The organism is Candidatus Tisiphia endosymbiont of Sialis lutaria (genome assembly GCF_964026535.1).
GTDB lineage: Bacteria > Pseudomonadota > Alphaproteobacteria > Rickettsiales > Rickettsiaceae > Tisiphia.
In genome coordinates this window covers 346027-403697 of sequence record NZ_OZ032153.1, presented here as the reverse complement: position 1 = coordinate 403697, position 57671 = coordinate 346027, and the positions used below count along the sequence as shown (strand labels likewise).

General features: G+C 33.8%; 54 protein-coding genes (2 of these 54 only partly in view). 36 read left to right on the top strand and 18 right to left on the bottom strand.

All coding sequences use genetic code 11. The annotated features are described in order from the left end of the window. From rpsN to AAGD20_RS01830, 19 genes are all read left to right on the top strand, one after another. On the top strand, positions 1–165 hold the 3' portion of the coding sequence (gene rpsN, locus AAGD20_RS01920; protein ID WP_094648898.1) for a 30S ribosomal protein S14. It extends 141 nt beyond the left edge of the window; the window shows 165 of its 306 coding nt (coding positions 142–306); its start codon lies beyond the left edge, outside the window; its stop codon occupies positions 163–165. A gap of 16 nt (positions 166–181) precedes the next feature. Continuing rightward, complete coding sequence (gene rpsH / locus AAGD20_RS01915; RefSeq protein ID WP_094648899.1) at positions 182–580, top strand: 30S ribosomal protein S8; 399 nt, start codon at positions 182–184, stop codon at positions 578–580. A 9-nt stretch (positions 581–589) separates the two neighbouring features. Then, positions 590–1123, top strand: a complete 534-nt coding sequence (gene rplF / locus AAGD20_RS01910; protein WP_341749199.1) for a 50S ribosomal protein L6 — start codon at positions 590–592, stop codon at positions 1121–1123. A 23-nt stretch (positions 1124–1146) separates the two neighbouring features. Continuing rightward, positions 1147–1503: a 50S ribosomal protein L18 gene (gene rplR / locus AAGD20_RS01905; protein ID WP_094648901.1), complete on the top strand. Its 357-nt coding sequence runs from the start codon at positions 1147–1149 to the stop codon at positions 1501–1503. Between the two features lie 15 nt (positions 1504–1518). Continuing rightward, positions 1519–2061: a 30S ribosomal protein S5 gene (gene rpsE / locus AAGD20_RS01900; RefSeq protein WP_341749198.1), complete on the top strand. Its 543-nt coding sequence runs from the start codon at positions 1519–1521 to the stop codon at positions 2059–2061. A 295-nt stretch (positions 2062–2356) separates the two neighbouring features. Beyond that, positions 2357–2545: a 50S ribosomal protein L30 gene (gene rpmD, locus AAGD20_RS01895; protein WP_375330537.1), complete on the top strand. Its 189-nt coding sequence runs from the start codon at positions 2357–2359 to the stop codon at positions 2543–2545. Positions 2546–2555: 10 nt separating this feature from the next. Then, positions 2556–3011, top strand: coding sequence for a 50S ribosomal protein L15 (gene rplO / locus AAGD20_RS01890; RefSeq protein ID WP_341749197.1), 456 nt, complete (start codon positions 2556–2558; stop codon positions 3009–3011). A gap of 3 nt (positions 3012–3014) precedes the next feature. Then, a complete protein-coding gene (gene secY / locus AAGD20_RS01885) occupies positions 3015–4316 on the top strand; it encodes a preprotein translocase subunit SecY (protein ID WP_341749196.1) in 1302 nt (433 codons plus the stop codon). Between the two features lie 335 nt (positions 4317–4651). Next, entirely contained in the window at positions 4652–5290 is a 639-nt protein-coding gene (locus AAGD20_RS01880) for an adenylate kinase (protein WP_341749195.1), read from the top strand. A 60-nt stretch (positions 5291–5350) separates the two neighbouring features. Beyond that, positions 5351–5728, top strand: a complete 378-nt coding sequence (gene rpsM, locus AAGD20_RS01875) for a 30S ribosomal protein S13 (RefSeq protein WP_341749194.1) — start codon at positions 5351–5353, stop codon at positions 5726–5728. Between the two features lie 12 nt (positions 5729–5740). Then, positions 5741–6127, top strand: a complete 387-nt coding sequence (rpsK, locus tag AAGD20_RS01870; RefSeq protein WP_094648908.1) for a 30S ribosomal protein S11 — start codon at positions 5741–5743, stop codon at positions 6125–6127. Between the two features lie 18 nt (positions 6128–6145). After that, positions 6146–7162, top strand: coding sequence for a DNA-directed RNA polymerase subunit alpha (locus AAGD20_RS01865; protein ID WP_341749193.1), 1017 nt, complete (start codon positions 6146–6148; stop codon positions 7160–7162). 14 nt (positions 7163–7176) lie between these two features. Then, positions 7177–7596, top strand: coding sequence for a 50S ribosomal protein L17 (rplQ, locus tag AAGD20_RS01860; protein ID WP_341749192.1), 420 nt, complete (start codon positions 7177–7179; stop codon positions 7594–7596). 24 nt (positions 7597–7620) lie between these two features. Beyond that, a complete protein-coding gene (rpsT, locus tag AAGD20_RS01855) occupies positions 7621–7884 on the top strand; it encodes a 30S ribosomal protein S20 (protein WP_250310928.1) in 264 nt (87 codons plus the stop codon). A gap of 102 nt (positions 7885–7986) precedes the next feature. Continuing rightward, positions 7987–8811, top strand: a complete 825-nt coding sequence (locus AAGD20_RS01850; RefSeq protein WP_341749191.1) for a glycosyltransferase family 2 protein — start codon at positions 7987–7989, stop codon at positions 8809–8811. Between the two features lie 111 nt (positions 8812–8922). Further along, a complete protein-coding gene (locus tag AAGD20_RS01845) occupies positions 8923–9498 on the top strand; it encodes an ankyrin repeat domain-containing protein (protein ID WP_341749190.1) in 576 nt (191 codons plus the stop codon). A 502-nt stretch (positions 9499–10000) separates the two neighbouring features. Beyond that, a complete protein-coding gene (locus tag AAGD20_RS01840) occupies positions 10001–10345 on the top strand; it encodes a transposase (RefSeq protein WP_341749189.1) in 345 nt (114 codons plus the stop codon). A 762-nt stretch (positions 10346–11107) separates the two neighbouring features. Next, a complete protein-coding gene (locus AAGD20_RS01835) occupies positions 11108–11770 on the top strand; it encodes a helix-turn-helix domain-containing protein (RefSeq protein WP_094648916.1) in 663 nt (220 codons plus the stop codon). Positions 11771–11798: 28 nt separating this feature from the next. After that, positions 11799–13529: an aminopeptidase P family protein gene (locus AAGD20_RS01830; protein WP_341749188.1), complete on the top strand. Its 1731-nt coding sequence runs from the start codon at positions 11799–11801 to the stop codon at positions 13527–13529. Between the two features lie 148 nt (positions 13530–13677). On the opposite strand, the gene AAGD20_RS01825 is transcribed toward AAGD20_RS01830, so the two are convergent. Then, positions 13678–15243 carry a peptidylprolyl isomerase gene (locus AAGD20_RS01825; RefSeq protein WP_341749187.1) on the bottom strand — a complete coding sequence of 522 codons (1566 nt, stop codon included), beginning with the start codon at positions 15241–15243 and terminating at the stop codon, positions 13678–13680. Between the two features lie 77 nt (positions 15244–15320). Between AAGD20_RS01825 and AAGD20_RS01820 the strand changes: the two genes are divergently transcribed. Genes AAGD20_RS01820 through kdsA form a run of 3 tightly spaced genes read left to right on the top strand, consistent with a single transcriptional unit; the run spans position 15321 to position 17210 of the window. Next, positions 15321–16055, top strand: coding sequence for a triose-phosphate isomerase (locus AAGD20_RS01820; protein WP_094648919.1), 735 nt, complete (start codon positions 15321–15323; stop codon positions 16053–16055). Then, positions 16052–16357: a preprotein translocase subunit SecG gene (secG, locus tag AAGD20_RS01815; protein WP_094648920.1), complete on the top strand. Its 306-nt coding sequence runs from the start codon at positions 16052–16054 to the stop codon at positions 16355–16357. The genes AAGD20_RS01820 and secG overlap by 4 nt, the downstream gene beginning before the upstream one ends. Positions 16358–16379: 22 nt before the next feature. Then, positions 16380–17210, top strand: a complete 831-nt coding sequence (gene kdsA / locus AAGD20_RS01810; protein ID WP_341749186.1) for a 3-deoxy-8-phosphooctulonate synthase — start codon at positions 16380–16382, stop codon at positions 17208–17210. Between the two features lie 399 nt (positions 17211–17609). Here the strand turns inward: kdsA and AAGD20_RS01805 are convergent, their stop codons facing one another. The 3 genes from AAGD20_RS01805 to AAGD20_RS01795 all read right to left on the bottom strand — a co-directional run bounded on the left by AAGD20_RS01805 (position 17610) and on the right by AAGD20_RS01795 (position 21363). After that, complete coding sequence (locus AAGD20_RS01805) at positions 17610–19469, bottom strand: AAA family ATPase (protein WP_341749185.1); 1860 nt, start codon at positions 19467–19469, stop codon at positions 17610–17612. Positions 19470–19661: 192 nt separating this feature from the next. Continuing rightward, positions 19662–20324 carry a hypothetical protein gene (locus tag AAGD20_RS01800; protein ID WP_341749184.1) on the bottom strand — a complete coding sequence of 221 codons (663 nt, stop codon included), beginning with the start codon at positions 20322–20324 and terminating at the stop codon, positions 19662–19664. A gap of 16 nt (positions 20325–20340) precedes the next feature. Further along, positions 20341–21363 carry an AI-2E family transporter gene (locus tag AAGD20_RS01795; RefSeq protein WP_341749423.1) on the bottom strand — a complete coding sequence of 341 codons (1023 nt, stop codon included), beginning with the start codon at positions 21361–21363 and terminating at the stop codon, positions 20341–20343. Positions 21364–21454: 91 nt separating this feature from the next. On the opposite strand from AAGD20_RS01795, the gene AAGD20_RS01790 reads away from it, so the two are divergent. After that, a complete protein-coding gene (locus tag AAGD20_RS01790; RefSeq protein WP_341748721.1) occupies positions 21455–22726 on the top strand; it encodes an IS256 family transposase in 1272 nt (423 codons plus the stop codon). 241 nt (positions 22727–22967) lie between these two features. Here the strand turns inward: AAGD20_RS01790 and AAGD20_RS01785 are convergent, their stop codons facing one another. Then, positions 22968–23864, bottom strand: a complete 897-nt coding sequence (locus AAGD20_RS01785; protein WP_341749183.1) for an Rpn family recombination-promoting nuclease/putative transposase — start codon at positions 23862–23864, stop codon at positions 22968–22970. Positions 23865–24117: 253 nt separating this feature from the next. Then, positions 24118–24699, bottom strand: coding sequence for a nucleotide exchange factor GrpE (grpE, locus tag AAGD20_RS01780; RefSeq protein WP_341749182.1), 582 nt, complete (start codon positions 24697–24699; stop codon positions 24118–24120). Between the two features lie 92 nt (positions 24700–24791). Here grpE and rph point away from each other — a divergent pair, with 92 nt between their 5' ends. From rph to AAGD20_RS01760, 4 genes are all read left to right on the top strand, one after another. Then, on the top strand, positions 24792–25508 hold the full coding sequence (gene rph / locus AAGD20_RS01775) for a ribonuclease PH (RefSeq protein WP_341749181.1): 717 nt from the start codon (positions 24792–24794) through the stop codon (positions 25506–25508). Between the two features lie 134 nt (positions 25509–25642). Continuing rightward, the gene (locus AAGD20_RS01770; RefSeq protein WP_094648768.1) at positions 25643–26056 is read left to right on the top strand and encodes a helix-turn-helix domain-containing protein; all 414 of its coding nucleotides are present in this window, start codon (positions 25643–25645) and stop codon (positions 26054–26056) included. A 223-nt stretch (positions 26057–26279) separates the two neighbouring features. Further along, the gene (locus AAGD20_RS01765) at positions 26280–27950 is read left to right on the top strand and encodes an IS1634 family transposase (protein WP_341749180.1); all 1671 of its coding nucleotides are present in this window, start codon (positions 26280–26282) and stop codon (positions 27948–27950) included. A 399-nt stretch (positions 27951–28349) separates the two neighbouring features. Continuing rightward, positions 28350–29621: an IS256 family transposase gene (locus tag AAGD20_RS01760; protein WP_341748792.1), complete on the top strand. Its 1272-nt coding sequence runs from the start codon at positions 28350–28352 to the stop codon at positions 29619–29621. A gap of 155 nt (positions 29622–29776) precedes the next feature. On the opposite strand, the gene trpS is transcribed toward AAGD20_RS01760, so the two are convergent. Beyond that, positions 29777–30766, bottom strand: a complete 990-nt coding sequence (trpS, locus tag AAGD20_RS01755; protein WP_094649477.1) for a tryptophan--tRNA ligase — start codon at positions 30764–30766, stop codon at positions 29777–29779. Between the two features lie 113 nt (positions 30767–30879). Between trpS and AAGD20_RS01750 the strand changes: the two genes are divergently transcribed. From AAGD20_RS01750 to AAGD20_RS01730, 5 genes are all read left to right on the top strand, one after another. After that, the gene (locus tag AAGD20_RS01750; protein ID WP_341749179.1) at positions 30880–31626 is read left to right on the top strand and encodes a lysophospholipid acyltransferase family protein; all 747 of its coding nucleotides are present in this window, start codon (positions 30880–30882) and stop codon (positions 31624–31626) included. An 80-nt stretch (positions 31627–31706) separates the two neighbouring features. Then, positions 31707–32093 carry a succinate dehydrogenase, cytochrome b556 subunit gene (gene sdhC / locus AAGD20_RS01745; RefSeq protein WP_341749422.1) on the top strand — a complete coding sequence of 129 codons (387 nt, stop codon included), beginning with the start codon at positions 31707–31709 and terminating at the stop codon, positions 32091–32093. Between the two features lie 23 nt (positions 32094–32116). Further along, complete coding sequence (gene sdhD, locus AAGD20_RS01740; RefSeq protein WP_094649480.1) at positions 32117–32497, top strand: succinate dehydrogenase, hydrophobic membrane anchor protein; 381 nt, start codon at positions 32117–32119, stop codon at positions 32495–32497. Positions 32498–32715: 218 nt separating this feature from the next. Next, entirely contained in the window at positions 32716–34509 is a 1794-nt protein-coding gene (gene sdhA / locus AAGD20_RS01735; RefSeq protein ID WP_341749178.1) for a succinate dehydrogenase flavoprotein subunit, read from the top strand. A gap of 25 nt (positions 34510–34534) precedes the next feature. Beyond that, a complete protein-coding gene (locus AAGD20_RS01730) occupies positions 34535–35188 on the top strand; it encodes a histidine phosphotransferase family protein (RefSeq protein ID WP_341749177.1) in 654 nt (217 codons plus the stop codon). On the opposite strand, the gene AAGD20_RS01725 is transcribed toward AAGD20_RS01730, so the two are convergent. After that, a complete protein-coding gene (locus tag AAGD20_RS01725; protein ID WP_341749176.1) occupies positions 35185–35742 on the bottom strand; it encodes a phosphatidylglycerophosphatase A in 558 nt (185 codons plus the stop codon). The genes AAGD20_RS01730 and AAGD20_RS01725 overlap by 4 nt on opposite strands. A 609-nt stretch (positions 35743–36351) precedes the next feature. On the opposite strand from AAGD20_RS01725, the gene AAGD20_RS01720 reads away from it, so the two are divergent. Further along, entirely contained in the window at positions 36352–36819 is a 468-nt protein-coding gene (locus AAGD20_RS01720) for a helix-turn-helix transcriptional regulator (protein ID WP_341749175.1), read from the top strand. On the opposite strand, the gene AAGD20_RS01715 is transcribed toward AAGD20_RS01720, so the two are convergent. Then, positions 36798–37016 (bottom strand): palindromic element RPE2 domain-containing protein, encoded by a 219-nt coding sequence (locus AAGD20_RS01715; protein ID WP_341749174.1) that lies wholly within the window; start codon positions 37014–37016, stop codon positions 36798–36800. The genes AAGD20_RS01720 and AAGD20_RS01715 overlap by 22 nt on opposite strands. Before the next feature lie 241 nt (positions 37017–37257). Here AAGD20_RS01715 and AAGD20_RS01710 point away from each other — a divergent pair, with 241 nt between their 5' ends. Beyond that, positions 37258–39072, top strand: a complete 1815-nt coding sequence (locus AAGD20_RS01710) for an AAA family ATPase (protein ID WP_341749173.1) — start codon at positions 37258–37260, stop codon at positions 39070–39072. A 301-nt stretch (positions 39073–39373) separates the two neighbouring features. Here the strand turns inward: AAGD20_RS01710 and gltX are convergent, their stop codons facing one another. The 4 genes from gltX to AAGD20_RS01690 all read right to left on the bottom strand — a co-directional run bounded on the left by gltX (position 39374) and on the right by AAGD20_RS01690 (position 45271). After that, positions 39374–40708, bottom strand: coding sequence for a glutamate--tRNA ligase (gene gltX / locus AAGD20_RS01705; protein ID WP_341749172.1), 1335 nt, complete (start codon positions 40706–40708; stop codon positions 39374–39376). A 14-nt stretch (positions 40709–40722) separates the two neighbouring features. Next, complete coding sequence (gene topA, locus AAGD20_RS01700; RefSeq protein WP_341749171.1) at positions 40723–43152, bottom strand: type I DNA topoisomerase; 2430 nt, start codon at positions 43150–43152, stop codon at positions 40723–40725. A gap of 2 nt (positions 43153–43154) precedes the next feature. Further along, a complete protein-coding gene (gene dprA / locus AAGD20_RS01695) occupies positions 43155–44294 on the bottom strand; it encodes a DNA-processing protein DprA (RefSeq protein ID WP_341749170.1) in 1140 nt (379 codons plus the stop codon). A gap of 374 nt (positions 44295–44668) precedes the next feature. Continuing rightward, positions 44669–45271 (bottom strand): peroxiredoxin, encoded by a 603-nt coding sequence (locus tag AAGD20_RS01690; RefSeq protein WP_341749169.1) that lies wholly within the window; start codon positions 45269–45271, stop codon positions 44669–44671. 878 nt (positions 45272–46149) lie between these two features. Between AAGD20_RS01690 and AAGD20_RS01685 the strand changes: the two genes are divergently transcribed. Beyond that, a complete protein-coding gene (locus AAGD20_RS01685; RefSeq protein ID WP_341749168.1) occupies positions 46150–50958 on the top strand; it encodes an autotransporter outer membrane beta-barrel domain-containing protein in 4809 nt (1602 codons plus the stop codon). Positions 50959–51728: 770 nt separating this feature from the next. Here the strand turns inward: AAGD20_RS01685 and rpe are convergent. The 5 genes from rpe to prfB form a co-directional block, all read right to left on the bottom strand. Beyond that, on the bottom strand, positions 51729–52379 hold the full coding sequence (rpe, locus tag AAGD20_RS01680) for a ribulose-phosphate 3-epimerase (RefSeq protein ID WP_341749167.1): 651 nt from the start codon (positions 52377–52379) through the stop codon (positions 51729–51731). 344 nt (positions 52380–52723) lie between these two features. Further along, a complete protein-coding gene (locus tag AAGD20_RS01675) occupies positions 52724–53956 on the bottom strand; it encodes a DEAD/DEAH box helicase (protein ID WP_341749166.1) in 1233 nt (410 codons plus the stop codon). A gap of 426 nt (positions 53957–54382) precedes the next feature. Continuing rightward, on the bottom strand, positions 54383–54592 hold the full coding sequence (locus AAGD20_RS01670; RefSeq protein ID WP_094648631.1) for a cold-shock protein: 210 nt from the start codon (positions 54590–54592) through the stop codon (positions 54383–54385). A 257-nt stretch (positions 54593–54849) separates the two neighbouring features. Next, positions 54850–54975: a palindromic element RPE2 domain-containing protein gene (locus AAGD20_RS01665; protein ID WP_341749165.1), complete on the bottom strand. Its 126-nt coding sequence runs from the start codon at positions 54973–54975 to the stop codon at positions 54850–54852. Further along, positions 54953–56063 (bottom strand): peptide chain release factor 2 gene (gene prfB, locus AAGD20_RS01660; protein WP_341749164.1). Its coding sequence is split into 2 segments (ribosomal slippage): positions 54953–55993 and positions 55995–56063, totalling 1110 coding nucleotides; the frame shifts between segments, so codons are not numbered across the junction. The genes AAGD20_RS01665 and prfB overlap by 23 nt, the downstream gene beginning before the upstream one ends. A 372-nt stretch (positions 56064–56435) precedes the next feature. Between prfB and lepA the strand changes: the two genes are divergently transcribed. After that, on the top strand, positions 56436–57671 hold the 5' portion of the coding sequence (lepA, locus tag AAGD20_RS01655) for a translation elongation factor 4 (RefSeq protein WP_094648628.1). The gene runs 567 nt beyond the window's last position; 1236 of the gene's 1803 nt are visible here — the first part of the coding sequence; the start codon lies at positions 56436–56438; its stop codon lies off the right edge, out of view.

Sequence of the window (57671 nt, the reverse complement as noted above, 5' to 3'; positions counted from 1 at the left end):
CTGGCTAAGTTACCTAGGAATTCAGCTATGAATAGAGTTAGAAATAGGTGTGAACTTACTGGGCGTCCAAGAGGAGTGTACAGTAAATTTGGTTTATCACGAAATAAGCTGAGAGAGCTTGGTAGTAAGGGATTGGTTCCTGGTTTAGTTAAAGCAAGTTGGTAAAAAGTAGGTTTATCGTATGTCAATGACAGATAATATAGCAGATATGTTGACTAGAATTAGAAATGGTCAAAAAAGTAAATTGATGAGTATATCTCTACCTTCTTCAAAAATAAAATGTGCTATTTTGGATGTTTTAAAAAAAGAAGGTTATATCAAAGAGTATGTAGTTGTTAAGAATGATAATATAAGTCACATTGAGGTGGATTTAAAATATTCTGTTAATGGAAAACCTGCTATACGTGAAATAAATAGAGTTTCAAAACCAGGTAAGAGGATTTATTCTTCCATTGATAAATTAAAAGGATATTATAACAATATGGGTATTTATATTCTTTCTACTTCTAGAGGCGTGTTATCTGATAGAGAAGCACATAGCCAAAAGATTGGCGGTGAAGTAATTTGTAAAGTGTTTTAAGGTATAAAAATGTCACGTGTTGGAAAATTGCCAGTCCCTGTACCTGAAGGGGTAAAAGTTGAGCTTGATGGGTTGAAAGTCAATGTTGTCGGTCCTAAGGGAGAATTATCAAAGACTTTTGCTGGGAATATAGCAATTTCATTGCAAGATAATCAGCTTGTTGTTAAACCATTAGCAGAGACTAAAAGTGCTAGGTCTATGTGGGGTACGGCACGAAGTATAATAAATGGTATGATGAAAGGTGTTAGTGAAGGTTTTACAGAAGAGCTTGAAATAAATGGTGTTGGTTATAAGGCTTTGGTGAAAGATAAATATTTAAACTTAATGCTCGCTAAAAGTCATAATACTAAAATCGAGATACCTCAGAATATAAAAGTTACCGCTCCTAAACAGAATCAGATTATATTGCAAAGTGTTGATAAAGAAAAACTAGGTCAGTTTATATCAATTATTATAAAGCAGAGACCGCCTGAGCCATATAAGGGTAAAGGTATTAAACGTAAGGGTCAGTATGTTCAAAGAAAAGAAGGTAAGAAAAACTAAAATTTAAGGGTTAAAAGTTAAGTATGCGTAGTTCAAAGTTAAGATTTGAGACAAGAAAGGCTAGAGTACGGTCTAAGATATCAAAGGTATCAAACAGAATCAGATTGTCTATTTTTAAATCTGGAAAGCATATATATGCACAAGTTATAGATGACAAACAGTCAATTACTATTGCTTCTGCTTCAACCTTGGATAAAGAAATTAGACAGTTAAAAAAATCTAGCTGTAATGTTGGTACAGCTACAAAAGTAGGTGAGTTGATAGGAGAAAGAGCATCGCTTAAAGGAGTGCAAGAGGTTGTATTTGATAAGGGTGGTTATAAATATCACGGTGTTGTTAAGGCATTGGCTGATGCAGCAAGAAAGAAAATAAATTTCTAATTTTAGGTTTAAGAAATGGCTAAAGCTAAAAAAAATATGGGTGAAGCATTAACCGAAACTTTGGTGGATGTAAACAGAGTTACTAAAGTAGTAAAAGGTGGAAGAAAATTCTCTTTTTCTGCTTGTATTGTAGCTGGTGACAAATCCGGTAAGGTTGGTTATGGTCATGGTAAGGCGAAAGAGGTAACAGAGGCTAGAGCTAAGGCTACCCAAGAAGCAAGGAAAGGTATGATTAGGGTTCCTCTTTATCAGAGTAGAACCATTCACCATGATGTTATTGGTAAAAGTGGAGCAGCAAAGGTCATTTTAAGAAGAGCCAAGGCGGGTACTGGTGTTATTGCTGGTGGTGCTATGAGGGCTATTTTTGATTCTTTAGGGGTTCATGATATTGTTGCTAAATCTTTAGGGTCTAGTAATGTATATGCAATGATTGCTGCGACTTTTGATGCGTTATCTCAACTTTCTTCTCCAAAGAATATTGCTGAAAGGAGAGGGAAGAACTTAAATGAGATATCGACTCAGTCTATAAAAGGGCAACAAGAAGTAATATCAGAATAATTTGAGCTATATTCTTTAGGGGGCTGATAAAAAGATATCGCAATTGTGGAAGACCAGTGAAATCTGGGATGAGGCGAATCAAACTGGGCTATTAGTGAGCAGTCACTTAGAGTGAGTTATTTTAGTGGCATGAAGCATTAGACCTCCTGCAACACTCTATGCCTATAAGTAGGCGAGTGGTGAGTGATGACGTCACCAACTTTCCATCAATTGACTATAGCTATAGTTTCTTGTTAAAGTAATGTTATAAGTAATAATTGGGTTGTAGAAATTTATGAATAGTGATAAAGAAAAAATGAATGATGCAAAAGTTAAAGTTACCCAAATTGGTAGTACTATAGGTCGTAAATATGATCAAGAAGAAACCTTGATAGGCTTGGGTTTAAATAAAATGCATAAATCTGTTATTTTAAAAGATACAAGCTCTATTAGAGGGATGATCAGAAAGGTACAACATTTATTAAAAGTAGAAAATATAAATTAGAGTTTATAAAATGAAGTTAAATGAGTTATCTAACAATTTTGGTGCCAAGAGAGATAAAAAAAGGGTAGGACGCGGTATTGGGTGCGGTAAAGGCAAAACATGCGGTAGAGGTGTTAAGGGTCAAAAATCTAGATCTGGTGTAGCTATCAAGGGTTTTGAAGGCGGGCAGATGCCAATGATTAAAAGATTACCAAAGAGAGGGTTTAATTGTCCTAGTTCTAAGAAATATAATGTAGTGAATATTGCTGATATAGAATTTTTAATATCAGAAAGTCCTTTGAATTCAACGGAAGTTATCACAAAAGATAAGTTAGTTGAAGTAGGGTTAATTAAGAATAGTAAGTTGTTGGTTAAATTATTATCTGTTAGCAGCGGTGAATTTAATAGTCCCTTATCGTTTCAATTAGATGCTTATTCGGCATCTGCTAAAAAGATAATTGAGCAAGTTGGTGGTCAAATATTGTAATTTATGAGCTTAAAATCCACACAAAAATCTAATAAAGACTTAGCTAATAGAGTTATTTTTACTATTCTAGCTCTTATAATATGTAGATTTGGTTCATTTATTCCTATAGCGGGTATTGATTCGGTTGCGTTGAGCAGTGTGGCTGAACAAAATCAATCCGGTTTACTTGGTATGTTTAACATGCTATCTGGTGGCTCTTTAAGTAGGATGTCTATTTTTGCTTTAGCGATTATGCCATATATAACTGCATCAATTATTATTCAATTGATGTCAATAATTTACAAGCCGTTAGAGAATTTAAAAAAAGAAGGTGAGGCTGGTAAAAGAAAAATCAATCAGTTATCTAGATATTTAACTGTTTTATTAGCTTCTTTTCAGGCGTATGGTGTGGCAATAAGTTTGGAACATGTTGTAACTAATGTAGGTCCTGTAGTGATTATACCTGGGCTTTTTTTCAAGGTTACTACTGTTATAACCTTAGTTGTAGGTACTATGTTCTTAATGTGGCTTGGTGAACAGATTACTGGTAGAGGTATTGGTAATGGCTCCTCATTGATTATATTTATAGGTATAGTATCTGGAGTACCAAGTGCTATTATAAGTATGTTTGAGTTGTCAAGAAGTGGAGGATTGTCTCCTATCGTGGTGATGGCTATTTGTTTAGGAGTTATTTTGATTATAGCCATGATAATTTTCTTTGAGAAGGCTCAAAGGAAAGTTTTGGTACAATATCCAAAAAGACAGGTTGGTAATAAGATTTATGGTGGTGATTCAACTCATATGCCCCTTAAGCTTAATACTGCTGGGGTAATACCGCCAATATTTGCTAGTACAATTTTATTGTTTCCGGTAACAATAGCTAATTTTTCTAGCAATAATTCGGAAATTATGAATTTAGTAACTTTCCATTTAGGGCATGGGAAAGCTCTATATATTTTGCTGTATGTTGCGTTGATAATGTTTTTTAGCTTTTTTTATACAGCAGTAGTTTTTAATTCAGAAGAAACAGCAAATAATTTGAGGAAATATGGGGCATATATTCCTGGAAAAAGACCTGGTAAAAATACTTCGGAATATTTTGATTATTTGCTAACTAGATTAACTGTCATAGGTGGTATATATCTAAGTTTTATATGTATAGTTCCTGAAATGTTAATGAATAAATATTCTGTATCTTTTGCTTTAGGGGGAACAAGTTTTTTAATTGTTGTTAATGTTGTTTTAGATACATTTGCCCAAATTCAAACTCATTTATTTAGCAATAGATATGAGGGGTTAATAAAAAAAATGAAATTAAAAAATTAAAACTTGATTAGTGTCATATCTGCGTAAGCAGGTATCTAGATTCCGCACTGAAGCGGGAATGACAATAGTAGTCTGGAATGATAAATTTTGCGTTTAAAGATAGATGTTGTGATTTGGATATATTCAAATTTCCTTCGAACAACCTACTATTTATAAGCTTTGCAAAAAATTTGATTATTGAGTAATAGACTCTTTGGGTTTGTAGACTGTTTTTTTGCGATTTTTAAATTGCTTTGTGAATATTTTAGAGTTTTTGTAGCTAATTCTTAAAATAATGTACTTTTATACTTAGTGGTAAGTATATATTATGTTATATATCTAAAGATGGGTTTAAAGTGATTATAGTGCTTATAGGATCTCCTGGCTCAGGGAAGGGAACTCAAGGGCAGTTATTGGCAGGAAAGTTAAATTTACCTCATGTGTCTACAGGCGATATATTTAGACAAATGGTAAAGGTCAATAATGAAGAGGGGTTGTTAATTCAACAGTATATGGCACAAGGAAAACTTGTCCCTCATCAATTGGTAAATAATGTAGTTAAAAAGTTTTTAACTCAGGATATATATAAAAATGGTTATGTTCTAGATGGTTATCCTCGTAATCTAGAGCAAGCTAGCTTTCTTAGAGAATTTGCTAGTCAAAAGATTAAAGTGGTGTTTTTTGAGATAGACGATCAAGTAATTATTAAGAGGATTTTGGGTAGATTTAGTTGTGCAAATTGTAAACAAATTTATAATAGTTACTTTATTAAACCTAAGATTGATAATGTTTGTGATGTTTGTGGATCGGATAAGTTCATTCATCGACAAGATGATGATGAACAGACTATTAAACATAGAATAGAAGAATATAGGATAGAAACTTATCCGTTACTTAGCTATTATAGAGATAATAGTGAATTCTATGTTGTTGATGCAAGTAAGGATAAGCAAGAAGTAGAAGATGTTTTAGATAAAATGTTAGAAATTATTTGACTTTAAGGGATATTTTTATATTATTCCCTTTTGGTTGTTATCAAAATTTGGAGATTATTTGTGGCAAGAATAGCGAGTGTTAACATTCCAGCAAACAAAAGATTAGTAGTGAGTTTAACATATATTTATGGACTCGGCTCTTCTGCTGCAGGAAAAATTTGTCAGAAGACTGGGATATCTGAGAGTAAAAGGGTTAAAGACTTAACTGATCAAGAACTTATTGTTTTACGTAGTGTTATTGAAAAAGAATATAAAGTAGAAGGTGATTTAAGAAGAGAAGTAACTCTTAACATCAAGAAGAAAAAAGATATTAGAAGTTACCAAGGTCTCAGGCATATAAGAAAACTGCCTGTGCGAGGACAAAATACTCATTCTAATGCTAGAACAAGAAAAGGCAAAGCTATTGCAATTGCCGGTAAGAAAAAAGTTACAAAGTAATATGGTATAATAATGAGTCAGGCTAATACTAAGATCAAGAAAAAAAGAAAAAATATCACTCTTGGTGTTGTTCATATAAAAACAACTTTTAATAATACTATTGTGACTTTTACAGATGTGCAAGGTAATGCTATAGCGTTCTCAACAGCCGGTACACATGGTTTTAAAGGGGCTAGAAAAGCTACTCCTTATGCTGCTCAAATAACTGTTGATAAAGCCTCAGAAGCAGCAAAAGAGCATGGTCTTAAAACTGTTTCAATTAGAGTGCAAGGGGCAGGGGCGCAAAGAGAATCGGCTATGCGGGCAGTGTTTAGTCAAAATTTTATAGTTACCTCAATTTTGGATGTTTCAGCCGTTGCTCATAACGGTGTTAGATCGCCAAAGAGAAGAAGAGTATAGAGAGATAGGTAGTAAATAATGTTATCATTAAATAAAAACTGGAACTCACTGATCAAGCCGAAGATCGTGTATGACAGTCCTGATAAGAATACTAATATATTAAAAGTTGTAGTTGAACCTCTAGAGAGAGGCTTTGGTCTAACAATAGGTAATGCTATGAGGAGAATTTTGCTTTCTTCTCTTCAGGGTGCTGCAATAACTTCGATAAAAATACCAGGGGTGGTGCATGAATTCTCTGCTATACCTGGTGTTAAAGAAGATTTAGTTGATGTAGTTTTAAATCTTAAGTCCTTAGTCATTAAGATGCATTCTTCCGAAAAGAAGGTTGTAAGATTAAGTGCTACTGGACCTTGTGTGGTGACTGCCGGTATGATTGGGGCAGGTCATGATGTGGAGATATTAACTCCTAATCATATGATTTGTACCTTGGCAAAAGGAGCCCAGCTTGAAATGGAACTAGTGTGTGAGACAGGAAAAGGTTATGTTCCTGCTGTGAGTAATGTTGATTCAGAAGCTGCTATTGGGGTAATCCCAATAGATGCGTTATTTAGTCCTGTAAGGAAGGTTACTTATAAAGTTGATAATACACGTGTTGGTCAGGTTACAGATTATGACAAGCTAACTATGATCGTTGAAACTAATGGTAGTATTTCTCCTGAAATGTCTATAGCCATTGCTTCTAGAGTTCTGCAGGATCAGTTGCAATTATTTATTACATTTGAAGAACAAATGGAAGATAAGCAGGATAAATTAGAAGAATTATCATTTAATCCAGCCTTGTTGAAAAAAGTTGAGGAATTAGAATTATCTGTCAGATCTCAAAATTGTTTGAAAAATGATAATATAATCTATATAGGAGATCTTGTTATCAAAACGGAAGGAGAAATGCTGAGAACTCAAAATTTTGGTAGAAAATCTCTTAATGAGATCAAAGATATATTAGCCACTTTTGGCTTGAAATTTGGTATGGACGTAGCAGGCTGGCCTCCTGAAAATATTCAGGATTTATCTAAGCGTTACGAAGATCCATATTAATTTAAGGTAACAATATGCGACATAAAATTAAGGGTAGAAAACTCAACAGAACAAGTAGTCATAGGCAGGCGATGTTTGCTAATATGGCTGTGGCACTTGTGATGAATGAGCAAATAAAAACAACTTTACCTAAAGCTAAAGAGCTTAGACCTTATATTGAGGTGCTAGTAACTAAGGCTAAGAAGTCTGATTTAGCCACTAGAAGAATGCTGCTTGCTAAAATCAAAGATAAAGTGGCAACTGAAAAACTTATTAGCGTTTTAGGTAAAAGATATAGTGAACGTCCAGGTGGATATACTAGGATAATAAAGGCTGGTTCTCGCTATGGCGATATGGCTCCACTGGCTTATATTGAGTTCGTTGATAGAGATGTAAATAGTAAAGGTTGTATGACTCCACAAGCAGAAAGTCATAATCATGAAGAACAAAATTAATGAATCTGTAGGAAAATAATAAATATGGCTAATCATTCATCAGCAAAAAAGGCAATAAGACAAACAATTAAAAAAACTTTAATAAATAAGAATAGAGCGAGTAGAATTAAAACCTATTTAAAAAAAGTTTTGCAAGAAGTTGCTAGCGGTTCAAAAGAATCGGCCAGATTAGCGTTGATTGTTGCACAATCTGAAATAATGAAAGGCGTAACAAAGAATATTATCAAGTTAAATACCGCCTCACGTAAAATCAGTAAATTATCTCAAAAAATTAAAAACATGAACTAGTCTTTACCTTTACAGTTAAGTAGATTGTTATAGTCAATTCAGAAGAATTGACTATAGTTATAAGCTCTGCAAAAAACTTGATTATCGAGTATAAGGGGTCATATGCTAAAGATTTCAGCTTTTATTATCACAAAAAATGAAGCCGCTAGAGTGACAAGAGCTATCAACAGTGTTAAGGGCATTGTCGATGAGATTATTGTTGTTGATAGTGGTAGCACTGATAATACAGTACAAATTGCTAGAGATTTAGGAACCAAAGTAATTTTTAACGAATGGAGTGGTTATGTTAAACAAAAAACTTTTGGTGAAAATTTATGTCAGAATGATTGGATATTAAATATTGATGCTGATGAAGAGCTGTCAAAAGAATTACAGGATGAAATAGAATTTATATTTGCTTCAAATATTCAAGATAATTATTTAGCTTATCGTACTAAAAATGTTATATTGTACCGTAACGATCATAAAGTTCGTCGCTTTGCTCCTTATCATAAATTCATCAGATTATATAACCGTAAATATAGTAGTTTTTCTAATAATATGAGTACTACTACTCATGATTCGGTGTTATTTAACCCAGATATTAACCCACAAGACAAAATCTATGAGTTAAATGGTATAATTTATCATAGGTCTGGCATGTCAATTGAGCAAATGGTAGCTAAGGCAAATTTTTATTCTTCCGAGCAGGCAGAAGATTTCGTCAAACTAGGTAGGAATCCATCAAAAATAAGAATTGCTACAGAAATTATTTTTTATTTTCTAAAATCATTCTTTATAAGACGATATTGGGTATTTGGTTTTGATGGTTTTGTTGACTCTATGATTCTTGCTTTTGGACGATTTATAAGACTCGCTAAAGCAAGAGAGATTTTAAATAATAAAGAATACGCTAAAAACCAAGAAAATATAGAATTATTAAAATAAGTGCTTGCATAAGGTGAAAAACTATTGTATGATGCCAACAACAAAATAAACCGTATTAAACGGTTATTTTGGTAGAATAAAAAAGCAATCATTAATAATTAAGAGGTAAATATGCAATTATTGAAACAATTTTTTTATAAAGGATATTACGGTGGTGTATCAGCGTTATTTAAAAAGCAGGGCTTATTTCACGCTGTAAAAACAGGTAATATAGATTTAACAAATCATTTACTTACTAAAGCTAATGTAAATAATCAGGATGAAAATGGCAATACTGCATTACACTATGCTATAAAAAATAATTATTCTGGTATAGCTGAAATGTTATTAGGATGGGAGGCAAACCCAAATGTAACTAATAATAATGGTATGACACCATTAAATATGGCCTCTGCAGACAATCATCCTAATTGTAGAAAAACACTGTTAGATAATGGTGCCAAAATAACAAACACAGATTTATGGTATGCACTGCGGAATAATGAGATAGGCACTATGTACGATCTATTAGCCAATAAACAAGTGCATTCATCACCTAAGGTAACTAGGAGTTTAAAAGAATTCACTAAAAATGCAGGCTCCTTACTTGAAGTAATAAAGGATTACTTGAGTGATATTACTATTGATAATTCTTTATGCGACAATGTGCATAATAATGATGTAACATTATTAGCTGATGACATATAGTCAATTCAGGGGAATTGGGTAGCAGGAACGATGGAGCGACGCCTATAAGTAATAGGCGAGCATTGAGCGACGACGTCACCAACTTCCCATCAATTGACTATAGTGAATTAACTTGAATTGGCAACGTTATAAATCCGATTAGTATTTAGCCTTAACGTCATAGTTCAGAGCCACTTTAGTAGCGACTAATACTACAGTTGTAGATTGAATGTGAGTGTTCACGGAAAAAAGGTTAAAGTATAAGATGTCATTGCGAGGAGGTTGCCAGACCGACGAAGCAATCCAGGAAAGTGATTAGAAATGGATTGCTTCGTTGACCTTACGGTCTCCTCGCAATGATTCTTGGTGATCAGGTTTTTTTATTCATCACAAAAAAATCGTGAATGCTCACATCTAAACTACAACTGTAGTACTAGAAACACAGTTTTATTCCATATCAATAAAATTAGCTCATATCAAATTAGAGAGCGGAGAATATTTATCGGTAGTATATAGTAGAAATATGAGCAACGGGGCTAAAATATATCGACGAAGATGGGATATCGAGACGGCATTTAAAGGATGCAAGAGTAATGGGTTTCGAATGGAGGATAGCCATATAAAGGACAAAGTGAGATTTGAAAGTTTTATTAAATGCATATTTATAGCTTATGCGATAATTATAAAAATAGGGTCAATTGAAGAACTAAAACAACCAATCAAAATGAAGAAAGCATTAGGGTGCAGGGCTTATTCCGTACTTCAATTAGGAATAAAATTAATTAAACAATCTTATAGTTGTTTTAAATATTCTCTTGATTCAGTTATTATAAAGCTGCTTAAATTATATGATTTGCAATCAATTTAGCATTTTTGTCCAGTAGTGTGATAAGTAATAGGCGAGCATTGAGCGATGACGTCACCAACTTCTCATCAATTGACTATATAGGCATCCTCATCGCTCCTGCTACCCAATTCCCCTAAATTGACTATATTAGCTAAAAGTTTTTTTGCAAAAAAAGTACAACTAAAAACCATATAGTAATCAAACATATCCAAAGTCCACCTCTAATGTCATACGTACGTCTGACTAGAATCTTTAGAGTAGCCTCAGTCTTTCTGGCTTCTTTTAGACAATCTGATCTCATAGCAATTATGTAACCTGATATAGCTATAATCTTACTATATAGTTGTTTTAGATCTTTGTCATATTTTGCATCGAATGTTTTTTCGTCAAGATCATTTTGCACAAAACCCCCTGATTATGATAATAGGAAAAATATTCCTATTAATTGTTGAGTAAAATAATAAATTAGGTTGCATTTTTAATAAAAAAGTTGCTAAATAAGCAATAATATATTTGATTATCAGATAAATATTGTATATATTCATAAAGCATTTCCTTTTATGATTGGGTTTTTTAGGGTTAGTAACATTTTTCTTATATTCAACTTATACATATTGACAAGTGGTTGAATTTATATATAAAATGGTTACGATTCCTAAAGTTTATCTTACTAAAAGAATTTATTAAATTTATTTGGTAAGACAAACAACTTTACTATAAGGTTTTTTTTCTGTCAAGAAAAAAACCGTTTTTCACGGATAAATTTATAAAAGATTATGTTTAATGGGTTGGTTTGAAAATATAAAGGATTTCCTTAATAAAAAAATGAAGGAGGAAGGGCTAAAGGTAGGTCAACTAGCTGAGGCTTCAGATGTTCCTGAAACTACTATGAGGAAGATGCTAGATAATCGGCGTCCTGAGATAAAAAACATACTCAAACTAGCTGATTATTTTAAATGCTCTGTCAATGAATTGTTGGGTAGAGAGGAATTTGACTCTGGAGAAAAACAACAATATGCTAAACTATCTCCTGAAGAATTAAGTGCTAATTTAAGGAGTTTTATCAATAAGGAGCTAAGCAAAAACGATTTAACTCAGTCTGAGTTAGGGAAAAAACTTGGTCTTAGTGAAGATGCATTACGTCCTTTTTTAAAAGAAGATGATACTCAAAAAATGCTATCTAGTGTTACATTGGTACTTCTTGCCGATTTTTTTAAAGTGTCTGTTGATGGGATGATTGGTAGAACTCCGAATCTCGCAAGAGAACAGCAGATAGAAAAACCTTTAGATAACATAAAAAACCTAAGTCCTGAAGTTCTAAAAGCTGCTCAACTTATCGGCAAATCTATCAAAAATGATATATCTAAGGTTCCGGCTGATGAAAAAGCTGCACCCCGCCATGTTAGCTCTGTAACTAAGAAACCGCATAGTGAAAGAAGCAGATAATTCTTTTGGGTAAATAGTAGGTTGTTTGATGCAAGAACGTATCCGTAATATTAGAGGACTATTTGCTAAGTATAAAATAGATGGCTATATAGTACCATGTAACGATCAATATCTTAATGAGTATGTTCATCAAAGTGCTAAGCGACTGCAATATATAACTAACTTTAGCGGATCAAATGGTATTGCGGTGATCTGCAAAGGTAAGGCGGTATTTTTTACAGATGGTCGTTATCTAGAACAAAGTAAACATGAACTAGATCAAGAAATTTTTAAGATTTTTGATATTAAAGATTTAGCACATTTTCCTTGGGATGACTATTTAGGTAATGATGGTATATTGGGATATGATTCGAAACTCTTTACTAATGTTAAGTTACAAACATTTGCTAAAATAAGATCCCGTTTACAGAAGATATCTGATAATTTGATAGACCAAATTTGGTATGATAAACCTGATCAGCCATCATCAAAAATATATATTCATGATGATAAATTTTCTGGTCAATCATATAGTAATAAAATTGCCATATGCCGCAATCTACTAACTAAATATTCCGCCGATACGATGATTGTTACTTCAACAGATTCAATATGCTGGCTATTAAATCTCAGAGCAAGTGACACTCCATATTCACCATTGATGCTCGCTATAGTTCTAATCACTCAAGACCAACTATATTTATTTACTAACCCGAATAGAGCTAATCAAGAAATTATGATTGCTCGCCCTGACATAACTATTTTATCGGAAGAAAGATTTGCCGGTATATTGGGTCATGCTAATAAGGTTCTCGTTGATGAAAATTTTGCCTCAAGTTACATTATGGATTTGCTCAATAATAAACTAGTAGAAAAAATTAACGACCCTTGTCAACTATCGAAAGCAATTAAGAATGATATTGAGATTAAACACGCAGTTAATTTTCATATTAATGACGCGGTAGCACTATGTGAATTTTTGGCATATTTGTTTGAGCTACCAAATTTACAAGATCAAACTGAGTATGATTTAGGAGAAATATTAACCGAATTTAGATCTAAGCAAGATCAATATGTTACGAATAGTTTCCCAACTATATGTGGTTTTAAGGAAAATGGTGCGATAATTCATTACCGAGCAACAAGCCATCAAGCAAAAAAAATCTTAGGTAAAGGTATATTATTAATTGATTCTGGTGGACAATATAAAGGCTGTACTACTGATGTAACCAGAACCTTTGCTATAGGTGACCCTACCGAGGAGCAAAAATTACGTTATACTCAAGTTCTTAAGGGACATATTGCTCTATCGATGATTAAGTTTCCGGTCAATATTACTACAGGAAGCCATTTAGATGTATTAGCTCGACAATTTTTGTGGAGGGATGGGCAAGATTACCCGCATGGTACAGGTCATGGGGTCGGTAGCTTTTTAAATGTCCATGAAGGACCACAAAATATTAATTTACGTAGTAACGTGATTTTACAACCAGGTATGATTGTGTCTAATGAGCCTGGTTACTATAAAATCAACGAATTTGGTATTAGAATAGAAAATTTGATGTATATCAGAAATAGCTTACAGGATATAAATTATTTAGAGTTTGATACTCTTACCATGGTTCCTTATGCAAAGGAATTAATAGATTATAAAATGCTAAATGAAGATGAAATACGTTATATAAAACAATATTATCAAAAAATTAAACAACAAGTTTATCCCCTACTGTCAATTAGAGGACAGCAATGGTTAGGCAATCAATTATTTTCATATATATAGTAAATTCAGCAAAAATTGGGGCTAGGAGGCTGCCTACGATAACTAATTAATTAGTTATTGCAGGCAGCCTTCTAGTGGTAAATAGAACAGTTAAAATATGTTTTTTACTTTACCTAAGCAAAAATATCTATCTTCGTTATTGCATAGTTCACGACCCCACCTGTTTCATGTTATTTTTCTTGATAGCATAGCTAATCAGCTCATCAATAATATTGTTTTGTATGCCACTTGCAATATCCTTCTCATTTTTTTTCTGAATTTCCTGGTTTTTTTTCTTATCAATTTTCTTTGATTTTATATAAGCAAAATACGCCTTATCTTTTGACTGAAAAACTGGAGTATTGGAGCCAATATTAGTCCGGAAAATTGCTGATAATAATTCTACTGGTAGCTGATGATTATTATGAATTTCAGACCTAGAAAAAGCTGTAGATTGGCTAGTAATAACTTTCAAAAATTCTTTATTCTTAGTTGGGGTGTACTCTTTAGCAATAGTTTCTATGGTTTTTAAATTTAGACCTTTTAAATATTGTTCATTCCATAGTTTCTGTACTTGCTCTTTAACTACCGAGAATTCTTGCACTTTGCTTGGTTGAATAGACTTAATCTCAACCAATATAAAGGCTCCTTTTTCAGTTAATTCTATTGGATATGATAATTCCCCTTCTGCAAGATCGAAAATACTGTCCGCATTTTGGGCAATATCAATTTTATTAACTGCTAAACCCTGATAACTTATAGACTCTAAATTTTGTATAGGCAATTCATATTTCCCAGCAATTTCTATTAAACTTGAGCCAGATGCAACGTCATCTTCTAGATTTTTAATCATTAATAGTTTCAATTGTTCTGCTTTTTGTTGTTGCAGTAATTCATTAACTTGTTTTTTGACCTCGCTAAACTTTTTATTAGCAAATTCTTCTTTGTTGTCCTGATAAAAATTTAATAGCTCCTCATCATTATTATGAATTTTTTGGCATAACATTTCACTTGATATTTTTACATAAGACAAATTACGTTTTTCCGGTACTTCAAACAATGTTAGATTATTTTGGTATAAATCTTCTAATTGCGATGTGGTTGGAGGAGTTATTACTAAGTCTTTAGATTGACGTTGTAGATCAATTTGTACAAGTTCTACATCTCTTGTTTCAGCTATGTAATCTACAATATTTTTGACCATTATCTTTGGTGTAGGAAATGATTCTATAAAAATACGAATTAGAAGATTCTTTAAAGTATGTTCTTTAATGTCAGAAAAATAATCTTCTTCATTAATGTAATAATTTTTTAAAAAACCTTTAAATCGCTCTATGTCAAATAGACCTTGTTCATTTTTAAAATTAGGATTTTCCTTAATTAACTCGATCACATTATCATCAGTTAAATCTAAATTATAATAGCTAACTAAATAGTTGATAATACGGTTATTGATAAGTTTTTTAATAATAAAATTATCAATATTTAACTGTTTTATATCTTCTTCACTAAGATTTGTGCCACTTTGTCTTTGAATAGCCCGAATTTGTTCGGCTTTTTCTTTTAGAAAATCTTCTTGGCTAATATTATTTGCATCAGAAAAGGTAATCAAATCAAAATTATTGCTAGTATGTAATACATCTTTAATTCCCCATCCAACAAAGGCGAAGGCAATTACGCCAAGTAGAATACGCATTACAAAACTATCAGCAGCGTTTCTAATATTATTTAACATAAATATAAAATTTTTCTTCTTTAAGTGTTTATAATACACTAAAATAGTTCGTCCACTAATATCTGCAAGTAATTTTTATGAAAAAACTTATTATTGTTAATTGGAAAATGCATATGAGCTTAGATGAGGCATTTAAATTTTGTACTAAGCTTACAGAACAACAGTATAATAATCAGCTTATTATAGCTCCTCCTGTTCCTTATCTTGCTTATCTATCTGACAAATTCAAATTTTTAGAGTTTTGTGGACAAAATGTCAGTCGATTTGTAGGGCAGGGGAGTTACACTGGAGAATATTCTAGCTTACTATTAAAACTGAGTAAAATTAATTACTCTATTGTTGGTCATAGTGAACGAAGAAATTTCTTACAAGAATCTAATGCATTAATAAGACAAAAAGCAGAAAATTGTTTGGAGTCTCAAGTCACCCCTATTATTTGTATTGGAGAGGATTTAGCTATACGACAAAACAATAATTATAAAGATTTTTTATTAAAGCAGTTAGAGGAATCTTTACCAAATATAGTAGGTGAACAAAATTTAATAGTAGCATATGAACCAATTTGGGCTATAGGAACAGGAATTACTCCTGGACAAGAACAATTAACAGAAATATTTGATGCTCTTAATTATTATCTCAAGCAAAGGCAAGTTGCAAATAATATCAGCTTAGTATATGGTGGATCTGTAAATTTAGATAATATAGAAAAGATATTAAGTATACAGAATATTGATGGGGTTATGGTTGGCAAATCCTCACTTGATTATCAAATGCTAGTTCAAATGTTAAATTATAGGGTTTTTAAAAAATGATAAATATATTACTTTTTGTTCATATTGTGATAGCAATATTGCTAATTATTGTAATTTTGATGCAAAAGACTGGTAGTGATGGATTAAGTGGTATTGGTGGTGGTAATGGGACTATGGGTGTTGTTGCAGGTCGGACGGTGGTTAATTTCTTGACTAGAACTACGGTAGTACTTGCCACGTTATTTATGATTAACGCTGTTATTCTGGCTAATCTGTCTTCTAAGAAGAATTCGGGAATAATTAAGAAAATAGAGCAAGTTGATGATAAGCAACAAGAATCTAGCTTGCCTATTGCGAAATAGAATTTAAGGAGCAACTGTACTTATGCAAAAAATAATTGACTTACATAATATCAAAATTGGCAATGCTCTACCATTTATTTTGATTGCTGGTCCATGCCAAATAGAAACTCTAGATCATGCACTATTTATGGCAGACAAGCTTGTGACTCTTACGGCTAAACTTAACATACCATTTATTTACAAATCATCATTTGACAAAGCAAATAGAACTTCAATGAATGGTCTTCGTGGTAGTGGGCTTGACAAAGGGCTAGAAATTTTGTATAAGGTAAAATCAACCTTTAATTGTCACATTCTTACCGATGTTCATACAGAGGGTCAATGTGCCAGGGTTGCTGAAATTGTTGATATAATCCAAATTCCCGCTTTTTTATGTAGACAAACAGATTTATTGCGGGCTGCCGCACTGACCAATAAGGTAGTTAATATGAAAAAAGGACAATTTCTTGCTCCTTGGGATATGAAGAATGTCCATGCTAAGCTGGAAAGCTTTGGGGCTAAGAATATCATGCTTACCGAGCGGGGAGTATGTTTTGGTTACAACACATTAGTATCAGATATGCGTAGTTTGCCAATTATGGCAGAAACTGGGGCTCCAGTAATTTTCGATGCAACCCATTCGGTTCAGCAGCCAGGTGGTATAGGCAATAGTAGTGGTGGCGAGAGGAAATATGTTGAAATACTGGCAAGAGCAGCTGTTAGCGTTGGAGTCGCTGGTGTTTTTATGGAAGTTCATCAAGAGCCAGATAATGCTCCAAGTGACGGCCCTTGTATGATTAAGCTATCTGATTTAGAACCTATATTATCTAGATTGAAGAGATATGATGATATAACTAAAAATTTTACATTATAGTATAGTCAATTCAGGGGAATTGGGTAGCAGGAACGATGGAGCGACGCCTATAAGTAATCACACTACTGGACAAAAATGTATCAAGGGTTGAAAAGGCTAGCAAATAGAATATTTTAGAGAGAGCAAAATCATTTAGGGATATCTTTAGTATATGTCAAACACTATGATTCCACCGCTGAAAGCGGTGGCTTATCATTTGGGATAGTTATTATAAAATTGCTTAAATTATATGATTTACAATCAACTTAGCATTTTTGTCCAGTAATGTGATAAGTAATAGGCGAGTATTGAGCGACGACGTCACCAACTTCTCCTCAATTGACTATACTATGCAATAATACAGCGATAAGTAAAGGTTTTTGCGTTGGGTGATTGGTCTATAAGACATTAAACCAAGCTTTAAGCAATCGTATCTATCTGATATTCTAGTGCCACTTCCTTGCCGCAAAAAGCCATAGCAATTTTGATAATTTTCTGAACATGAGAGTGTTCTTTTATTTTAGCCTCATATTTTTTTCTCACGATTTGATCTAACCCTTCTTTGGCAACAGATTCTAAAATATCAGGAGATTTACATATTTTATATTCAATAATAATAGCATTGTCACCTTTACCTATCTTGGGTAGTAGCACAATGTCCGCCCTACCGCTACCGGTTTCTCTTTCACTGTCTATTATATAGCCAAGAGATAACGTGTTAATTAAACCTAGCATAAAGCCACTATAAAATAGCTCGGCTTTTTTCTCGCCAGTTTGATGAAAACTAGTAGCGTTTAGTAATAATTCTTGCAGCCTTTCTTTAAATTCTTCTATTTTACCTGCCGGCAGCAAACTAGCAAATGAATAATATAAAGAACTATCCATTTGTAACTTGTTGCTCACCCACTGCAATAATCTTGCATTATATATGTGTTTTACCTCTTTATTAGGAGCGGATAATTGATAAATATCCTCTTCTGACTCGATTACCATTGGGTTTAAATAACCACTAAATAGTAATAGACTAAATAGCCCTGACCGTGTGTTAATATCACTGAAACTAATTTGTCTGGTAATAGGGGAGATAATATTTTTGCCACTAGCGAGTAGCTGAATATCTTGTTGCATTCCATCTGACAATAATGCTTTATCAACAAGAGCCGTCCCCCCACTATCAAGCCAATAATGATCAAGCTTGCCTTTATGAGCCAAACATTGCATAATCGACCATGGATTATAAATGATCTCCCCACCAAAACTATAGCCATTATACCAAGCTTTAATTTTTTCAGGATTAGTTGCTGTTGGTACTTTGGTTAATAACTCATCAACTTCTGCTTGAGTAAAACCATAGAACTTAGAATATTTTTCATCAAGCAAGCTATATTCACTAACATTATTCAAATCCGAAAATAAATTAGCTTTAGCAACCCGTAATATACCAGTAATTACGCCTTTTTCTAAATAAGGATTAGTTTTTAAACTACTGCCAAACATCCCACGGAATATTTTTAGTACATCATCAAATTCTTTTAATTTATCACCAAATTCAATGTATGAACTATTGATCGGCGTATCGTATTCATCGATCAATATATAAACTTTTTGACCAAAATGTTTGTATAGTACTTCGCTCAAAACCCGTAAACTATCTTTTAAGTCTTCCTTATAAAGCTTTCCTGTAAAATATCGATTTAACTTTTCCTTTTGTGCATCATCTAGTAAATTTTCATCTGTTGTTATATAACGCTTTAAGTATCGATGGTTTGTAAACAGATTAGTTATTTGATTTTTTATTCCATTCTCAATTTCTTGGTAGTTACTGCCTTTAACATCCTTAAAATTTATGGAAATCACCGGAAATTGACCTTGATGCTCAGATATTACATCTGAGTACTGAGCTATTTTCAACTTCTTAAGTAACTTCTTTCTACCTGTTACTAGTCCTAAATCTACTTCACCCCCGATAAATAGCTTACTATTTACTCTATCCTCTTCAGGTAAAGGCTTACCTCTCTCATCCACCTCTATTTCAAAAAATTTATGGAGCATGTTCATATTCAAGCTCTTACCCCACCGCCTTGGTCTGGTGATCAATATAACCTTACCACTATCTTCCAATAATTCTTTGATCATTAAGCTTTTATCAACAAAGACATCACTATTAACTAGCAGGTCATAGAATTCATCGGTACCTACCCTCATTCTTGGTGGCTTATTGTTATCTTTAACAATATTAGTTTCTTTGGTTGATATATTATCAAAAAATTCTACTTTCATATTAAGAATATATTATAAACTTTATTAAGTAAATCATAACACAAACAAGCTAGCCTAGCTAATAAATTTACATATTCATATAATCAACAAACAACCTTTAGTATTTTCACAAAATTGTATAGTGCTATGGTATGCGAGTCCCTGATATTTTCAAAAAAACAATTCTTTAAATCATTTGAGTACCCCAACTTCCTATTTAAGTGCATGTTTGATAAGAGAGATGGTAACAGCTTGCTTACGAACTAATGCATAGTGCATTATTACATCCAATAATTTGATTATTTGATCAAATTGTCGTGGTAAATTAATTAATAAATATTCAATTACACAGTCAGATACCTTAACCGACTGATCGGAAAAATATTTAAAGATTAATTTACTCATCAATTCATCATCTGGCTGATTTATTTCTAACCTTAGAACAGAATTGATTCTTGATGATAAATCCTGTAATGCAAAATTATTAGCTAAACTTCCTGTAGTCATCAACAAATATTTACGACACTCACTTATTAAATTAAAACAATGGAGGATATTTCTTTCCTGCCAAAATTCTATATCTTCCATAATAAAAGCATTATACTTCATAACATGCTCTGCACTAAGTATATCTGAATCTTTTTTTATAAAAAATGCATTCGACAAATTTTGCCATATTTTACTAAGATATGTTTTACCAGAGGAAGGAGGTCCATAAAGCAAAATTGTAAACTCATAGGGTTTACTGCCCCAAATTCTCGACCAGTTTTTTATTGAATTGTATGCGATTTGATTAGAAGGTGAATTAATAAAATTATCTAGAACATATCGATCATTACCAAATAATGGTAATATATATTGCTGGGAATCTCGCATAATTAATAGATAATCTTTAACTCTTATAAAACTTACTAGATTTATAAAAATCGATAGCAGCTAAAAATAAAACTTTTATTATACTGGCAATTGGTATAGCAAATAATATACCCAAGAAACCAAATATATTACCTAATGCAAGAACTGCAAATATTATCCAAAGAGGATGTAGACCGATCTTATCACCTATAATTTTCGGTGATAAAATATATCCTTCAACTATTGTGCCAACCAAATAAATAATGATTATATAAAATAATGTACTGACCATACCAAAAGCAAAATAACTAACAATCATGGTAAGCGAAAAGGATATTAAGATGCCAACAAATGGTATAATTATTGAAAAACCAGACAAAACCCCTAACAATAATCCTAAATCTACACCAAGAATCGACAAAGAAACTCCGTAATAGATTGATAATAATAAACAAACATTTAGCTGTCCCCTTATATAAGCAGACAGGGAAGTATTAATGGCTGATAATATTTTTAGAATTTTCTTTTTACCTTTCAAAGGTAGTAAAAGGTTTATATTTTCTGACATTGTTAACCAATCTCGTAAAAAATAAAATAATATAAGTGGTATTAATAAAATCAATACAAATAAATTGATTGTTACCATAGTAACATGCCAAATATTATTAGCAAGCCCTGTGATCAACAAAAATATACCATTAACAAAGTTACTAATAGAATTTTTTATATTATCAGCAATATCTGTATCTATTGAATAAAATTTTGCCGTAATAACAGGTATTAATTCAGTTTGTAAATAATCTTTATAAGCTGGAATTTTACTAATTAGCAAAGTTGTTTGTTGATATATGATAGGCAGCAACACTACCATTACTATAGCAAAAATGCTAAAAAATAGAAAGGAAATTACTGAAACCACTATAGTTCTAGATAATTTATATCGTAACGACAGATTATCAATTATAGGCTGTAATATATATGATATTATTCCAGCTATAAAAAATGGCATCAATATATTAGAGATCAGAGTCAAAGTTACTATAATAGTGCCAACAACAATAACCCAAAAGAGTCTATAATATAGTTTGTGTAAGTTGTAAAAGAAATCATTAAGAGGTACTGTAAAAAAACAACTTATAAAAAGGAAAGATATGTCAGAAAAAATAGAAAAGAAGTTTCTAGAACTAAACGCTAATCATATAAGTAATGAATTAGTAGAAGAATTATTATCAAAAGCCGATCCATCTAAATTGTTTGGTAGAGAAGGATTATTTCAACAACTAAAAAAGCAAATAGTTGAAAAAATATTAGAAAGTGAACTAGAGCATGAATTAGGTTATTCAAAGCATAGTAAAATGCCGAAAGTAGATAATAATCGTCGTAATGGTAGCTATGAAAAGACAATAATTGATGATGATGGTAGGAAGGTTACTCTGGAAGTACCAAGAGATCGAGAAGGAGAGTTTGTTCCGAAATTAATACCTAAAGGGCTGAGAAGATTCAGTGGATTTGACGATAAAGTTATCTCACTTTATGGTCGAGGAATGACAGTCAGTGAAATTCGAGGTCATTTGGAAGAAATATATCAAACTGAGGTTTCCGGTGATTTAATATCGACAATAACCGATGGAGTAATAGACGAAGTAACTAGGTGGCAAAATCGAGGTTTAGATAAGGTTTATCCAATATTATACTTAGACTGTATTCACGTTAAGTCTAGGGATAACCAGGTAGTGATAAATAAAGCAGTATATTTAGCGATTGCTGTTAATATAGAAGGAAAGAAGGAGTTGCTGGGTATTTGGGTAGGAAAAAATGAAGGTGCTAAATTCTGGATGCAAGTAGTTACTGAGTTAAAAAATCGAGGAGTAGAACAAATTTATGTTGCTTGTGTTGATGGTCTAAAAGGTTTTCCGGAAGCGATAAGTAGCATATTTCCTGCGACTATAGTACAGTTATGTATAGTTCATATGGTTCGCAATTCAGTGAAGTATGTCTCATATAAGGATTTAAAGGAGGTGACCACAGATTTGAAGCAAATTTATACAGCAAATAATGAAGAAATGGCAAGTCTAAAACTTCAACAATTTAGTTCAAAATGGGACAAAAAATACCCAGTAATTTCTGATATTTGGCAACGTAATTGGTGTGGGATAATCCCATTTTTTGCTTTTCCTGAGGAAATAAGAAAGGTAATTTATACAACAAATACCATTGAATCTGTCAACCGTCAAATTAGAAAAATCATCAAAAATAAGGGGGTGTTTCCAGATGATAAATCAATTCAGAAAATAATATTTTTAGCTCTGCAAAATGCATCTAAAAAATGGACTATGCCCATAAAAGATTGGTCATTAGCTTTGAATCAATTTGAAATACTTTGTGGTGATTTTAAATATGATTTATTGGAATGTAAAAAATAGAACTTACACAAAATAAATGATTGACTCACCCAAAAAATAGTTTTATCCAAGATGGTTCCTTTTCTTTTATCAATTACTGCAAAGTATAGCTTTTCCTTATATCATAGTCAATTGATGAGAAATTGGTGACGTTGTTACTCGTTGCTCGCATATTACATATAGGCTTTGCTCCATCACTCCTAGGAGATTGTCTACATCAAAGATTTTTTTGAAGGCTAACTCATATTTATTTAATTAGTAATCATAACTTATCTGATAATCCGCCATTTAGGGTTTTCAGTAGTTCAGTGATCTTAGCGACAGATAGTTTGGTTATTTTCGCTACTTCCTCAATAGAACTGCCATTTTCTATCATCATTTTTATTAATTCAGCTTTACCTTCTACTCTACCTTCTTCTTTGCCTTCCCTCCGTGCTTTCTTGAGAGTGTTAGCTTCAATACGTAGCCATTTCAGGTGTTCTTCATATGAATCACGTTCTTCTTTAGTGAAATTCATCACATCCAGAACTGTCAGGGCTTTTTTTAGGCTAGCATCATTTAACTCTTTAGGTAAATTATCTTTGTTCAGCAAATCATGTCTCGTTAAAAAAGTACTCCATCTATCAAGAGAGGTTTTTACCTTCTTTACTATGTCCGTCAGCTGTTCCTTCGGATTATTAGTAAACTTATTTAGCTCAATAGTATGCAATTCTAAATCTTTAAAATATAACAAACCACTATCTTTTTCTACTATATGAAACACATTATGATATTTATTTTCATGTAAAATAGAGGTAAAGTTTAATATATGAATACCAATGGCTTTCGATAAAGTAGCATAATCCTCTGCATTCTTTAATTGCTCAGTATATAACTTTGCCCAATAATATAGAGCTCTTTTGTCATAATCATCCGCATCAGTAATTTGCATTTCGATATTAAATCTTTTGCCATCTTTTCCTTGAGCTTTAATATCTAAAATTGACAATTTATCGCTCTTGAAATTTTTTGGATTATATGGATTGAGAAGTTGTACTTCTGTTACTTGGTCTTCTCTAGATACAATCGAATTGATCAGCGAAATAAGCAAATCCTTATTCTCTTCAACTCCAAAGATTTTTTTAAAAGCAATATCAACCCTAGGACTAATATTTGACATAAATCTAACTCTATATTTATTTTTTACAAATGGTTATATCTATAAATATAGCAGATTTTTATGCTCCACTAATAGCTGTTTTCATTATTTTTGCGATATTTTATTTTTTTATTTCCTGATTCGGTACCTTACTTTACGTATGGCATTAAAAGTCACAGGAAAAACAACCTGACACTATTAGCGAGGAACCACTTTAGTGGCGCCGAAGCAATCCAATGAATGCGTAAAGTGAGTATAGTAGCAACAAAGCAAATCACCCATTTTTCGATACTTGTACTATAGCAGGTCTAAGTAACCTATCTTTTATCTTATATCCTGATTGCATAACCGCTATGACACTATCCTGATCATATTTCTCTGATACTATCTGTGAAATTGCATGATGTATATTGTAATCAAACTTTTCCCCTAATAATGGTTCTATTGATTCTAAACCGTGTTTTTGTAGTATACTAGTCAGCTCCCCCTTAGTCATCTCTACTCCAGTAATAATATTAGCTATATCCCCTTCCATATTTTGTGGCTTATGCTCCAAAGCTCTAGAAAGATTATCATTAACACTGAGCAAATCTTTAGCAAAAGAAAAAATTGCATAATCTCTTGCCTCTTCAATTGATTTTTCTAGGCGTTTCCTAGTATTATCAGATTCGGCTATTGTCCTTAGCAACTTATCCTGCAAAATCTCAATTTGGTTTTTTAAACTAGCAATCTCTTGCAAGCTATCTTGTAACATTATGGTATCATCGGAAAGCTGGTTTTCTACTTCATTTATTAGTTTCTCATCAGTGTCAGCACCAATTTCCTGATTATTATTGTTCTCTTGTTGTTTTTCCATATTTACAGCCTTTTTTCTTGCAAAAATCTACTTTCTTAACATATAGTGTAAATCTTTGTATTTTCAAGTCAATTTTAACTAAGTAATAACCTATGAGAGCTTTTGATAGAAAAAATAATCAATTACGTAACATTTCAATTGAACCTTCAGTTCTGCTTAATGCTGATGGTTCGTGTCTTGTTAAGTTTGGCAATACCCATGTAATATGTAGTGCAACCTATGAAACAAATGTCCCGCCATTTCTACGAGGGCAAAATCAAGGTTGGATAAGTGCTGAATATGGTATGTTACCACGTTCAACTCACCAGCGTATGAAGCGTGAATCAACGCAAGGAAAGCAGTCAGGTAGGACTCAGGAGATTCAAAGGCTAATTGGCAGATCGATGCGTACGGCAATTGATCTAAAAGCCTTGGGAGAAAAACAAATCATCCTTGATTGTGATGTAATTAATGCTGATGGCGGAACTAGAACAGCAGCAATTACTGGTAGCTATATTGCACTTCATTTAGCAATTAGAGCATTAATTGCTAGGAAGATTATTAAAACTAACCCTTTAATTAGCCAAGTAGCAGCCATTTCATGTGGTATATATAAAGGGCAGCCAATAGTTGATCTTGATTATCTAGAAGATAGTAATGCTGAGGTAGATGCCAATTTTGTTTTTGCCGACAATGGAAATATAATAGAAATTCAAAGTACAGCTGAAAAAACCCCCTTTTCTGAAGAACAATTTTATGCTATGCTACAATTGGCAAGAAGTGCAACCTCTGATCTATTCAAGTTGCAAAATCAAATATTATTGAAGTAGCAAAAATTAATCTATCTAGATAAACAAAAGTTTACTATAGATAAATACTAATCGGATTAATTATTAGTTGTTTACTTTTTTATAAAAATACCTTAATATTTAGAAACATTAATTTTATAAAAAAAGCTTTATTTATGGTAAACTTACAAACCAAACTTAACTCATTAATGACTCAAAAAAATATCAATGCTATAGAGATAGAGAAAAAAACTGGATTAAGCAGAAATACTGTTTATAGCATTTTATATGGTAGTTCAAAAAATCCTAGTGCTACTAATTTACAATTAATTGCCAAAGCCTTAGATATTAATTTGGCAGCTCTTGTTGTTGATAGCGAAGTAAGCACTGAGGTGCTAACTGTTGATCAGATGAAAATTTTTAGCAAATCCACTAATTTAACCATTAATATGTTAGTTGAGAAGAATTTAAACTTTTCATTTGCTAATCTTACGGCTCTAATCAAAGAAGTATACGAATATGCTCTAAAAAAGCAGTCTGTTGATAATACATTTATAGATTGGATGATTGAGAAATATCACAAACCTTGATTTTTTCTTTGCCGATAAATTTTATCAACGATTGGTGATTATACAGCCTCCCGACTTCCGCAAAAAAATGTTGAAAGATGGGAAGAGAGGATATGGAGGAGCCATAGAGCTGAGAAATGATTTTTTCAGGCGGTCTGTTGTGCCTAGCGAGTAATTTATTGCTGACTTTGGTTTTTGTTATGATATAAATATATTATTACATATTAATTCTACAATTATCTACATGTACATACGTCGTAAAAAAACACCAAATAGTCCAAGGCAATCAATACAAGTGGTTGAAGGATACCGAGATAGCAAAGGTAATGTCAAACAACGTATTGTCCGACATTTAGGGGTATTCTTCGATGATGCAGAAGAAGCCAAATTAGTTGCATTAGCAGAGGATTTAATTGTAAAGATTAAAGCTGAACGGTCAGCAGCTTCCGGTCATGGTAGCTTCTTTGCTGATGATTGCTTAGCTAACAAAAAAGGTCGCCCAGTCAAAAAGCAACTATCGGATATTATCCCTGTTAATCAAGTTAAATTAGACGAAATAGTTGAGACTGCTCGGCTTGTAGAAGGGGTGCATGAGGTAGGCGGATATGTTTACGATCAAATGGATTTCAACCAACTAATGCAACGTAAACGTGATTCTGAGATGCTTCGTGATTTGGTATTAGCCCGTATGGTAAAGCCCGATAGCAAGCGTGGTCTAGCACAATATTTAAGCGAACAATTTGACAAAAACCATGATTTAGACGCCATATATCGCATGATGGATAAATTACAGGAGCAGATACCTAAAATTAAAGAATTATGCTTTAAAAATACCTTGGTTCTAATCCCCAACAAGCAGGTGAGTTTAGTGTTTTTTGATGTTACAACATTATATTTTGAATCAACAGAAGTCGATGAACTCCGGGCGTTTGGTTATAGTAAAGACCATCGCTTTAATACTACTCAATTAGTGCTGGTTCTTGCGACTAATGAAGATGGATTACCGCTTGGCTATGAGCTATTTAGTGGTAATACCGCCGAAGTTAAGACCCTATTGCAAGCTATTAATAGTTGGCAAAGTTTTTTAAAAGTTAAGGATGTATGCTTTATAGCTGACCGAGCAATGTTTAGTAAAGCTAATTTACAAGCTCTTGATGAGTCTGGTTATCGTTATATTGTAGCAGCAAAGTTAAAGTCACTGAAGAACGAGTTAAAGGAAAAGATTTTAGCAGAAGATAATTATGTACCTACTGTATTAGGCAATGATTTTGCGTGGATTGCTGAATTTGAGCATGAGGACAAACGTTTGATCACTAGCTATAAAGCCAAGAGAGTGAGGAATGGTGCAAAAGAAAGGCAAAATATTTTGGATAAAATCAAAAAAACTATAGGTGAATCTGGAAGTACTAAAAAGCTTATTTCTAATAGTGGAGTTAAAAAATATACTTCAAGTGAGAATAATAAAAGTTATCTTGATGAAGATAAAATCCAACAAGATAGTGAATGGGATGGTTTACATGGAATAATCACCAACGATAAAAGCATTAATGCCAAAGAAGCGATTGGCAAATATGGCAGATTATGGGTAATTGAAGAACAATTTAGAATCAATAAGCATAATTTGCAAATGCGACCAATTTTTCATTGGACAAGTAAGAGAATTGAAGCACATATTGGTATGTGCTATATGAGTTTTGCTGTGCTTAAACAAATAGAATATAAAGTAGCACTTACCCAAAAAATCAGTATAACTAATATAGTTGAGTTGTTAATGGGAGTACAATCTTCAATTTTAAGGCATACAACAACAGGAGATTTGTATAGGCTACCAGGCAACATGAAAAATGATGTGAGGAAGATTTATAAAACCTTCAATCTTAAACGCTCAGATGCTGTAGAAATATATCTAAAATAAGCAAATAATGTTGTGCCTAAAAATCTACAACCCTTACAAACTAAGGTCTGCACGACTTTCTCTTAATAAAAACTGTGGAAGTAGGGGGCTTCCAGCATATAAAGTTACAAAACCTCCAGTGACTCCTAGAGTCCTATCTGTTACAAAGAAGCTAGCTCATAATAAGAATGAGAGGACTCGTTAAGTTTATGTATAGCTAACGTGTTTTTAATAAAATATAGGGCAATGGTTGTTATCCTTACGAAAGTAGGTATCTGAAAATGCCCTGAAGTATTATAGATTCCCGCCTACGCGGGAATGACAAATTTTGCGTTTAAGAGTCTATAATATACTTTGTGTAAGTTGCAAAAGTAAGCAGTAAGAAGTACTGTAAGAAAACAACTTATAAAAAGGTAAAATATGTCAGAAAAAATAAAAAAGAAGATATTAGAACTAAAAGATAATAATATAAGTAATAATTTAGTAGAAGAATTATTATCAAAAGCCGATCCATCTAAGTTGTTTGGCAAAGAAGGATTATTTCAACAACTAAAAAAGCAAATAGTTGAAAAAATATTAGAAAGTGAACTAGAGCATGAATTAGGTTATTCAAAGCATAGTAAAATGCCGAAAGTAGATAATAATCGTCGTAATGGTAGCTATGAAAAGACAATAATTGATGATGATGGTAGGAAGGTTACTCTGGAAGTACCAAGAGATCGAGAAGGAGAGTTTGTTCCGAAATTAATACCTAAAGGGCTGAGAAGATTCAGTGGATTTGACGATAAAGTTATCTCACTTTATGGTCGAGGAATGACAGTCAGTGAAATTCGAGGTCATTTGGAAGAAATATATCAAACTGAGGTTTCCGGTGATTTAATATCGACAATAACCGATGGAGTAATAGACGAAGTAACTAGGTGGCAAAATCGAGGTTTAGATAAGGTTTATCCAATATTATACTTAGACTGTATTCACGTTAAGTCTAGGGATAACCAGGTAGTGATAAATAAAGCAGTATATTTAGCGATTGCTGTTAATATAGAAGGAAAGAAGGAGTTGCTGGGTATTTGGGTAGGAAAAAATGAAGGTGCTAAATTCTGGATGCAAGTAGTTACTGAGTTAAAAAATCGAGGAGTAGAACAAATTTATGTTGCTTGTGTTGATGGTCTAAAAGGTTTTCCGGAAGCGATAAGTAGCATATTTCCTGCGACTATAGTACAGTTATGTATAGTTCATATGGTTCGCAATTCAGTGAAGTATGTCTCATATAAGGATTTAAAGGAGGTGACCACAGATTTGAAGCAAATTTATACAGCAAATAATGAAGAAATGGCAAGTCTAAAACTTCAACAATTTAGTTCAAAATGGGACAAAAAATATCCAGTAATTTCTGATATTTGGCAACGTAATTGGTGTGGGATAATCCCATTTTTTGCTTTTCCTGAGGAAATAAGAAAGGTAATTTATACAACAAATACCATTGAATCTGTCAACCGTCAAATTAGAAAAATCATCAAAAATAAGGGGGTGTTTCCAGATGATAAATCAATTCAGAAAATAATATTTTTAGCTCTGCAAAATGCATCTAAAAAATGGACTATGCCCATAAAAGATTGGTCATTAGCTTTGAATCAATTTGAAATACTTTGTGGTGATTTTAAATATGATTTATTGGAATGTAAAAAATAGAACTTACACAAAATAAATGATTGACTCGCGTTTAAAGATAGCTCTGCAAAAAACTTGATTATCGAGTATAAGTAATAGGCCTCGCTCCATCGCTCCTAACACCAAATCCTCCTGAATTTACTATATATAGAAATTAGTAGATCATAATTGGTTTTTTACACAACAAAGCCCATTAATTTCTTGAGTTCAATCAGAGTTTTAGCAGCGGTCATTCTAGCTTTATCCGCTCCGTTATATAATGTAGTTATCAAATAATCTTGGTTTTTCATTAACTCTGTATATTTACCATGAATGGGAGTTAGAGTCGTGATGATAATATCAGCTAGCTCCTCCTTAAATTTGGCAAAACCGGCATTTTGGTACTGATCAACTATTTTGTCAACATTAGTACCAGATAAACTGCAATAAATGTCAATTAAATTGCTAATTTCTGGTCTATTTTGAGGATCATAACTGATTTCCGCTAAATGATCTGTTTTAGCTTTTTTAATTTTTTGGTAAATTTGATCTGGGCTATCATTTAAATTAATACGAGATAAATCAGATGGATCAGATTTACTCATTTTTTTACGACCGTCTTTTAAGCTCATTATTCTTGATGAGCCTTGAATTAATGGTTCAGGTAATTTTAGGACATCCTGATTGAATTTTCTATTGATAATAGCCGCAATATCTCTGGTAAGTTCCAAATGCTGTTTTTGATCATCACCAACAGGTACTATGTCAGCATTATATAATAATATATCAGCTGCCATCAATACTGGATAAGACAATAATCCTAAGCCAGCATTTTCCTGGTCTTTTCCTGCTTTGTCTTTAAACTGAGTCATACGTTTAAGCCAACCAAGTGGGGTAACGCAATTTAATATCCAAGCAAGTTCCGTATGTTCCTTCACCATACTTTGTGCGAATATGGTAGTTTTCTCTGGCACAAGCCCTGTTGCTATATATATGGCAACAGTTTGCAATATAGAAGAGTTTAGTTCTATGGGTGAGCGATCTATAGTAATAGCATGTAAATCGGCTAAAAAGAACAAGCAATTATACTCATCCTGAATCTTAGACCAATTAACAATTGCTCCGAGATAGTTCCCTAAATGTAGATCCCCAGTCACTTGACATCCGGATAGAGCTGTTTTTTTCATTGAATTTCTCCGAATAGTTACTAATTATAGCTATGTAAAAGTAATCTTATACTATATATTTATTATATATCTGTTATATATCTATTCATTATTAACAAATGAGTTAACCAACTATGTTTTGGCGTTTAAGAGTATTAACATTTTATGCACTACTTGCTATATTTACCATTACATTCTTCCTTATATGTTACATACCCGTAACATTTTTCAATGTCAACTATTATATACGATACAGGATAGGGTTTATTTTTTCTCATGTATTTATTTGGCTGGTTAAAATCTTTTGTGGTTTAAAATACCAAGTTGTTGGTCTAGACAAATTACCTTCATCTCCTTCCATAGTATTGTCTAATCACCAATCATGCTGGGAACAAATATTTGTACAATTAATTATACCTGAACATTCTTGGGTATTAAAAAAAGAGTTATTTAATATCCCGTTATTCGGCTGGGGGTTGAAAATGGTTAAGCCAATTGCTGTAGACCGTAACGCTAATATCTCGGTTGGTCAAATTTTAAGAGAAGGACAGGAAAAGATAAAAAGTGGTTTATGGTTGGTTATCTTTCCTGAATCTACTAGATTTAAACCAGAACAAAACGCTAAATTTAAACCTAGTGCAGTAAAATTAGCTTCATTGGCAAAAGTACCGATAGTGATGATGGCACACAATGCAGGGGTATATTGGCCAAGGGGCTTTTGGGTTAAGAAACCAGGGATAATTCAAGTAAAGATAATTGATGTTATCTCGGTAGAGGAAATAGAACAATCTGATGTTAGAGACCTTACTGAAAAGATAGAACAGGTGATTAATACCGAAAAGCAAATATTATTTGAACAAACTCATAAAAATAAATTATAAGAGTATTTATCATCTATTCCTATTATGTTATATTCCATTTTAGGTCTCTCTAATATAAAATGTAATTTATGACAAAATATATGACAAAAACAAAGCAGGAAATTTATAATAGCAGACCAACTTCTCCTCATTTAACAATATATAAAAAACAGATCAGTGCTGTTTTGTCTATTGTGCATCGTATGACGGGGATAGGATTATTTTTTGCACTATCAGTATTGATATGGTGTTTTATTTTATTATCTTTTAGCAAATTTAATCCCGAATATTTACAGTTCTTTAAATGTAGTTTATTTAAAATCCCTCTAATATTTATAAGTTTTGCCTGGTTTTACCATTTATGTAATGGGGTGCGTCACTTAATTTGGGATAGTGGGCGTTGCTTTTCAATAAGAGCTATTAACTTCACAGGCTGGTTTGTTGTAATAGCCTCAATAGTTATGACGTTAGCTTTTTGGTTGTTATAGTCAATTTAATTTATGGTCTCTATATGAATACTAATTTAAGGACAGATTTAGCAAAAGCTAAAGGAGTTGGTTCGGCAAAAAGTGGCTCTAGTCACTGGTTACATCAAAGAATCACTGCTATTATTTTGGCAATTTGCTCTATTTGGCTAATAGTTTTTATTAAATGTAATATTGGCAAGGACTTAACTCATTTTGTTGGTACTTTACAGAAACCTTACAATATTGTGCCTTTGGGCATATTGATTATTACCACCTTCTATCATGCCATGCTTGGTATGCGAGTGGTAATTGAGGATTATATTAGTTGTATCAAGCTTCGTATTGGGTTAATTATATTTTTGCAAATATTTTGTATTATAACGATTGCATTCTTAGTGGTAGCATTATTTTATGCTATACTATAGCTAAATGGATTGCTTCGTCGGCTTTCGCCTCCTCGCAATGACGCTTGGGTTTATAAATCGTCATTGCGAGGAGCCACTTTAGTGGCGACGCGGCAATCCATGAAAGTAATTGCTTAATCGTGTTTCGCTACTCCTTGCTAATAGACTGAATAATATTAGCCGGATTAGCTATAGGTTAAAATTATTTGAGTATTATTTGGAATAAAAGGAATTTATGAATGTCTACTAAATCTTATAATATTGTCCACCATCAATTTGATGTAGTGGTAGTTGGAGCTGGAGGAGCTGGTCTTAGGGCAACTTTTGGTATGGCAAAAGAGGGGTTGAGTACTGCTTGTATTAGCAAGGTTTTTCCCACTAGAAGCCATACTGTAGCGGCACAAGGTGGTATCAGTGCCTCTCTTGGTAATATGGGGCAAGATGATTGGCGTTGGCATATGTATGATACCGTAAAGGGTTCTGATTGGTTAGGTGATCAAGACGCGATTGAGTATATGTGTAAACATGCAGCTGCCGCGGTACTAGAGCTTGAACATTATGGGGTACCTTTTTCACGAACAGAAGAAGGTAAAATTTATCAGCGTCCTTTTGGTGGTATGACGACAAATTATGGCAAGGGGCAAGCTGCCCAAAGAACTTGTGCTGCAGCAGATCGTACGGGTCATGCCATATTACATACTTTATACCAACAGGCTTTAAAAAATAAAGCTCAATTTTTTATTGAATATTTTGCCATTGATTTGTTAATGAATAATGGAGAATGTGTAGGGGTAGTTGCTTGGAATCTTGATGACGGGACAATACATTGTTTTCATTCTCACTTAGTAGTATTAGCTACTGGCGGATATGGTAGAGCTTATTTTTCTGCCACAAGTGCTCATACTTGTACCGGTGATGGAGGGGGAATGGTGGCAAGAAGCTCCATTGCCTTGCAGGATATGGAATTTGTTCAATTCCATCCAACTGGTATATATGGGTCTGGCTGCTTAATTACAGAAGGTGCTAGGGGAGAAGGTGGTTATTTAGTAAATGCCAATGGTGAAAGATTTATGGAACGATATGCTCCAGCCGCTAAAGACCTTGCTTCAAGAGATGTGGTTTCAAGAGCTATTACCATGGAAATCAGAGAAAATAGAGGCGTAGGTGAGCATAAAGATCATGTATTCCTACATTTAGATCATTTGTCGCCGGAAATTCTTCACGAACGTTTACCGGGTATTTCCGAAACAGCAAAGATTTTTGCTGGGGTTAATGTTAACACCCAGCCAATACCGGTATTACCAACAGTACATTATAATATGGGGGGAATACCAACAAATTACCATGGGCAAGTTATTGATAAAGATCAGGATAATCATCATAAAATTATTCCTGGATTAATGTCGATTGGTGAGGCTGCCTGCGTTTCAGTACATGGAGCTAATCGATTAGGATCGAACTCTTTGCTTGATTTAGTGGTATTTGGTAGGGCGGCAGCAAAAAAAGCTGCTGAAATTGTTAAAGTGGGTCAACCACATAAGGTTCTACCTCAATCAATATTGGATAAAATAATTAGCAGATTTGACGGTATACGTCATGCTAAAGGAGAAATACCAGTAGCTGATCTAAGACTCAAAATGCAAAAAATTATGCAAAATCACGCAGCAGTATTCAGAACTCAAGAAGTTCTAGATCAAGGGATAGAGCTGATTGATAAGGCACGAAAGGAATATGCTGATATTCAGATCAATGATAAATCGTTAATATGGAATAGTGATTTAGTGGAAGCACTAGAATTAGCTAATTTATTAGACCAAGCAGTAATTACTATGCATTCTGCTGCCAATAGAAAGGAAAGCAGAGGAGCACATTCTAGAGAAGATTATTTAGAACGTAACGACGAGGAGTGGATGAAACATACACTGGCTTGGATTGACGAACAAGGTAATGTCAAACTAGATTATAAACCGGTAACTCTTACAACCTTAACAGACGAAGTAGCGGCAATTCCGCCAGCTAAACGAGTTTATTAAAAATACAGTTTATGTTATATAGTTTATGTTAAATTCAATAAGCCCAAGTTTAATAAGGCTGAGCCAAGCTTTAAATGAAAAAATATGTCACGATTTTGCAGGAACAATAGGTGCTATAGATAATAGTATTGGCTTAATAAAAACTATAGCTTATAAAAAAAAGGCTATTAAACTGATTCAGGATAGTACCGATAGACTTATAAGCTATTTACAGTTTTATCGTTATTTATATTCTCTGCCTTCTGAGGGTAACAAAATTTCTATTGCAGAAATTAATAGATTAGCTACTGATTTTTTAAAATCAAAAAATCATAATATTGAACTAATATTTACAAGGTTATATAGCATAGATATCAATGACCATATAGCCCAGATTATCATCTGTTTAATTGTTGTAGCATCTAATAATCTATCCAAAAATGCTATTATTAAAGTTGAGCTGGAGATACAACATGATAAATTTATTAGTATGAAAATTGTAGTAATAGCCACAAATCTCAAGTTTGATCAGAATAAAACAGATATTTTGCTTGGAACAGGAGCCAACTCTTCAGATCATTCCAGTATAACTATAGAAAATGTTCACGAATATTACACTTACTACTTAATTACAGAGTATGGCTATAAGTTATTGGTCACTCCATTAATCGATTCAGTGGAGTATACTCTTATGATTTAACCAAACCAATCTATTAGACTAAAAGTGATAGCGTAATGCATAACTGAAGCAAAAACTGCTGCAGCAATATCATCTACCATAACGCCAATACCACCTTTAATATTGGCATCAAGCCAATTTATTGGCCATGGTTTGATAATATCAAAGAACCTGAACAGAGCAAAAGGTAAAGCCAATAAAAAGATAAAATTTAGTACAGGCAAACTTAAATATTTTGTAATTCCTGAATAATTCATAAAAAAAACGGAAGGAAAGCTTAATATTAATGTTAGCATTTGACCCACTACCTCATCAATCACCACTTCTCTTGGATCCTCTCGCTTACTATAGTGTATGTATATTGAGGAAAAATATGTGCCTAATATAAATAGTAACAGGCAAATCAAAAAAGCGATAATAAAGATACTAATAAGTTCTACTTGCATAGAAAGATATAATATCCAGTAGCACAAAGGGAAAGCAGCCAGAGAGCCAAATGTACCAGGACAATATTTTATTTTACCTATATAGAAAAAAGTTACAATAAATTCTGCAAATTTGTATCTATTAAACATAATAACCCTACTTAATTTAATAGACCTCTTGCCTAACCTAAAGATAATTGAGGAATTTTTAGGAAAAACGAAGTCGAGTACCGCAGCGTACTAAGATGTACGTGAGGAACGGAGACGAGTTTTGACAACAAAATTACCAATTAGATTAGGTTATGCAAGAGGTCTAATCAGTATATAGCTAATCTGATTAGTTATCCATAACAAACTTGCGTCATTGCGAAGATGCGTAATCCGACAAAGTAATCCTGTTTTGTGTCATCCCTGCGTAGGTAGGGATATATACTAGATTCCCGCCTACTCGGGAATGACAATTTACTTTTTTATGTCACCCCTGCGTAAGCAGGTATCCAGATTCCCACTTAAGCGGGAATTACAATGACTTTTGTGAATTTGGCGTAATGCTATTTGGATTAGCTATACTTGATATTTCCTTTCTCCCTTTTTTCCTTGCTTAAATTACACAGCTAAAAGAGTTGTATTGTAATGCTATTGCAACTATTTTTGCCAATTATTCAAATTTATTAATATAGATGAAAAATTACTTGATTAAGCTAAGACACTAGATTATTATTAGTTGAAATAAATAGTGAAAATTAAATTATTATAACAATGAATAAATCTAATAAATCAAAAGAAAGAATAAACCTGATTATAGGTATGCGTTTAAAACAGCGTCGTATAATGATGGGTATAAGCCAACAAGAATTAAGTACAGCTATTAATCTTAGTGTAAAGCAGATACAAAGATATGAAGATGCTACTACCCCAATAGCTAGTAGTATATTGTATTTTTTTGCAAAATTATTAAATGTATCTATTGAGTATTTTCTTGATACAACTGAAATTACTGATGCATCAGATGGTTACTTATTTGAGATACAAGACAATCATAAGTTTTTGAATGATATTATTGCGGAAGATAGAGCAGAATATTTAGCCCCTTTAAAATACGATGCAGAAGAGGAAGTATCCTATCTTGTTAGAGTATTTAGCAAAATTCAAAATCCGCAAATTAGACAAAAAATAGTTGAGCTTATTGGGTCAATAGTAGCATCTCAAGGCACGAATGCAGGGTAAAAATAGATGAAATAGTAATACTCCATAATCAAGTTTTTTATAGAGCTTATAAATAGTAGGTTGTTCAAAAGAAATTTGAATATATAGTCAATTGATGGGAAGTTGGTGACGTCGTCACTCGTCGCTCGCCTATTACTTATAGGCGTCGCTCCATCGCTCCTAGCCCCAAATTCTCCTGAATTGACTATAAATTTCATTTGGGCGGAAAGATTTTTATACCGAGCCAGGTGGATAAAGCGGAGTTGCACATAACAACTACCAACGGCACTGAAATTATAACATTTTCTAAGGCTGCATAATTATATCGTACTGGGTGTTAATTCAGGTTAATTCACTATAAAAAAACAAAAAATTATAAAAATTTTGCTAATTAGCTATTAGTGGACAATAAAAAAGTAGTATAATGGATATTATAGTTGAAAGGAACACGTGAAAACAATGATAGAAGGAAAAAATAATGTTGATGATCAACCAACCATGTTAGTTGGTACTGATGATTTTAAGAAATTATTGCTTAATAGCAACGTATTTGTTGATAAAAGCTTAATGATTAAAGAGTTATTGGCAGATAGTGGAGATGTCATCCTAATCACCAGACCAAGGCGGTGGGGTAAAAGTTTGAATATGAACATGCTACAGAAATTTTTTGAGATAGAGGTGGATGAGAGAGGTAAGCCTTTACCTGAAGAGGATAGAGTAAATAACAAGCTATTTACTGGTGGTACAGTAGATTTAGGATTTGACGAAACTAAAGAGCTAAAACCTTTGAAAATTGTGAGTGATGCAAGTATCATGAAACGTCAAGGTCAATTTCCGGTGATTTTGCTCAATCTTAAAGATGTTAAAGGCAGTAGTTATCAGGAAATAGAACTAAGCATTAAGAATCAAATTATAGAATTATTTGCAAGTCATCATTACTTAAATCATCATGTAACAGAAGATACAGGACTATTAAATAATGCACAAAAAGAAAAACTAAGGAGATATTTTGATGGGAAACTTGAGAAAAATGACTTAAAAGATAGTTTACGGGTTTTGAGTGAAGTACTGTACAAACATTTTAATCAGAAAGTTTATATATTAATCGATGAATATGACACACCGATCAATAGCTCCTACATTAAATTTGGCAGTAAGCCAGAAGAGTTTGAACAAGTACTTGAGCTATTTCGTGGTATGTTTGGTAGTAGCCTAAAGACTAATCCTTGTATAGAAAAAGGAATAATAACTGGTATATTGCGTATCGCTAAAGCTAATTTATTTTCGGATTTGAATAATGTTCGTGAATATACTCTGCTAGATGAAAAATTTGCTAAATTTTATGGTTTCACTCAATCAGAAGTTGATGAGTTATTAACCAAAGTACCACTTGACACAAGTCCTGAACAAATTAAAGCTTGGTATAATGGCTATAGTTTTGGTGGAGAAATCATCTATAATCCATGGTCAATTATGTTATGCTTAGATACTAGAGGCAAACTTGATCATTATTGGCTTGATAGTGGGGGGACGGCTCTTGTTGATAAAGCATTATTGTCAGATGGAATGCAAATTGATATCCAACAATTAGCTAGCGGTAAAAGTATCATTGCACCTATTACCAAACAAATCAGTTTCAACGACATCAATACACGAAGTGGGTTATTTAGTCTGTTGCTATTTAGTGGTTATTTAAACCCAACAGCTATCGAACCTGCAAAAGATATCTACGAATTATCAGTGCCTAATAAGGAAGTAGAGTATATATATGAAACCAGGCTATTACAATGGGTGAGTAGCAAGTTACAAATGGATAGTTCTTTATATTATTCTTTTGCTAGTTTATTGCCGGCAGGCAAAATAGAAGAATTTAAAGAGAAATTACAAGAGTTATTACTAAATGCTACTAGTTTTCATCAAACTGGCGAGAAAAAAGCCGAGCTATTTTATAGTGGTTTTATGCTAGGTTTGATTAACACTTTATCTCCTGGCTATGTCATAGATAGTGAGAGAGAAACAGGCAGTGGTAGAGCTGATGTTATGTTGATACCTAAGGCTGGGAAGCAGAATAATGCTATTATTATTGAATATAAAATATGCAAATCTCCTGATACTCTAGAATCTATCGCAAAAGATGGGCTAGATCAAATCATGAGAAAAAAATATGAGACTAAAATAAAAGAACACTCTCATGTTCAGAAAATTATCAAAATTGCTATAGCTTTTTGTGGTAAAGAAGTGGCTCTAGAATACCAAATAGCTCAGGTATCTTAGGCACAATTGTTGAAAATTAGAAGAGCTATAGTCAATTGATGAGAAGTTGGAGACGTTGTTGCTCAATGCTCGCCTATTACTTATAGGCGTTAATTTAAGAAAATAAAGTAGAAAAGTCGTTTATTAGCGAGCCACCGTAAGTGGCGTGGCAATCCATTTTTAATCACTTTTCTGGATTGCTTCGTCAACCTTAAGGTTTCCTCGCAATGACGGTTTTTCAATTATTATTTTTTAAACTGACGCTTATGCACTCCATCGCTCCTAGCCCCAAATTCTTCTGAATTGACTATATTTGCATAAATCAACTTGTTAATCTTTTTATAATTTCATCTTTGCTGAGCAGAGGTAATATTACTGACATTTCTGGTCCAGATGTCATTCCTGTTATAGCAAGTCTTAAAGGTAGGAATACTTCTTTACCTTTTTTACCAGTTATTTCCATAATTCTTTTAGTCCATATGCTCCAACTATCGATGGTTATTGGTTCGTCTATTAATAAGGTAGCTGCTTGTTTTAAAAACTCTTTATCTAATCCTTCAACTTTAGGGGGGGAATAACAAATATTCCACCAATCTTTTATTTCATATAATTTTTGTAAATTACCTCTAACTGCCAACCAAAATTGCTCATTTATTTGTTCAGCTTTAATCTCTTTTAAGCGATCTTTTACTTCATCAAAACTCAAGCTAATTAGTAATTTATGATTTAAACGCTCTAGCTCTTCTGGTAAATAAGTTGTTGGACTTTTAGAAAAATTATTAATGTCAAACTCTTTTATTAGCCCAGCTAAATTTTTAAATGGTATAATAGGCGATGATGAGCCAAGCAAACTAAAGAAACTATTAATTGCCATTGGTTCTAATCCAATTTTATCCCTTAGAGCAGCAATCTCAAATCCCCCTGTTCTTTTAGATATTTTTTCATCCCGACTGATAACTAGACTAAGATGAGCAAAATTTGGTACCTTTGCCCCTAGAGTTTCAAACATTTGCACATGAATGGCAGTGTTAGTTACATGATCCTCGCCCCGAACAATATCGGTAATGCCATAATCAATATCATCAACAACCGAACAAAGCATATAAGTCATACTGTTATCTTCTCTGATAACTATCGGATCACCAATATTCTTGCCTTCATATTTAACTTCACCCTTAATCATATCTTGCCAAATAATTGGAGTATGCGATACCAAGAATCGATAATGCGGTTTTCTTCCTTGACTAATATAGTCATTTATTTGTTGTTCAGTAAGGTTCAAAGCCGCACGATCATATATCGGAGGAAGCCCTCTAGATAGTTGTAACTTACGCTTTAATTCCAGCTCTTCCTGGGTCTCAAAACAAGGATATAATTTATTTTTTTGTAATAATAATGCTTTTACTGCTTCATACTTATCAAATCTATCAGATTGGCAAAAAGTTTGATCCCAGTTAAGTCCTAAAAATTTAAAATCCTCTTCAATGGCATGTTTATATTGTTGTTTGCTACGTTCAAGATCAGTATCATCAAACCTTAAAATAAATATGCCATTATGCTTTCTAGCATATAACCAATTTATCAGAGCTGTCCTAGTATTACCTATATGCAACATACCAGTTGGTGAGGGAGCAAATCTTGTGATAACTTTTCTCATAATTTTCTAACTGCTTATTTTGCTTTTTTCTTTTTTGTTACTTTTTTTGCAGCACCAGTCCTTGTCCTAATATTCTTTTTAGGAATTGTTGTTACCACTACTCCTGGCTTATCAGTATCTTTCTCCGGTTTATTCTTCAGCCTATTATTACTAGCCTCAATTATTTCCACAGCAGTTTCTAATGTGATGGTAAAAGGATCGTATCTTTTCGGTATCGAAATAAACCGATCAAGATATTTAAGATACGGACCATATCTACCTATACCCAGTATAATCTCTTGATGAGATTCAGGGTGTAGGCATAACTTAACCGGTAACTCAAGAAGCCTTAGAGCCAAACTAAGAGTCACGTCATTTTGTGCTACTGACGGTGGCAATGACACACGCTTTGGTTTTTCACCCTTGGCAACTGGTTTGCTAGTCTGTACATAAAAACCATATGGACCTTTCTTTAATAAAACATCATGACCCTCTTTATCTACTCCTAATAATTTGTTCTCTTCAGCCATATCAACAATATCACTATTCTTCGAAGTAATTTGTTTTTTGAAAGTACATTCAGGATAGTTACTGCAAGCTAAAAACGCTCCAAACTTACCAAGCTTTAACCCTAATTGCCCTGTAGAACAGGATGGGCAATTTTTCGAATTGTTACTTTCTGATTTTTCTCCAAATAGGTGATAATCTAATGCTTGTTCAACATAAAGAATTATATCAGATATTTTCTTATCACTAACTATTTCTACGTTATTATTAAACCCATCCCAGAATTTTTTTAGTAAATTTTTCCATTCTATTTTACCTTCTGCCACTTCATCTAAATCATTCTCCAGATCAGCTGTAAAATCATATTCAACATATTTTTTGAAAAACCCTGTCAGAAATGTTGTCACTAAACGCCCTAATTCCTCTGGAAAGAAACGTTTTTTTTCAACAACCACATAGTTCCTATCTTGCAATACTGATATAATAGAAGCATAAGTAGAAGGACGACCAATTCCAAGTTCTTCAAGCTTCTTGACGAGACTGGCTTCAGAATATCTTGGTGGTGGTTCGGTGAAATGCTGTGCTGGATTCACTGAAGTTGTAGTTAATTTTTCTCCTTCTTGTAGTAATGGTAGCAGCCTATTTTCTTCTTCCGTTTCATCATCTAGACCCTCACGATAAATTTTGTAGAAACCATCAAAGGCAATAATTGAACCAGTTGCCCTGGCGGTGAATTCTTTATTTTCTGTATCAAGCTGAGCGACCACCAAATCAATAATAACATTTTCCATTTGGCAGGCTATCGTCCTTTTCCAAATCAAGTCGTAAAGCCTATAATAATCTTTATCTAGTGTATCCTTTAATTTTTCTGGTAACAGAGTAACATCGGTTGGTCTAATAGCTTCATGAGCTTCTTGAGCATTCTTGGCTCTAGATTTATAAACTCGCTGGCTAGCTGGTAGATATTTATCACCAAAATTCTTATGTATCAACTGACGTATTTGTTCAACAGCCTCACTAGCAAGGGTAGTACCATCAGTTCTCATATAGGTAATCAAACCTATCGTTTCATTACCTATATCCATGCCTTCGTAAAGTTTTTGGGCAATTTGCATAGTTTTTTTAGCAGTAAACCCTAATTTTCGAGCTGCTTCTTGCTGTAACGAAGAAGTAATGAAAGGCGGTTGAGGTTGACGTTTTTGCTGCTTTTTTTCTAAAGATGCAATGTGAAAATTCTTTGATTTTATTTGTTTGACTAGATCATTAGCTGCCGATTGATTAATAATTGAGAATTTCTCTAATTTATTACCATTGACATGAGTTAATCTCGCTAAAAACGGCTCGTTATTACTATTCAGAACATTAAGGGTAATATCCCAATATTCTTGCGATTTAAAACGTTCAATTTCATCTTCTCGCTCACAAATAAGTCGGAGTGCTACAGACTGAACTCTACCTGCTGATCTACATCCCGGCAATTTACGCCATAATATCGGTGATAAAGTAAATCCTACCAAATAATCCAATGCTCTCCTTGCTTGTTGAGCATTAACCAAATCAATATCAATATTTCTTGGGTTGTCCATTGCATGTAAAATAGCTTTTTTGGTAATCTCATCAAATGCTACTCTCTTAAAGAAATCATTAGATTTAATCAAGTTTTTTTCTTTTATTATTTCTGCAACATGCCAGGCAATTGCTTCTCCCTCTCGGTCTCGATCTGTTGCTAGATAAACCATTTCAGCTTTGGCAGCATCCTTAGTTATTGCTTCAACATATTTTTCTGCTTTATCTGATATAACATATTTCATAGAAAAATCTTCATTTGGCAGAACTGAACCATTTTTAGATGGTAAATCTCTAATATGTCCAAACGAAGCAATAACCTTAAAATCACTATCCAGATACTTATTTATCGTTTTCGCCTTTGCCGGCGATTCTACTATTACTAATTTCATATTTATTTATAAATTAAAGATATCTTGTTGCCAGGATATCTGGTTATTTTTCCAGCCAATTCTAGCTCTAATATTATCATATATATAGCCGGCAAAGGTAGCTGTGTTTGATGTAAACAATCAAAATCTATAGGAGTTGAAGATAAAAGCTCCTTAACCCTCATACGCATATCATTGGTAATTACATTATCATATTTGATATCTAACGTTCTAAACTGATTATTTTCGATTGAATCATTTGCTACATCCTTAGATTTACTGATAATTTTGCTAAAAGGTGGTAAATTAGTCTCTATGTCCTCAGTAGATTCCACCATATGAGCTCCTTCCTTGATAAGTTTATTAGTACCTTGACACCTAGGATCCAGCGGAAATCCTGGTACAGCAAATACTTCTCTATTCTGTTCTAAAGCAAACCGTGCTGTTATTAACGATCCAGATTTTAGACTTGCTTCAATCACTACTGTTCCAAGAGATATACCAGAAATTAATCGATTACGCTGTGGAAAATGTTGCCCAAGTGGTTTTGAACCTACTGGTAATTCAGCAATTATCAAGCCATTTTGTTGGATTTGCTCAAATAATCTAACATTCTCTGGGGGGTAAACATAATCAATTCCTCCAGCTATAACTCCTATTGTTTTAGAGGTATTTACTTGATGCACTGCTGTATCAACACCTCTGGCAAGTCCAGAAACCACTATATAATTTGCATCAGTCAATTCCTTAGCAATTTTAGCAGCAAAGGCACGACCATTTACTGAAGCATTTCTTGCTCCAACAATTGCTAAACATCTTTCGTGTGCTAATAACCCAATATTGCCCTTATAACTTAGTATCGGCGGGCAATCAAAAATCTCTAACAATAACCTTGAATATCCTGGAGATTTATAGGTAATAATCTGAGCATTATGCTTTTGCAACAATTCAAGTTCTTTACTTGCATCGCTCTGAGAAAATACCCTTACGGGCTTAGAACGCCCACCTCTCAGAGAAAATTCTTGTATTTTGTCAATTGCAGCACTGCTATTACCAAATAGCTTTATTAAGCTCCAAAAAGTTCTTGAGCCAACATTTTCACTCCTAATCAATCTTAGGATGTCAATAGTTTCTTTTGTGTAAGATACTGGTTTAGTATCCAAAAATAGCTCCTTCAGCATCAATTGACTATATATTAGTGAATTAACTTTAATTGGCAACGTTATAAATCCGGTTAGTATTTAGCATCAGCGTCATTGCGAGCCACCGTAGGTGGTGTGGCGATCAATTTTTAATCACTTTTCTGGATTGCTTCGTCGATCTTACGGTCTCCTCGCAATGACGGTTTTTCAATAACTGACTATGCGTCATTGCGAGCCACCGTAGGTGGCGTGGCAATCCATTTTTAATCACTTTTCTGGATTGCTTCGTCGACCTTACGGTCTCCTCGCAATGACACATAGGCGTCAACTGACACTTATGCACAATGACAGCACGATGGGTGCTTATTCGGCACTAGTTCAGCAATTGACTATAGCTATAACTTTTCTGCATTAGAAGCTAAGTAATGTGACACTCCTTTATGCGATGGAGTAATACCTTCGTCACCTTTCTGCCAGCCAGCTGGACATACTTCGCCATGTTTGGTATTATAGTCTATAGCATCGATCACTCTTATTACTTCATCAATATTTCTACCAATTGGCAAATCGTTAACTAGCAAATGCCGTACTATAAATGCTTCATCAATAACAAAAGTACCACGCAGCGATATTCCTTCATCATGTAGTACATTATAACTATGTGACGCACTCTTTTTAATATCTGACACCATAGGAATCTGGATATTACCAACCCCACCTTTATTGTAAGGGGTATTTTTCCAAGCTAAATGAGAAAAATGCGAGTCAACACTTATTGCTACTAATTTTGTATTTCTCTCAGTAAATTCTCCTAACCTATTATTAAAAGCTATAATTTCTGATGGACAAACAAAAGTAAAATCAAGCGGGTAAAAAAACAATACCACTTTATGATTTTTAGCATAATTTCTAAGATTAAATTCAGATTCTATACTATTATCAGGCATAATAGCTTTAGCTGTAAAATCCGGAGCAGCTTTTCCAACGAACACTTGCATTAAAATTCTCCAATTAATAATGATTAAAAACATTTATTATGATACACAAAATTATAACCTATTACAATACCAAATCTCTAATAAGTCAACTAATAATTTAAAATACCTTGTAATATTGATATTATTCCTAGGAGCTGTAGGTATATTCATATGACAAGTCTGATGGATTGCCACGCTCACATACGTTCGCTCGCAATGACGAGTGGTAAGCTTATGTTTTCTCGCAGTGACGAGAGGTTTATACGTCATTGCGAGAAGGCGTGAGCCGACGAAGCAATCCAGGAAAGTGACCCAAATGGATTGCCACGACCACTATGTGGTCTCGCAATGACTTATATGCACCACAAACGTCATTGCGAGGAAGTGGGTTATAGGCTTTCCCGTCATTACGAGGAGGCGTAAGCCGACTAAGCAATCCATTTTTGATTGCTTTTACAACCTATCTAAATTAGTACTGTTTCAAATATAACACAATAGATAAGGATTTATCAAAAAAAATAGTCTAAGTAGCTTGTAATTAATTAGTTTTGCATATATAGTATTCTGCGTGCTAGATATTCTAAAAGGTTTTATATAGAATAGGTATGTCATTCCTGTAAAAGGCTGTCATCTACACGAAAAATGCGTCATTCCCACAAAAATGATGTCATTCCTGGCAACGGCATGGAGCTAAAAAACCTTAGATTCCACATCGAAGCGGCAATGACATAAGATGAGGAAAAATGACCAAAGACTCGGGTAGGAAGGGTGTGATTAGAACACAAGAATGGCATAAGGTTTTGTGTCATCCCTGCGAAGGTAGGGGGTCTTAGATTCCCGTCTACGCGGGAATGACATAAAAACCGATTTAAAAAATTAACTTAAATTAGGAAAAATTTATGAATAAAGAAAGAAAAAAAAGCAATTTTTTAAGAAGTTTGCTGACTACTGCTTCTGTTGCTTCGGTAATAGTTGGGGCAAGTAGTTCAGCGTTTGGTGCTGGTGTGCCTATGCAGGCAACGGGTAATGCAGTTACGTTTACTAATGCTGCTATTGGTGGTGGTGGTCGTAATGGAGAATGGGATCCAGATCAGATAGTAAATAACGGTGCTTCACTTGGTATTACTGTTGCAAATACCGTTATAACCGGTGATGAGGCTAAGACTGTTACAATCAACACCAATGGACATGCTACGGCACTTAATGTAGGGGCTTTTAGGGTTGGTGTTGCTGGTGTTGTTGGTGGTGACCGCCAATTAACTATTACTGCAACCGAGGATGCTGCTCGAATTGTGTTGGGTACTGATGGTGTTCCAGCTTTTGCTATGCCTGGTGAAGTAGGACATTATGAAGGCTTAAAAGCTATTGATTTTGGTAATAAAGCTGCAAGTGCTATCATTGCTACAGATGGTTTCAATTCTGATGTTGACTTCCTAAGTACTGGAGGTAATAATGGTACGGTTACGATTGACGCTAATAAAGTAGTTTTAAGAGGAACTTGGAGTGCTGCTGCTAATACTCTTGTGAAAAACTTAGCAGTTAATGCTGGTAAATCGGTAACTATAACTAATCATTTACATCTTAATGAGAGTGTAACGCTAGGGGCTGGTAGTACTATTATATTTAATGGGAACGTAACAGCAGCTGAAATAAAGGGTGCTGCTCTTAACAATGGTGATGTAATTTTTGCAGGAGATTCTGTTGTTACTTCACTGGTCGGGAATGCTAATAAATTACATAGCATTGAAATTGGAGGAAAAGTAGAATTCCAGAATGCTACTAATGTTATCAAAGCTACTAACATCGTATTCAATGGGGATAATTCTTCCTTGCAAGTCAACAATGCTATTGATGCTACTAGCATTACAACTACAAAAGATGGAACAGGTACTCTACATTTAAATGGTAACATTGCTCATAATATCGCTTATTCTATCGGTACTAAGGAGAATAGATTAAAAGAGCTTAAATTTACAAATATACCAGCAGCAACTGCAGTAAGAGTTCAGACCGAAGCATTTATTGATGCCTTTAGTGCAGATGGTGGTACAGTAACTGTTGATCACGCACTTAACGTAGATACTACCAATCTAACAGGACCTAATATAACAACATTAAATCTTACTAAGGGTGGTAATCTTGGTAGAGTAGATTTCCATGACGTCAATAGTATTATTAACGTTATAGCTAACAAAAATCTTTCTGGAGATTTCTGTGGTGATCGTAGCCCTAATAAAAGACACAAACACAAAACCGGAACACTGAATTTTGCTGCAGGTAATAGTGAATTTGATGGTACTGTAACTGACTTGAATTTGATTACACATGCAGGTGGTGGTACTTTGAGATTCACAAAAGCTGGTACTAATAGTGCCACTAAAATACAGGGAGCAAATGATAGCATATTTGAGTTTGTTAACGATTATAAATTCGCCGGTAATATTGAAAATGCTCTAACCTTAAATTTTGAAAACGCTGAAGTTGCTGGTAATATTACAGATGTTAATGAGATTAATATTGCACAGGATAAAACATTAATGGTAGGTGGTACTACGATTAAGGCTAATACTATAGTATTTGGTAATGCCAAAGGAACATTAGCACTTAATTCAGCAGGGAACGTAACCATTGAATCTAAGCAAATTAGTAAATTTGGTGGTAATATTGATGCAACTAAAATGGCAGATAAGAGAATCTTAACAATTATTGGTGACATAGGAACTGATAATACGCCTTTAGATAAAATATCACTGAGTGGACAAAATCTTAATTTACAGCCTGGAAATGGAAAATCGGTTAATATTGCTGGAATAGAATTTAATGAAAAAGCTTCAACAATTGGTTTAAAAATTGCTGATGCTAGTTATGCTTTAGGAGAGTTGAAGAAGGCGAAGAAAGTTAAAGTTGAAATTTCTGAGAATATCTCATTACTTAATACCAAAACAACTGGTGATGATAAGCTAGAGGAAATTAACTTTAAAGCAGATAAGACTTTAACTATTGGTGATATTGACATTACTGCTGACTCTATAACAACTTCTAACAATAATCAAGGTAAGATAGTTTTTGCTAAAGCTGGTGCTTTGAAAGGAAATATAGGAAACTATATTAGATTTTTTAAAACACTTGAGGTAATGGATAGTGTTGAAGCAACTACATCTGGTAAAGCCTACGTCACAAATATAGCCTTGGGGGATAGTTCTGTATTAGTTGTAGATAATGACTATAAGGTTAAAAACTTTGCTGTTAAAACTGATGGTAGTGGAGTATTAAGATTTACCAATAAAGGTGCAGCAACATTTGAAACAGCTACTACTGCTGTTCCTGTTGCTCCTGGTGGACGTGTTCGTACTCTTGCTCCTGTTGATGCAGTAGCGGTATTAGAGTTACAAGGTGATGGTAATGTTACATTAGAAGGTAATGGTTTTAGATTCAAAAAAATTGCTTTCAGCAAGGCTTCAACCTTAGCTTTATCTAAGGACATGAAACTTAGTGGGATAGAGGTTGAAAGTACTGTTGCAGATAAAAGCCCTACAATTCGGTTAGCAAGTGCAATAAATCAAGACGAAATTATCTCAGGTCAAAATATTGGGAGTGATGCTCATCCTGTTAATTTAGCATTTACTGCAGATACTATTTTAGATGTTAAGAGTCAAAAAGCCTTTATTAGTGTAACTACTGTAGCTAAAGAGAAAGGTACTGTTAACTATGATTTGGGTAAAGGAGTTGATGGTGCTATTTATGGTTTAGGTAGTGAGAATTACAACTTAAAACTAGTAAATTTAAAATCAAAAGTCACAAACTATGGCGATACCTTTGCTAATAAGGTTGTTGTTCATGATAATGTATATTATGCAGCTGGTGGAACAGTAGACGGGGCAATACAGCTTGGTCATACTGAAACTGACGCTGGTGGTGTTGCTTCTGTTGAATTCAGAGATAACGTTATTCTGAAAGCTGATATGACCAGTGTGGGAACTAAAAATACCATCGCCTTTGCAGGTAATGCTGAAATTAGTAGCAAGACTTTTGGTACAGCTAACAAGGCCTTTGAGGCGATTAACTTTACTGGTGATAATACACATACTGCAACTTTGAAATCTTCTGGTTTGCATGCGAAAAATATTAACTTTGGTAATGAAAATATTAAAATTGCTGCTAACAAGGTAGCACTTCATAGTATTTCACAGATCAATGCAAATATTGATCTAGAATCTAATCAGTTGAGCCTCGAAAAATCCGGAACTTGGGGAGAAAAAACCAGTATTCGTACTGTCTTAAGTAAAGGAGGTGCATTTGGTAATATAGTGCTTAAGGACAAAGTTACTGTTGCTAGCAATGTAGGAGTTACCGTTAGAATTTCTGACGAAGCTGACGTAACAGAGTATAATAACAAGCCATTTATACTTATAGATGGTGCTAATCACTTAGATGGTGGTGCATTCAATCTAGTAGGTGTAGAAGGAGTAGCACACAATCGAGCCTATGTAGATTGGGATATTATAACTAAAGATAATAAACTAATGTTTGAACGTAAGGTTGATATAGAAGGTGGTATTACAGCGGACTTGAAAAAAGTTGGTGCTGTTGTTAGTGCTGAAAATGTCAAACGCCTTGTTAAAGCAAAAGGTTTTGTAAATGATCTAAGCTTTATGTCTGAAGACCATGCAAAAGGGGAAGAGCCAGAAGAATATGCAGATCTTCGTGCTCATGCAGTCAGAAAAGTGGTTTCAACAACTAACAATGTTGAATCAACACGCCAAGTCGGAAAGGTTGGTGAAATGTTTGGTGCTGCTCTTCGTAACAGAATGCTTAAAGCTAATGCTGCTGCAGTTTCTGCTGGTTCTGATGATACTTTAATGGGTGCATGGGCTATGCCATATTATAGTCAAGCTACTCAAAAGAAGAGCGGTGATGATGCTGGGTATGGAGTAAAATCTTTTGGTGGAGTCGTTGGTTTTGATACTTTAGTCAATGATGATCTAACAATTGGTGCTGCTGTTAGCTTTGTTAAGAGTGACATGAAGTGCAAAGGTGATTACGCTGGAAAAACTGAAATAGGTACTTTCATGGGTTCTATTTATGCAGCACAATCACTTCCTCAAAATTTCTTTGTACAAGCTGTGGCTTCTTTGGGTTCAAGTAAAATTAAAGGTACTGATCCTAGAATAGTTTCTACTAAGACTCATTCTAGTGGTCAGGAAACTGCTAAAGCTGATTATGGCACTATGTCTTACGGCGGAGAGGTGTTATTTGGTTACAACGCTAAAATAGCTGACTCAGCATTACTAACTCCGATGGCTGGAGTTCGTTATACAAGGTTTAACGATGAAAGTTATAAGGAAACTGGTACAACAAATCAAAATAAGATTGTTGGTGAGAGAGGTGTTAATAACATTGAGGCTATAGTTGGTGCTAAAGTTTCAACCTCTATAGATACTGATGGTGTTGTAGTGACTCCTGAATTACATGCTTTTGTTTCACAAAAGTTAGGTGCTAATTCGTTAGGAAAAGTTGATGTTAGATTAGAGGGTATGACTGATTCCTTTATTACTAAGTCTGAAAAAGCTGCAAAAACATCATTTAATGTTGGTTTAGGCGTTATTGCTAAAGCTGGTGTTATGGAGTATGGAGCTGGTTATGACGCAAATTTAGCTAAGAACTATGTTGCTCATCAAGGTACTTTAAAAGTTCGTGTAAACTTCTAAACTTAATCATTTAAGTTTACTTATCTATTACTACAAAAAGGGCTTCCTTCTCCAAGAGGAAGCCTTTTTTGTTTATATTATTGTTCTTTATAGTTAATCAACATAAAGTTGAGCAAGTTGTTATTCCCGCCTAGGCGGGAGTCTAGTATAGATCCCTGCCTTCGCAGGGATGACACTGAATTAAATAGGGATGACAATTTATGGATTGCTTCGTGACCTTACGGTCTCCTCGCAATGACGGTTTCTCAATTATTGTTTTCTTAATTGCTGACGCTTATGCGTCATTGCGAGACCACGTAGTGGTCGTGGCAATCCATCTTTGGTTACTTTTTATGGATTGCTTCGTCGACCTACGGTCTTCCTCGCAATGACGGTTTCTCAATTATTATTTTCCTAAACTGACGCTTATGCGTCATTGCCACAACTGTTGAAAGTTAGAAGGTAAAGCGGGTTTTAGATAGGTTTTCTGTCATTGCGAGACCACGTAGTGGTCGTGGCAATCCATTTTTGGTTAATTTTTATGGATTGCTTCGTCGACCTACGGTCTTCCTCGTAATGACGTTGACCACATATGACTTTAAACTACCTGGTCTAAAACTGCTTCCTCTTCCAACTTTCAACAGTTGTGGCGTCATTGCCAGACCACATAGTGGTCGTGGCAATCCATTTTGGTCGCTTTCTGGATTGCTTCAATGCTAATAAAGTAGCTCCTTGCTAATAGACGTCTTGCAATTTTTAAATTATTCTGGGTTATGCGTAAGGTGAGATAGTTAATGTCTTAGTAAATCTATTTGTTTTTGATAATTTTTTGATTGAAAAATAAAATTACCTGATACTAAAATATCAGCTCCTGCGTTGATGCAATTTTTACCGGTAATATTATTTATTCCTCCATCTACAGAAAGTAATATAGTTTTGTTGGAATTTTTGATTTTTTCTGAAATAATTTTGATTTTCTCTAACTGATTCTCTATAAATTTTTGACCAGAAAACCCGGGATTTACAGTCATTACTAAAATCAAATCTACTTTATCAATAATATAATCTATAGAATTTGGGTTGGTGGAAGGAAGCAGTGCCACTCCGACTTTTACTCCTAAATTTTGAATAATGTCTAAAGTTCGGTCAAGATGAATAGTTGTTTCAGGATGGATAGTGATAATATCTGCCCCACTACTAGCATATTCTTTAATCGAATATTCTGGGTTATTAATCATTAAATGTATATCAAACGGCAATGCAGTATGAGATCTTAAGGCTTTTATTATAGGAGGTCCAAATGTTAAGTTAGGTACAAAATGACCATCCATAACGTCTATATGGATCATATCAGCCCCCGCTTTTTCCAAAGAATTGATTTCTTTTTGTAAATTAGCAAAATCGGCTGATAGCAATGAAGGTGCGATCTTAATTACTTTCACTGTATTTTTATCCTTAAATAATAGACCTTATATCACATTTTCAAGATATAAGGTCTAATGAATTTTTTGATTTTTCCTTTTATAGTTATTTAGCTATAGTAAGTTTGTTATAGTCAATTAACCTGAATTAGTGCTGAATAACCACCCATCGTGCTGTCTATTAGCGAGGAGGCGTAAACCTTCGAAGCAATTGTAAGTTGTCATTCCCGCGTAGGCGGGAATCTGGATACCTGCCTACGCAGGTATGACACAAACAGGATTGCTTCGTCGCCCACTAAAGTGGCTCTGAGCCATGACGCTGATGCTAAATACTAATCGGGTATAACATAACTACTTTTACTAAATTAGGACGCTTGGCTATTTCTAGAGCGACCAGAATAAGGCTTTTTATCGTTATTATTACGAGGAAAATAACTTTTTCTACCATTATTGTTATTGTTGCTATTATTACCATTAAATGGTCTTCTACGATTCTTATTTCCGGTCATTTCTTCTCTTGAAGTACTCTCACCTTGGTTCATTAGGCGATCAATAGCTTTCCACCTAATATTATCTTCTGGCGAAATGAAGGATAATGCGCAACCTGAAAGTCCTGCTCTACCAGTTCTACCTATTCTATGTAAATAATCTTCTGGAGACATTGGTAGGTCATAATTGATCACATGCTGTGTATGTGGTATGTCTAAGCCACGAGCCGCAACATCTGTTGCCACCATAATTCTGTGACGAGAAGAGCGAAACGATGCAATTACGTGATCCCTTCTACCTTGTGTTAAATCACCATGGATAGCTTCAGCTTTGTGATCTTCAAATTTTAACATTTTTGCCAACTGATCGGCACCACGCTTAGTTTTCACAAAAATAATTATAGAACCATCACGTTGTTTTAATTGCTTTATAAGCTCAGGGAATTTCTCTTTATCAGAAACTCGCAAAGTTTCTTGTTTTATTTGAGAAGCAGCCTGAGTAGTTGAGCCAATAGTAATGCATTTAGGGTTAATCACATATTTTTGCGATAGTGCAATAATATGTTTTGGCATAGTAGCTGAAAACATTAAAACCTGTCTTTTTTCAGGTATATATTTATTTATTTCTTCCAACTGTTCTTTCATGCCCATATCAAGCATCCTATCCATCTCATCAAGTACCACTAATTGTACTGTGTTTAATTTTAAGGTACCACGTAGTAAATGATCTATAATACGACCAGGGGTTCCAATCACCACTTTAGGATTTGCCTTTAGCTGCGTAAATTGTTTATGCATTGGTTCACCACCTATTAAAACCGCACTAGGAAGCTTAATTTGAGTAGTTACATTGGTTAAAGTAGTGCGTACTTGGCTAGCTAATTCCCGAGTTGGTACAAGTACCAAAGCCATTGATTTTGTCTGTATAAAAGAATTGACGATTGGTAGTAAATAGGCAAGGGTTTTACCTGAACCAGTTTGACTAGAAGCAAGAATATCACTACCTTGCATCGCAATCGGTATAGCCTCTCTTTGAATTTCTGTAGGAGAGGTGATGTTCATCTGTTCAAGTGATATAATCACTTCGTTTGGTAAATTAAAATTTTTCATTATTAAATCCAATGTTATTTATCGTAAATTAAAAATACTCAAATGCTTTAAGGAATTGAAAGGTTAAATGCAATTAAACTCCAAATCTTCAAAGCATTTGAGCAAACATATATTCTATACCTTAAAAAATAAATTTATGATTAAGTTCTTATGTTATAAAGCGGGTTATTAATTGTTGTATAGTAAAAGCGGCTGTAATTATAAATACAATCCTATCATAGATACTCTTTTGCTTTGAAAATCCATTTCCCCAAATCATTCGAGTATACTTAAAATAGTCCAATAAAATTACAGCTTTACTTACAGTGAACACTGAATTATAAAAGATAATGCACAGAGTGTATAAAAAGATGATACTACCCAAAATTCACTAGTTTAATAACCACTCATAAATTTTGAGTAGTTGCTTGTAGTTTTAAATAAATATTATTTTATTTGCAGATTAACAGCAGAAATTTTTCCCTTATTGTCTTCTAGATCAAAGCCTACACTTTGACCTCCATTAAGATTACGGATCCCGGCACGCTCTACAGCTGAGATGTGAACAAAAACGTCGCTCCCACCATCGTCTGGTTGAATAAAACCAAAACCTTTGGTTGTATTAAACCATTTGACCTTACCTACTTTAGTAGTCATAAAAACCTTTTAGTATAGAGTTACTTATCTGAACTTAATTCGAACTCTTCCGTAGAAATTAAACCCAATAACTGACAGGCAGAAATAAGGCTTTCATGCTATTAAAGAGTTAATTATTAAACCCAAAAAACATGGTACTCCTTTTTTTGATAATTGTCAACAAAGGATAAGAAAATATCCATAGTATTTTATATTTCTCTTTGAAATATAGACATTTTAGCACGTTTCTTAATTATATATAGCCAATCTATCCTAAATTAACTATAGTCAATTGATGAGAAGTTGGTGACGTCGTCACTCGTCGCTTGCCTATTACTTATAGGCGTCGCTCCATCGTTCCTAGCACCAAATTCTCCTGAATTAACTATATATATTACCAACACTAATTGATAGGCTAGCTGAAACAAATTTTTCTAAATCTCCGTCAAGTACACCTTTAGTATCAGAAGTCTCATGATTGGTACGTAAATCCTTAACCATTTGATAAGGTTGCAATACATAAGATCTTATTTGATGTCCCCAGCCATTCTCAGTTTTTGATGCATTCTGTTCTTGAATATCCTCAGTACGTTTTTTTAACTCTAGTTCATAAAGCCTTGCTTTAAGCATTTTCATAGCCTGTGCTTTGTTCTTATGCTGTGATCTATCATTTTGGCACTGTGTTACGATATTAGTAGGTAAGTGGGTAATCCTTACGGCAGAATCAGTAGTGTTTACGTGTTGTCCCCCAGCTCCGGAAGAACGGTAAGTATCAATTCTAAGGTCTTTTTCATCTATTACAATTGCAATACTATCATCAATTTCTGGATATACCCAACTACTAGCAAAGCTAGTCATCCTTTTGCCCGCTGCATTAAAAGGCGATATCCGTACTAAACGGTGCACTCCTGATTCTGTTCGAAACCAACCATATGCTTGGTAGCCATTAATTTTAATAGTACATGATTTTATTCCTGCTTCTTCACCGTTAATAAGATGAATAACTTCGCTTTTAAAACCCTGTCTTTCCGCGAAACGCAAATACATACGCATCATAATTGATGCCCAGTCATGACTCTCCGTACCGCCAGCTCCAGCATTGATTTCAAGAAAACAATTATTACTGTCAAATTCCCCAGAAAATAAGCATTCAGTCTCAAATTTTCCGGCAATAATAGATAGTTTTCTTAAATCTTCTTGAACTTGTTCTAGAACTTGCTGGTCATTTTCGGCAAACGCCAATTCCTCAAGTTCTAAACATTCCGTAAGATTAGATTGAAGTTGTTTAAACGAATTAAGTTTAGTCTCTAGAAGTCTTTTTTCTTTCAGAATATTTTGAGCCTTTTCCTGATTATCCCACAAAGTTGGATATTCTGATATATTTTCCAGCTCTACAAGCCTTTTGGTTGCGTTATCAAAATCAAAGTGACCTCCTGAGCAGCTCTAAAGACTGTTCGATTTTTTTTACATAATGTTCAATTTCAGCACGCACTATTATTTCCTACTATAAAATGGAATTTTACTATATAAAGATAAGATAAACCGACGTCATTGTGCATAAGTGTTAGTTTAAGAAGCCAATAATTGAGAAACTGTCATTGCGAGGAGACCGTAAGGTCAACGAAGCAATCCAAAAAAGTGATTAAAAATGGATTGCCACGCCACCTACGGTGGCTCGCTAATAGACGACTTTTTTACTTTATTTTCTTAAACTGATGCCTATGCGTCATTGCGAGATCACGTAAGTTAGGTCGTGGCAATCCACTATTTATTAAATAGGATCGTTTCGTTCGAGCTTTGCTACTTTTTGCAATGACCAGTCGGGTTAGCATTTTTCTAATTTTAACATTATATCGCATATACAATGAATAATCAAAAGTTTATCAGAAATTTTTCAATCATCGCTCATATTGATCATGGTAAGTCTACTTTAGCAGACAGGTTAATTGAATATTGTGGAGGATTGGTAGCTCGAGAAATGAGTCAGCAGGTACTTGACTCAATGGACATAGAAAAAGAGCGGGGAATTACTATCAAAGCACAGACTGTTAGATTAGTTTATAAAGCCAAAGATGGTAATACCTATTATCTAAACCTAATGGATACTCCTGGTCATGTGGATTTTTCTTATGAGGTTAGTAGGTCACTCGCTGCTTGTGAAGGCTCATTATTAGTGGTAGATAGTAGCCAGGGTGTTGAGGCACAAACTCTCGCAAATGTTTATCAAGCGATTGATAATAAGCATGAAATTGTTCCTGTACTCAATAAAATTGATCTACCAGCCGCTGATCCTGATAAAGTCAAACAACAAATAGAGGACGTAATTGGTATAGATGCAAGCGATGCATTATTGATTTCGGCAAAGAGTGGTATAGGAATAGAAGAAGTACTTGAAGCAATTGTTAATAGACTACCCTGTCCTGCAACTAATCAAACAGATATTTTAAAGGCATTATTGGTTGATAGTTGGTACGATTCTTACCTAGGAGTAGTAATTTTGGTTAGAGTTATCGATGGAACTTTACGCAAAAATATGCGTATTAGGATGATGGCTAGCAATTGTAGTTATAATGTTGAGAATGTTGGGTATTTTACTCCTAAGAAACATATATCAGATATTTTATATTCAGGAGAAATAGGGTTTTTTACTGCTTCAATCAAGCAAGTTGTCGACTGTAAAGTTGGTGACACAATAACTGATGAAAAAAGACCTTGTAAGGAGCCTTTGCCTGGTTTTAAGCCACATTTACCGGTAGTATTTTGTGGATTATATCCTTCAGACGCTTCACAATTTGAGCATCTAAAAGATTCTTTAGCTAAATTAAGGCTTAACGATGCTAGCTTTGAATTTGAAGCAGAAAGTTCAACTGCCTTAGGATTAGGATTTCGCTGCGGTTTCTTGGGGTTACTACATCTTGAAATAGTGCAAGAAAGACTGGAGCGTGAATTTGATCTTGATATGATAACTACTGCTCCTAGTGTGGTTTATAAGATTAATATGCGTGATGGACATCAATTAGAAATACATAATCCGGCTGACTTACCTGTTACTCAAAATATAGAATCAATGTTAGAGCCTTGGGTTAAGGCAACAATATTA

Bases quoted from the DNA above. Each gene is read 5' to 3' on its own strand.
- rpsT (WP_250310928.1), top strand. From the start codon at position 7,621: ATGGCTAATCATTCATCAGCAAAAAAGGCAATAAGACAAACAATTAAA.
- AAGD20_RS01800 (WP_341749184.1), bottom strand. From the start codon at position 20,324: ATGCGAGATTCCCAGCAATATATATTACCATTATTTGGTAATGATCGA.
- AAGD20_RS01865 (WP_341749193.1), top strand. From the start codon at position 6,146: ATGTTATCATTAAATAAAAACTGGAACTCACTGATCAAGCCGAAGATC.
- AAGD20_RS01720 (WP_341749175.1), top strand. From the start codon at position 36,352: ATGAATAAATCTAATAAATCAAAAGAAAGAATAAACCTGATTATAGGT.
- AAGD20_RS01715 (WP_341749174.1), bottom strand. From the start codon at position 37,016: ATGAAATTTATAGTCAATTCAGGAGAATTTGGGGCTAGGAGCGATGGA.
- AAGD20_RS01730 (WP_341749177.1), top strand. From the start codon at position 34,535: ATGTTAAATTCAATAAGCCCAAGTTTAATAAGGCTGAGCCAAGCTTTA.
- sdhD (WP_094649480.1), top strand. From the start codon at position 32,117: ATGAATACTAATTTAAGGACAGATTTAGCAAAAGCTAAAGGAGTTGGT.
- rpmD (WP_375330537.1), top strand. From the start codon at position 2,357: ATGAATGATGCAAAAGTTAAAGTTACCCAAATTGGTAGTACTATAGGT.
- rplO (WP_341749197.1), top strand. From the start codon at position 2,556: ATGAAGTTAAATGAGTTATCTAACAATTTTGGTGCCAAGAGAGATAAA.
- AAGD20_RS01790 (WP_341748721.1), top strand. From the start codon at position 21,455: ATGTCAGAAAAAATAGAAAAGAAGTTTCTAGAACTAAACGCTAATCAT.
- AAGD20_RS01765 (WP_341749180.1), top strand. From the start codon at position 26,280: ATGTACATACGTCGTAAAAAAACACCAAATAGTCCAAGGCAATCAATA.
- AAGD20_RS01770 (WP_094648768.1), top strand. From the start codon at position 25,643: ATGGTAAACTTACAAACCAAACTTAACTCATTAATGACTCAAAAAAAT.
- AAGD20_RS01840 (WP_341749189.1), top strand. From the start codon at position 10,001: ATGAGCAACGGGGCTAAAATATATCGACGAAGATGGGATATCGAGACG.
- AAGD20_RS01785 (WP_341749183.1), bottom strand. From the start codon at position 23,864: ATGTCAAATATTAGTCCTAGGGTTGATATTGCTTTTAAAAAAATCTTT.
- AAGD20_RS01685 (WP_341749168.1), top strand. From the start codon at position 46,150: ATGAATAAAGAAAGAAAAAAAAGCAATTTTTTAAGAAGTTTGCTGACT.
- topA (WP_341749171.1), bottom strand. From the start codon at position 43,152: ATGAAATTAGTAATAGTAGAATCGCCGGCAAAGGCGAAAACGATAAAT.
- rplF (WP_341749199.1), top strand. From the start codon at position 590: ATGTCACGTGTTGGAAAATTGCCAGTCCCTGTACCTGAAGGGGTAAAA.
- secY (WP_341749196.1), top strand. From the start codon at position 3,015: ATGAGCTTAAAATCCACACAAAAATCTAATAAAGACTTAGCTAATAGA.
- AAGD20_RS01850 (WP_341749191.1), top strand. From the start codon at position 7,987: ATGCTAAAGATTTCAGCTTTTATTATCACAAAAAATGAAGCCGCTAGA.
- rplQ (WP_341749192.1), top strand. From the start codon at position 7,177: ATGCGACATAAAATTAAGGGTAGAAAACTCAACAGAACAAGTAGTCAT.
- AAGD20_RS01670 (WP_094648631.1), bottom strand. From the start codon at position 54,592: ATGACTACTAAAGTAGGTAAGGTCAAATGGTTTAATACAACCAAAGGT.
- AAGD20_RS01830 (WP_341749188.1), top strand. From the start codon at position 11,799: ATGCAAGAACGTATCCGTAATATTAGAGGACTATTTGCTAAGTATAAA.
- rpsE (WP_341749198.1), top strand. From the start codon at position 1,519: ATGGCTAAAGCTAAAAAAAATATGGGTGAAGCATTAACCGAAACTTTG.
- rph (WP_341749181.1), top strand. From the start codon at position 24,792: ATGAGAGCTTTTGATAGAAAAAATAATCAATTACGTAACATTTCAATT.
- AAGD20_RS01845 (WP_341749190.1), top strand. From the start codon at position 8,923: ATGCAATTATTGAAACAATTTTTTTATAAAGGATATTACGGTGGTGTA.
- AAGD20_RS01825 (WP_341749187.1), bottom strand. From the start codon at position 15,243: ATGTTAAATAATATTAGAAACGCTGCTGATAGTTTTGTAATGCGTATT.
- secG (WP_094648920.1), top strand. From the start codon at position 16,052: ATGATAAATATATTACTTTTTGTTCATATTGTGATAGCAATATTGCTA.
- AAGD20_RS01725 (WP_341749176.1), bottom strand. From the start codon at position 35,742: ATGTTTAATAGATACAAATTTGCAGAATTTATTGTAACTTTTTTCTAT.
- AAGD20_RS01805 (WP_341749185.1), bottom strand. From the start codon at position 19,469: ATGAAAGTAGAATTTTTTGATAATATATCAACCAAAGAAACTAATATT.
- AAGD20_RS01760 (WP_341748792.1), top strand. From the start codon at position 28,350: ATGTCAGAAAAAATAAAAAAGAAGATATTAGAACTAAAAGATAATAAT.
- AAGD20_RS01690 (WP_341749169.1), bottom strand. From the start codon at position 45,271: ATGCAAGTGTTCGTTGGAAAAGCTGCTCCGGATTTTACAGCTAAAGCT.
- rpsH (WP_094648899.1), top strand. From the start codon at position 182: ATGTCAATGACAGATAATATAGCAGATATGTTGACTAGAATTAGAAAT.
- AAGD20_RS01675 (WP_341749166.1), bottom strand. From the start codon at position 53,956: ATGAAAAATTTTAATTTACCAAACGAAGTGATTATATCACTTGAACAG.
- gltX (WP_341749172.1), bottom strand. From the start codon at position 40,708: ATGAGAAAAGTTATCACAAGATTTGCTCCCTCACCAACTGGTATGTTG.
- rplR (WP_094648901.1), top strand. From the start codon at position 1,147: ATGCGTAGTTCAAAGTTAAGATTTGAGACAAGAAAGGCTAGAGTACGG.
- AAGD20_RS01750 (WP_341749179.1), top strand. From the start codon at position 30,880: ATGTTTTGGCGTTTAAGAGTATTAACATTTTATGCACTACTTGCTATA.
- trpS (WP_094649477.1), bottom strand. From the start codon at position 30,766: ATGAAAAAAACAGCTCTATCCGGATGTCAAGTGACTGGGGATCTACAT.
- grpE (WP_341749182.1), bottom strand. From the start codon at position 24,699: ATGGAAAAACAACAAGAGAACAATAATAATCAGGAAATTGGTGCTGAC.
- AAGD20_RS01710 (WP_341749173.1), top strand. From the start codon at position 37,258: ATGATAGAAGGAAAAAATAATGTTGATGATCAACCAACCATGTTAGTT.
- sdhA (WP_341749178.1), top strand. From the start codon at position 32,716: ATGTCTACTAAATCTTATAATATTGTCCACCATCAATTTGATGTAGTG.
- AAGD20_RS01835 (WP_094648916.1), top strand. From the start codon at position 11,108: ATGGGTTGGTTTGAAAATATAAAGGATTTCCTTAATAAAAAAATGAAG.
- kdsA (WP_341749186.1), top strand. From the start codon at position 16,380: ATGCAAAAAATAATTGACTTACATAATATCAAAATTGGCAATGCTCTA.
- AAGD20_RS01820 (WP_094648919.1), top strand. From the start codon at position 15,321: ATGAAAAAACTTATTATTGTTAATTGGAAAATGCATATGAGCTTAGAT.
- rpsK (WP_094648908.1), top strand. From the start codon at position 5,741: ATGAGTCAGGCTAATACTAAGATCAAGAAAAAAAGAAAAAATATCACT.
- sdhC (WP_341749422.1), top strand. From the start codon at position 31,707: ATGACAAAAACAAAGCAGGAAATTTATAATAGCAGACCAACTTCTCCT.